The following is a 57671-nucleotide window of genomic DNA, read 5'->3' as shown; positions in this document are numbered from 1 at the left end:
AGTGGATTTCAGCATATGCAGCGCTTTATGCATCCCTTCAATATTTTGCTCATTGACGTAGTTCGAGTTGGTCCTTGGATACGAAATGACCTTATGCCGTTCATACAAAGCCTGCGCGATATCCAGCGTCTTCTTGGCCGAGAAGCCGAACTTGGCGTTCGCGTCCCGCTGCAGCAGCGTCAGGTCATACAGCTTAAATGGATATTCCTTCGTGTCCTTGACTTCGTATTTGGCGATTTTGCCTTCCTTCCCTTTGACCCTGGCAGCAATCGCCTCGGCCTTCTCCTTGGAGGTCAGCCGGTCTCCCTGCCACGTTCCCGTGTATTCCAGCGCTTCCTGGCGGAAATGAGCCTTTACCTCGTAGTACGTCAGCGACTCAAACGAATCGATTTCCTTCTGCCGGTCATAAATGAGCGCCAGCACGGGCGTCTGAACCCGGCCGACGGACAGCAGCGTGTTATGCTTCGTCGTAAACGCCCGGGTTGCGTTCATGCCGATGAGCCAGTCCGCCTCGCTGCGGGCCCTGGCGGCCTGCGTCAAATTTTCAAATTCCTCGGCGGTGCGCAGCTCTCTGAAGCCTTGGGCGATGCTCTCCGCGGTCAGGTCCGAAATCCACAGCCGCCGGACGGGCTGCTTCAGCTTCAGCTGCTGCTGAATCAGCGCAAAGATATACTGCCCCTCCCGCCCAGCGTCGCAAGCATTGACGACCCGGTCGCAGCGCTTCGCGAGCTCCCCGATCGTTTTCAGCTGATCCTTTGTTTTATAATGCGGAACGATTTTGAATTGATCAGGCATGATCGGCAGATCACGAAAGTTCCACTTCTTATACCGGTCATCATAGGCGTCCGGCTCCGCCAAACCGACGAGATGCCCGATGGCCCAAGTGATAATGTACTGCTCCCCCTCCAGATAGGAACGGGCATTCTTTGCCCGCGGTTCAATGACCGCGGCGATGTTGCGCCCCATATCCGGTTTTTCTGCTATGACTAGAGTTTTCAACAATCATTCGCTCCCCGCATGGAAAAAGGCCGAGAATAGCTGCTCCCGGCCGGTTTATTCATGGATAACTTCCACGTTCTGATAGAATTGACTCTAAATTATGATAGCATACGAGAGGCCTGATTTTCAATGTAATCCGGGGAGCCTGGGGCAGACATTGCATCGCTGCGAATTTGTCGTCTCCATTCATCGAATGGGTCACGATCAAAACGCCGCACTGTCTGACGATTTATCTTTTCGGTTTCGGTCACTTGCCTTTTTTGCGGTAAAGACGAAACGCGAGCGGCATAAACACGGCCATAATAACCCCCAAGCCGATCAGCGTCGTGGTCAGGGCAGCAGCGCCGGTCGTACCGTGCATCAGCTCCCGGGCGGATGCGGAGGCCAGGCTGACGGGATTATAGGCAACTACCGGACCAAGCCAATCCGGCATGGTGGACGTATCGGCAAATACGTTGCTCGTAAACATGAGCGGATACAGCACGAGATAGGACATAGTCGTCAGGGATTCGGTTTTTTGTACGATCAACCCGATGCAGGCAAAGATCCAGCTGAAACTGAAAGCATAGAGCATCACGAGCAGCATCGACAGCAGGACACCAGGCACGCCCGCTTCCGGGCGGAATCCCAGCAGCAGTCCGAGTCCTAACGTCGTCATGAGCCCTGCGGCAAAGGAAATGAGGTTGATGGCCATCGTACCGATGATCGCAGCGGGCTGCCAGAACGGCAGCGTTCGAAAACGGTTGAAGACGCCGCGTTCAATATCGGTTTTGAGATTAATGCCGATGTACACCGTCATGGTGGTGACGGTATAGACCATCATACCCGGCAGCAAGTACTGCAGGTAATTGCCCGTTGACCCGGAGATCGCGCCGCCGAGCAAATACGTGAAGATCAGCAGGAAAACCGCCGGAAAAATGATCGAGTCAATCGCTAAATAAGCAACGCTGCCTATCGTTTTCCGCCATGAGCGCCAAATGAAGGTCAATACCGCCTGCGGCGCACTCGGTTGCTGCGGGCGCTCCCTCAAGTTCAAGGCGGCGAGCAATCTGGACTGCGTATCGCTCATAGGGTCTCCTCCTTCAAGAGTTCGTCTTGGGCGCCCCTGCCGGTCAGTGTTAGAAAAACTTCGTCCAGACTGGGCTCTCCAAGCGAATATTGATGCGTAGATATGCCTGCCTCATACAGCTCCGTCAGGGCCAGAGCAGCCAGACGTGGATCGGAAACCTGCGCCGACAGTTCGGCTGGATTCGAATGAAGCCTGGCGTCTGTTCGAAGCACGCGCCGCAGGAGCTGCTCGGCTTCGCCGCGCTGCTGCGGGTTAGCCAGCCGAATCTGGATCGAGCCCGAACCGATGGAAGCCTTTAATTCGGACGGAGTCCCTTCAGCGATGACGGAGCCCCTGCCGATCACCGCCACACGGTCGGCAAGCTGGTCCGCTTCCTCCAGATACTGGGTCGTCAGCAGCACGGTAGTACCATGGTCCACCAGAGCGCGTACGATATCCCACACTTCGCTGCGGCTCCGGGGATCAAGACCGGTCGTCGGTTCATCCAAAAACAGAAGATCCGGGGCAACGAGCATCGCCGCGGCGATATCCAGCCTCCTCCGCATTCCCCCGGAATACTTTCCGGCCGCACGCCCGCCTGCATCCAGCAGACCAAACGCATCCAGCAGCTCTTCGGCCCGGGCTTTGGCCGCTTTGGCGGAATAACCCGCCAACCTCCCGAAGAGGACCAGATTATCCAGGCCGCTCATTTCCTCGTCCACAGCGGCGAATTGGCCGGTGAGCCCAATCCTTCGGCGTACAGCATCGGCTTCACGAACGACGTCGAGTCCAAAGACCCGGACCGAACCGGAATCCGGAGCAAGGAGCGTAGACAAAATGCCGATCAGCGTCGTTTTGCCGGCCCCGTTGGGGCCGAGTATGCCATATACGGTTCCTTGCCCAACCCTCAGGTCCAATCCTTTTAGAACTTCCTCCGTGCCGTAAGCTTTAGTTAGCCCGCGCACGTCAATGGCCCATTCCTCTTGATTCATGTCTTACCAGCCTCCTCATGGCTTGAATTTCTGCTTACACCCCAAATTTTATAACACTCATGCAAATGGGAAGGCTTGCAGAAATTTTTGCGGGACTGCACAATAACCCTGAACCGAAACTTTATCATGTCACTTTAAACTTTTTGTGCAGTGTTTGTCGGCATGTTATCCTTGGTGTATCATGAGAGTCCGACGCATAAGGGGGAATGGGAAGTTGCGTTATTATAAGCCGATCGAAATTGCCAGGGAATTGTATATCAGTACTAGTGCCCTGCGCCATTATGAATCTTGGGGGGTAGTCCCCGAGCCGGAGCGCTCGGGTAACGGCTACCGGCTTTATACCAAGGTCCACCTCGCTTATTTCCGCTGCTTACGAGCCATGTTCTCCGGATTCGGCGCGGGAATCACCTGCGACGTGCTCCGCCTGATTCAAAAACGTGACATGGATGGAGCCTTCTGGCTCGTCAATCAGGAGCAGGCTCGTCTGCAGCACGAAAAAACGGTTGCCGACCAGACCCTCGCTTTGCTGCAGGATCCCGAGCTTCCGCTTTTTTCGAACAAAAGATTAAAGAGCCGTATGACAATCGGCGAAGCGGCTGAGCTTACGGATGTGCAGCCCTCGGCGATCCGGCATTGGGAAAAGGAAGGGCTGATCCAGCCGGAACGGGATCCCGAAAACGGGTACAGGCTGTTTACACCCACGCATGTCCGGCAGATTTTGCTGATTCGTACATTAAGGAAGACGGTTTATGTGTTGGAAAACATGAAAGAAATTGTGCGGGGCGTTGAGCAGCACAGCGTTGAAAAAGCGAAGAAGGTGACGTTGGAGGCGTTATCGAGCATCCATGATCGGAACCGTCGCCAATTATTCGGGGTTCACTTGTTGATCGAGCTGTGTGTCGAAGAGGGGCTTATCGATCCGGAAGAATACATTAAAGGCTTCTGGTTTGATTATTACCAAAAAGCGAAAGCGGAAAAAGCACCCGGTGAAGCTCCCTAACCGGAAGCATCGCTTCGGATGCATCGTCCGCTTATATGTATCAGCAGCTCCTTTCCCGAAGACCCACTTGTCCTCGGCAGAGCTTCATGATTTTGGATAGGCAGAATGAACCTGACCTGCTTATCGTCTCAGCTCCAAATGCAGGAGCGGGAACGGCCGTCCGGAACCGTCCAGCTCGGAACGTCCTACCCGAACAAATCCGTACCGCTGATAAAACGCGCATGCCCCTTCGTTCTGTTCGTTGACGTCGACCCGCAGCCCGCTCCCCTTCAACTGCTCGGCATACCGGAGTAACCGGGTGCCGACGCCTTGTCCATGCCGATCGGGATCGACGAACAACATTTCCACCATGCTGCCGTCCAGACCGATGAAGCCTACCGGGATGCCGCTGTCGTCCTTTACTACCCACACTTCCACATGCTTCAACGCTTGTTCGTCAACGATCCGGCGGTAAAACGACATGTCTTCCTCCGTTAAAAAGGTATGCGTCTTACGAACCGCACGGTACCACAAATCTACCAGATGATCGTGATCCTTTTCCTGGTAAGCCATCAATTGTCCCATGCATGTAAACCTCCTTAAGTTGGGATTGGATCCGAATATAGCGAAAAAAGGCAACAGCCCCGACGCGGCGGAGCTGTTGCCAAGTATTCCCGAATGACGGCCCGGCAACTTTATACCAACACCGTCGATCCCATCAAATATTTGTCCACTTCACGGGCAGCCTCGCGGCCTTCGTTGATGGCCCATACGACCAAGCTTTGGCCGCGGCGCATGTCGCCGGCTGCGAAAACTTTGTCCACGTTCGTGTTGTATTTACCTTTCCGTGCTTTTACGTTCGAACGGCGGTCCGTTTCAATGCCGAGCTGCTCGGTAATCGTCTGCTCCGGTCCGTCGAAACCGATGGCGATCAGCGCCATTTGCGCTTTGAACACCCGTTCCGTTCCCGGAATCGGCTGATAGATTTTGCGGCCGGTTTCGTCCACCATCCGCTGAATTTGGACGGTATGCAGCTCTTGGAGGTTTCCTTCATCATCACCAACGAATTTGGTCGTCATGATGGAAAATTCGCGCGGATCGCTCCCGAAAACCGCCTTCGCCTCTTCCTGGGCGTAATCCAGTGTGTATACGTTCGGGAACTGCGGCCAAGGGTTGTTGATCGGATCGCGCTCCAGCGGTGCCTTTTCATGCGTGCCAAACTGCGTAATGCTTGCGCAGCCATGGCGCAGCGCCGTAGCGACGCAGTCCGAACCGGTGTCGCCGCCGCCGATAACGATGACGTCTTTGCCTTCTGCGGAAATATAGTTCCCGTCGGCAAGACCCGAGTCCAGGAAGCTCTTGATCGTACCGTTCAAGTACGTCATAGCATAATGAACCCCGTTCAGATCGCTGCCTTCAATGTTGAATTCGCGCGGCTTGGTGGCTCCTCCGCACAATACGACCGCATCGTATTCGTCAACGAGCTGCTGTGCAGAAATGTCCTTGCCGATTTCGGTATTCGTGATAAACTGGATGCCTTCCGCTGCGAGCAGGTCCACGCGGCGCTGAACGACGGATTTGTCGAGCTTCATCGACGGAATACCGTACATCAGCAGGCCACCGATACGGTCCGCACGCTCATATACCGTAACGCTGTGACCCGCTTTGTTCAGCTGTGCCGCCGCGGCCAGTCCTGCCGGGCCCGAGCCCACAACCGCCACGCGCTTGCCTGTGCGTTTCTCCGGTGGATTCGGCACAACCCATCCTTCTTCAAACCCTTTATCAATAATGGCCTCTTCGATCGTCTTGATCGTTACCGGCTGGCCGATCAGGCCGACGGTACAAGAGCCTTCGCACGGAGCAGGACAAATCCGGCCGGTGAACTCCGGAAAGTTATTCGTCTTATGCAGGCGCTCCAGCGCTTCTCTCCACAGGCCGCGGTAGATGAGGTTGTTCCATTCCGGAATCAGATTGTTGACCGGGCAGCCCGAAGTGCCTCCGGCCATATCGATTCCCGTATGACAGTAAGGTGTTCCGCAATCCATACAGCGTGCGCCTTGGGTGCGCAGTTCTTCTTCGGACATATGTTTATGGAATTCTTCCCAATCCTTAATCCGCTGTGCAGGATCGCGATCCGCCGGAAGCTGGCGGCTGTATTCCATAAAGCCTGTTGGTGTTGACATGACGCATTTTCCCCCATCCGTTCTTTTCTATCTTGTTGAATGTTACTTCCTATCTATCACATTAACGACACGTAGATAGATTGAACCCGAGTTTTGCATTTATCATCTCACGATCACGGCGCAGCTTCCGTGTTAGAGCATGATTCTCTTGAGTTCATTCTATATAGATATTTCAATTATAGTAGCATTTGAAACTTTGAATATTAAATGGATTATCCGCATAATTATTTGTACTATTTAACATTGAAGTCACATGTCATGATAACCTGAGCTTCGGCTACTTTTTGCGGGTATAGGTGCAGAAACGATAGGAATACGGGTTTTTCTCATCCGTAATCCCTTTGATTTCTTCTTGCAAAGTCCAGTCCCCGAAGTCTACTTCAGGGAAGTAAGTGTCGCCTTCAAACGTCTCGTCGATCCGGGTGACGATCAGGCAGTCCGCGACCGCAAGCAGTTTGTAGTAAATCTCTGCTCCCCCGATAACCATGATCTCTTCGTTCTTTCCGAGCTCAACCGCTTCTTCTATCGTATGAATGATCTGGGCTCCAGGTGCCTCGTAATCCTTATCGCGGGTCAGGACGACATTGTCGCGTCCGGGTAACGGCTTACCGCCAAAGGATTCCCATGTCTTGCGGCCCATGAGGACCGTTTTGCCCATCGTCTTCTCCTTGAAAAAAGCCATGTCCCGCGGAAGCCGCCAAGGAAGCTTGTTGTCCCGCCCTATTACTCCGTTTGAGCCCATGGCCCAGATAAACGTCATTGTCATGGTCAAAAAGCTCCCTTCAACATAAAATGGATGCCGGCTAGATGGCTACCGGCGCTTTAATGCCCGGATGATGCTGATAATTCACGAACTCGAAATCCTCGAACTTATAGTCGAAAATCGAATCAGGCTTCCGTTTGATCACGAGCTGAGGCAGCTCGAATGGCTCGCGCTCAAGCTGGGTTTTAACCTGTTCCAAATGGTTTGAATAAATATGCACATCTCCGCCGGACCAAATGAATTCCCCGACTTCAAGCCCGCACTGCTGGGCTACCATGTGAGTCAGCAGGGCGTAGCTGGCAATATTAAACGGCAGGCCGAGGAACGTGTCGACCGAACGCATCGTCAGCATGCAGGACAATTTGCCGCCGGCCACATAGAATTGGAATACGAAATGGCATGGAGGAAGCTTCATGTTCTCGATTTCCGCCACGTTCCATGCGCTGACGATATGCCTGCGGGAATCCGGATTATGCTTGATCGATTCGATCACATTCGCAATCTGGTCGATATGGGTGCCGTCCGGTGCCTCCCAGTTCCGCCACTGAGAGCCGTACACCGGTCCCAAATCCCCGTTCTCGTCAGCCCACTCGTCCCATATGGAAACGCCGTTTTCTTTCAGATACCGGATATTCGTATCGCCGCTCAAAAACCACAGCAGTTCATGGACGACCGATTTCAAATGGATGCGCTTCGTCGTCACGAGCGGGAAGCCCTTGGACAGATCGAACCGCAGCTGTCGTCCGAAGACGGAAATCGTACCGGTACCGGTCCGGTCTTCCTTAGGGGTGCCATGTTCCAGTATGTCCTGCAGCAGCTCCAAATAGTTTCGCACTTTGTATCCATCCTCTCGATGCCGTTGTCTATATATCTGTTGATTGTTTATATTCTAGTTTACCATGTGGGGGCATGGTTGATAAATACCTAAAAAAGTCCATCACCCATCATCCACAATCCGACCGCTCGCCGCTTCCCGGCAGCCTACGGCAAAAACGGTTCCCGGGGATTCCCCCCAAGAACCGTCCATTGACCGGAGCGTTTTACGGTTTTATTCTGCTCGCGCAGATCTTCGTATTTACAAACTCAGCTTTATCCTTTTACGGCTCCAATCGCCACGCTGCCGATGATCTGCTTGGAAAAGACCGCAAACACGATAATGATCGGCACGATAGAGATCGCCACACCCAGGTACAAGAGGCCGTAGTCCATCCCGTAGTAGCCCTGCACGAGCGCAACCAGGACCGGCAGCGGATATTTGCTCTGCGAGAAGAACAGAACGAGCGGACCGAGGAAGTTGTTCCAGGAGCCGATGAACGTAAAGATGCCGAGCGCGGATACCGCGGGTCCTAGTATGGGCAGGATGATCTGGTTGAACGTCCGGAACTCGCCCGCACCGTCGACCCGCGACGATTCGATGATTTCGTCGGGAATGCTTCCGTCGATAAACTGCTTGATGAAAAAGACGTTGAAGGCGTTCGCCGCCGCCGGCAGTATGATGGCCGCGTAGCTGTCAAGCAGCCCGAATGTACTGAACAGCCGGTATACCCCGATCAAGGCCAGCTGCCCGGGCACCATCATCGTGGCGAGCAGGGCGAAGAACAGCTGCTTGTTGCCCTTGAACCGGAATTTGGCAAAACCGTAGGCCGTCAGTGCCCCAATGTACAGGGACAGCACCGTTGTGGACCCCGCAATGAAAAAGCTGTTCATGAACCCCCGCCAAATGTTGATTTTTGCGGCCATATTGCTGTAGTTAGCCCACAGATCCTTCCCCGGCAGAAAGATGAACGACGAGGCGATGTCGGCATTGCTGTGGCTGGAGTAGATCAGCATGAGATAAAACGGGATGATGCAAATGATGGCAAACCCGATCAGAAAAATATACAACAGCACCATGCCGGCGGACAGGCGGCGCTTGGTCTTAGCGGCATACGGGACATCCCGCCGGATCGGTCTAATCGCTTCCATGTTATCGACTCCTTCCTCAAGCCTTCTTCCGGTTCGTCAGCACAAACGACAGGACGGAGAACAGGATAATAATGATGAAGAGGCAAAACGCGATGGCGGCACCGTAGCCAAAACGCGTGCTCTGAAACGCGACGTTGTACAGGTACATGATGCTGGTCATGGATGAGCGGTCCGGCGCTCCCGTGCCGTTGGTGAGGGTGAAGGGCTGATCGAAAATCTGCATCCCTCCGATAATCGAGGTGATGACCTGGAACAGAATGATGGGCTTCAGCATCGGAACCGTGATGTGCAGGAAAATGTGCTTTTTCGTGGCCCCGTCGATTTGGGCAGCCTCGGTCAGCGACGGATCGATCCCCTGCAATCCGGCCAAATAAATGATCATGGAGTAGCCGAAGTATTGAAAGAACAAAATCGATGACACGATCAGCCGCATGAACCAGGCGTTGTTCTTCCAGTTGATCGGATCGTGGATGATTCCGCTCTCGACGAGAAAATGATTCAGTCCGCCCGACTGCCAGTCGAAAATCAAGCTTACCAACAGTCCCAGCGAAGCGGCGGTGACGATATGCGGGAAGAAATAGACCGCGCGGAAGATGTTTCTTCCCTTGACGAACTTCTCGTTCAAAATAAAGGCGAGCACAAGCGAAACGGTCAGTTGGGGGATGACCGACACTCCCCATATAAACAGCGTATTGAGAAAGGTTTTGTAAAAAATCGGGTCGTGGAATACCGCAATATAATTGCCCAGCCCTACGAATTCCGGCGTCCGGATCCCGTCCCAGTTCGTAAAGCTGATATACAGTGAGTATAGGATCGGATACAATCCGAACAGCAGAAAGATAATGAAAAACGGAGCGATGAAAAAGTAACCGTAATGGTCCTTCCGTATCGATTTGGCAAACATGGACGCACCTCCTGGTATGGGTTGTTCCAACGTTGTCGCAGCCGGATGTTCAGCCGCTAGGCGTTAATCCACCTCCAGCTCGGGGTACCTGAGCTTTACGTCCCGTTTAATCCTTTTGATGGCCTCTTCCTTCGTATTCATTTTGTTGTTCAAGTACAGCTGCAGCACGTTTTTGTAAATGTCATTATTGATCACCGTATCAAAAGGCGTCCGCTGATAGCTGGGCACGTTTTTCGCTTCCTCGGAAAAGAACTCAAAGTGCTTCTGGTTCCCCAGGTAAGCGGAAGTCAGCGTCGGAGCCAGCTGGTCGTCCACGACCTGATTGCTCGTAAAGTAGTCCTGGTCATGGGCCAGCTCGGTCAAAAACTCGTGATCGAAATTGTAGAACTGGATAAACTTCCACGCCAGATCCTTGTTTTTGCTTTTGCTGTACATGGCGATATACGTTCCTCCGGAACTGAACGAGGCCGGCCCGTGCGCAAGCCCCCATTTTCCCGAAGTGTCCGGCGCATTCGCCTTAAATGTGTACTGCAGCGCCCAGCTCGCCCCCGGATAGAACATCACTTCGCCCTTTTGCATGGATGCGGCATACCCTGCGCTGCCGTCGTCAAATTCGGCCAGTACATGCCGCTGCCGAGCTTCCCTTACCATATCGAGTACTTTCAGGTAAGCGTCGTTGATGACAAGCTTATTGTCCTTAACCCACGGAATGCCTTCGTATGATACGGAAATGGCGTTCCAGTTCGCCAGGGCATGCACTTTGCCCCCGCTTTCTTTGGCGACCCTTTCGCCGATGTCGAAGATTTTGTCCCACGTGTCAATTTGCTCGCTGACTTCTTCCGGGTCATCCGTGCCCAAATATTGTTTGGCCAGATCCCTGCGGTAATAAATGCCTCCCGGCGTCGCTTGGTATCCCAGCGCCTTGACGTTCCCTTCGGAGTCCTTTTCGTTTGCTTGGACGAAGGGATACTGCTCGGGAATGAGCTGGTTCGCATCGTAGGGAGGCGCAGACAGGTTCTCCAGGTAGGGGACGTCGATCAGCTCACGGATATTCCCGTTTTCGAGCATGAACACGTCCGGTGCCTTGGAGGCCGTCTGCAGGGCTGATTTCAGTTTGGTGATGTAAAAGTTTCCGGGGATGTTGACGAAGTTCACCTTGACTCCGGGGTATTTCTTTTCAAACTTATCAATCGCGTAATTCGCCTCATCGGTAAAGCTCCATACGGTAATTTCCTGGCTTGCGCCCGCGCCTTTGCCCGAGACCTGACACCCGGCCAGCAGGATGGACAAGCCCAGCAGACTCAGCATAAAGGTATATCCCCAATGATTTCTTCTCATGAGCACCCGTCCTTCTCTTTTCGCTTGATGTTAGTCAATCCCAGGAAAAAAACAGTTCGTCTAGTCCCCCCTCATCCACGATTAAAAGGAAACGCTTACATCTGAGTTTGTTATCATTTTATGGGATTTTTGGCGGCCGGGCTTATCGGATATTGGCCTGGATTGTTCATTTATTGCGCAGTCCTACCGGTTTGCTTGCGAAATTCGGAAGGCGTGCAGCCGTTGTACTTTTTAAAAATCCGGTTAAATGAATTTAAATTGTTGAACCCGCTTTGCACGGCGATTTGCAGAATGGATTCCGCGCCGCCGAGCAGATCCCATTTGGCCTGGGAAATCCGATACTGGTTCAAGTAATCCATTACCGTCATTCCCCGTGCTTCCTTAAACAGCTTGCACAAATAAAATTTGTTAAAATTCGTATGCTCGGCAATATCATCCAGCTTCAGCGGCTGGTCGTAGTGCTGTTCCAAATACTCGCACACCTCCTCGATGAACGCGAATTTCTTGCTCTGGGAGCAGGCGCCGCCTGGGCAATCCTCCTCCGTTTGGCTCGGCCCCAGCCGGATCAGACGGACAATCAAGTCGTACAGCCTTGCTTTCATGGCCCATTTGTAACCGGGCTGTTTGCCCGCTTCTTCTTCTGCAATCGCTTTCATCATCAGCGCCAAATTTGCCTTCTGCACCAGATGCGCCGGAATGACGGTATTATGCGAAACTAGCGTCTTCAAGCTCTGCTCTTCCGGACCGCACTGGCTCGTTCCCGTTAAGAAATACATGCGAAATACGATAATCAGCAACCTGCCGGTGCCGGGCATAAAAGAATGGACTTCGCCCGGCTTGATCATCAAGATCTCCCCTTTCCTCAGCTCACATAGGTGATGGTTCAATTCAATGCGCGCACCGCTTTCGGCCACATATACGATTTCGACTTCTTCGTGCCAATGCGGAGCAAAAAGAAACGTTTCTTCTGTCTGAACTATACGAATCGGAAAATCTTCGTCCATCAGTCCTCTTTCCAGAAATGAGGTCATCGATCCCATGAAAACCCCCACCTTTCCTAGAATGAAACGTTCTACCCTTTTTCATTGTAGCAAAGTCCCCCGTTGCTCAGCATCTACGCTCCCCCTCCATCATTCAGGAAACATCACCTCTTTTCTCATTATCATATGGCTGAAATGCAAAATAGCATCTCTTAAGTGGGCTATTGCTGCAGTGTGGATCCATTGCGGGGAACCCTGAAATGATAAAAAATCCTTCATTAAATGCAAAAAGGAAAGAGCCGCATAAAGCAGCTCTTTCCCTAGGTACTACTAGTGTATGATGATAACTTAGCGGCGTGGTGCGATCACGTGAATCGGATTGCCCAGCGCAAGCTCGGCTGTTTCCATCACGATTTCGCCCAGCGTTGGATGCGCATGGATTGTCAAAGCGATATCTTCCAGGGTAGCACCCATTTCGATAGCCAAGCCCAGCTCAGCGATCAGGTTGGAAGCTTCCACCCCGGCGATGTGGCATCCCAGCACGAGCTGCGATTCCTCGTCAAAGATCAGCTTCACGAAGCCGTCCGCAGCGTTCAGGGACAAAGCGCGACCGTTGCCCGCAAACGGGAACTTCGCCGCTTTCGCTTTGTAACCTTTTTCCTTCGCTTCTTTCTCGGTGTAACCTACGCTTGCGCATTCAGGATCGACGAATGCCACGGCAGGAACGACTTTATAATCCACGACGGAAGGATGTCCAGCGATGGCTTCAGCCGCCACTTTACCTTCGTAAGAAGCTTTGTGTGCCAGTGCAGGGCCCTTAACAATGTCGCCGATCGCAAAGATATGCGGCTTGTTGGTACGTCCTTGGTGATCGACATTGATCAGACCGCGGTCATCCACGTCGATGCCGATCAGGTCAAGTCCGAGTTCTCCGTCGGTGTTCGGACGGCGTCCAACCGTAACGAGCAGATAATCGGCAGTGACTTCTTTCGTTTCGCCGTTAACGGAGTATTTCACCGTTACTTCGTTGTCGGTTTGAGTTGCGCTTTCCGCTTTGGCGTTTGTGATGATTTCCACGCCTGTTTTGGTCATGCTCTTCACGACGAGCTTCGTCATGTCCGGATCGAATCCGTTCAGGATGGATTCAAGTCCTTCAATGATCGTTACTTTCGTTCCGAATTTGGAGTACATTTGGCCGAGCTCGGCACCGATGTATCCGCCGCCGATAACAACCAGGCTCTTCGGAATTTCAGGCAGGCTCAGCGCTTCTGTCGAAGACAGGACGCGGCCGCCGAACGGGAACGCTTTGAGCTCGATCGGACGGGAACCCGTAGCGATGATGCAGTTTTTGAAACGGTAGCGAGGAGACTCATGCTCATTGAACACGCGCGCCTCGTTTTCGTTGATGAACATGCATTCGCCATTGAAAATTTCAACCTTGTTGCCTTTGAGCAGGCCCGCTACGCCGCCGGTCAGCTTTTTCACAACGCCGTTTTTGAATTCCTGGGTTTTGCCAAAGTCCACTTTTACGTTTTCAGCAGTTACGCCGAAAGATTCGCCATGAACGGCAGACTCATATTGATGAGCCGCCGCAATCAGGGCTTTGGAAGGGATACATCCGCGGTTCAAGCATACGCCGCCCACTTCGGATTTATCCACGATCAGAACCTTTTGTCCAAGCTGGGCAGCACGGATGGCTGCCACGTAACCGCCGGGACCAGCACCAATCACTAATGTATCGATATCGAGAGAAGCGTCACCTACTACCATATCTTACACCTCCATAACCAGCAGCTCAGGATTGCTGAGCAGTGATTTAATATAGTTCATAAAGTTTTGGGCTGTAGCACCGTCGATGATGCGGTGGTCAAAGCTTAGGGACAGAGCCATCACTGGAGCTGCTACGATTTCGCCGTTCTTCACGACAGGTTTTTCGGTAATGCGTCCGGTACCCAGGATCGCCACTTCAGGGAAGTTGATGATCGGAGTAAAGAACATGCCGCCGGCGGAACCGATATTGGTGATGGAGATCGTGCTGCCTTTCATTTCTGCCGGAGCCAGTTTGCCGTCACGGCCGCGTGCCGCGAGGTCGCGGATCGCGTCAGCGATCATCCAGATGCTCTTACGGTCGGCATCTTTGATGACCGGTACGATCAGACCGTTGTCCGTATCGGTTGCGATACCGATGTTGTAGTACTTTTTGTACACAATTTCGTTGTTTTCTTCGTCGATCGTTGCGTTCAAAGCAGGGAATTGACGGCTAGCCGCCACAAGCGCTTTGACGATGAACGGCAGATATGTGACCTTCGTGCCTTTCTTCTCGGCGATCGGCTTCATGCGGGTACGGAATGCCACCAGTTCGGTCACGTCCACTTCGTCCATGATCGTAACATGCGGAGCCGTGTAAGCCGATTTCACCATTGCGTTGGCGATCGCCTTACGGATGCCCTTGAACGGTACGCGCTCTTCTTCGGCACGCGCATCTGCAGCAGGTGCCGCTGCCGCTGCTGGAGCAGCCTTGTCTTCAGCCTTCGCCGCTGCAGGTGCCGCTGCTTGGCCTCCGCCGTTCTTGAATGCTTCGATGTCTTCTCTAGTGATTTTACCGTTGTTGCCTGATCCGTTCACTTGTGCGATGTCAACGCCTTGCTCACGCGCAAACTTGCGAACGCTTGGCGTAGCCAGAACTTCTTTGTTCGGAGCTGCAGGAGCCGGAGCTTGGTCTGCGCCGCCTTCTTTGGCATCGGCAGGGCTGCTTGCCGCAGGGGAAGAAGTCGTATCCGCGCTGCCTTTCGCTGCGTCTGCCTCTTGAGCGCCGTGATCGCCGGCAGGTGCTTCCTGCTCAGGCACTTCGCCTTCCGCATCGATAATGGCGACTACTTCGCCAACACGGCACACCTGTCCGTCCTTCGTGAACACTTCCTGCACTGTGCCGTTAACCGGACAAGGCACTTCTACGACTGCCTTGTCGTTTTGCACTTCCATAATGATGTCGTCGTCTGTTACTTTATCGCCGGGTTTGATGTGCATTTTGATGATTTCGCCTTCATGCAAACCCTCTCCCAGTTCGGGGAACCGATATTCAAATTTAGCCACCGTTACTACCTCCCTATTTAATGACTGCGATTCTTAGAATTCCATGACTTTGTTGACTGCAGCGATTACTCGAGCCGGTGTAGGAAGCCATGTATCTTCGATTTGGGCAAAAGGGTATACCGTGTCAGGTCCAGCTACGCGCAGTACCGGAGCTTCCAGGTGAAGAATCGCTTTTTCGTTGATTTGAGCAATGACCTCAGCCGCAACGCCGGAAGTTTTTTGAGCTTCCTGTACGACGATGGCACGGTTGGTTTTCTTGACCGATGCAACGATCGTGTCGATATCCAAAGGATTCAGCGTACGCAGGTCGATGATTTCGGCTTTGATGCCTTTCGTTTTCTCAAGCTCTTCCGCTGCTTTCGTTGCGGTGTGAACCATCATGCCGTATGCGATGATCGTCACGTCGGAACCTTCGCGAACCACGTTGGCTTTACCCAGCTCAACAGTGTAGTCCTCTTCAGGCACCTCGGCGCGGAAAGCATGGTACAGGTTCAAGTGCTCCATGAAGAACACCGGATCGTTGTCGCGGATCGCCGCGATCATCAGGCCTTTGGCGTCGTAAGGGTTCGACGGCACTACCACTTTAATACCCGGTGTTTGTACTGCCAAACCTTCCAGGGAATCGGTGTGAAGCTCAGCCGCTTTAACCCCGCCGCCAAACGGTGTACGGAATACGATCGGCGCGTTGTAGCGTCCGCCGGAACGGAAACGCATGCGGGCTGCCTGTACGAACATTTGGTCCAGAGCTTCAAAGATAAAGCCGACAAACTGGATTTCTGCTACCGGACGGAAACCTTGGATCCCGAGGCCTACAGCCAGACCGCCGATCGCGGATTCAGCCAGCGGCGTGTCAAAGACGCGTTCCTCTCCGAATTCTTTTTGCAGGCCTTCCGTCGCACGGAAAACGCCGCCGACATTACCTACGTCCTCACCAAACACAATCACGTTCGGGTCACGCTTGAGTTCCACGCGCAGCGCATCGCGGATTGCTTCCTTCATATTCATTTGTGCCATTGCTTCATTTCCTCCTTAAACATTCGTTAAACTACGCAATACGGATCAAACGATTTATTGGAAATCGGCCTTTTGTTCTTCCAAGTGTTTCGGTGTTTGTTCGAACATGCTGTCGATCAGGCCGGGAACGGTCATTTTTTGTGTTTGCTCCGCTTTTTTGATCTCTTCGTTCACTTTCGCTTTGGCTTCATCTTTCACGCGGGCCGTGTCTTCTTCCGACCACAGGCCTTTCTTCTCCAGGTACTTGCCGAGGCGCGTAATCGGATCCTTCGCGTTCCATTCGCCTTCTTCGTCCTTCGTGCGGTATTTGGTTGCATCGTCGGACAAGGAGTGCGGACGGTAACGGTAAGTTACGCCTTCGATCAGGGTTGCGCCTTCGCCGCTCCGTGCTAGCTCAGCAGCTTCTTGAACAGCACTAATAACGGCAAGCACGTCCATACCGTCGACTTTTACGCCGCGGATACCGGCTGCAACCGCTTTGTGCGCGATCGACAAGGATGCCGTTTGTTTTGCGAAAGGAGTCGTAATGGCGTAGCCGTTGTTTTGTACAAAGAAAATGACAGGAAGTTTGAAGCGTCCGGCATAGTTCAGGCCTTCGTAGAAGTCGCCCTCGGAAGAACCGCCGTCACCCGTGTACGTAATAACCACTTGCTTCTGCTTCTTGAGCTTGTAGCCCATCGCAATACCCATCGCGTGCAAAATTTGCGCGCCGATAATAATTTGAGGCATCAAAACGTTAACGCCCTCAGGGATGCGTCCGCCTTCTTGATGTCCGCGGGAATACAGGAACGCTTGGTAAAGCGGAAGTCCATGCCATACGATCTGCGGCATATCGCGGTAGCCAGGGCAGACAAAGTCATCTTTCTCCAGCGCGAATTCACTGCCGACCATCGTTGCTTCCTGACCGGAAACCGGGGCGTAGAAGCCGAGACGGCCCTGACGTCCAAGGTTAACAGCACGGTCATCCCAAGTACGTGTAAATACCATACGGTACATAATTTCTTTTAACTGATCATCAGTAAGTTTAGGCATCTTCGCTTCATTAACAATTTCACCGTCCGGAGAAAGCACGGAAAGCGCTTCGACTTCCTCGGTGTACACTTCATAAGGAACCTTGCTCATTCTCTTCACCTCAACAAAAAAATTTGAATATCAAGTTCCGCTGTTATAGAATTATTATACACCTGTTTTATTCGTTTCGTCAAAGCTATTGCGGATTAAATTTCAAAATATTTGCGCTTTGTATGTATAACAGGTTAGTTTATTTTGTATAACAGACAGAATCCTTTGACTGAAACAGGTACAAAATCGGCAAACATGGGTTATAGTAACTTATTGTTTTCCCGATTGCAAAAATTAACCGCACGAAAGGTGATCATGAATGACGGATTCAAAATACTTGAAACGAACCATTCACAAGGAACAACTGGAGAGCCGCTTTTTGAACGAAAGCCGTAACCTGCGCGTCTATCTGCCTCCCGGCTATCACGAGGTTGTCAGCTATCCGGTCGTCTACTGTCAGGATGGCGAAGAATTTTTTAATTTTGGCCGGATCGCGACCATCGCTAATCAGCTGATCCTGGACGATCTCGCCGAACCTTTCATCGTCGTGGGCGTCGAGGTCGACACCTCCGTGCGTACCGAAGAATATGCGCCATTCGGCAGCCGGTTCGAGGCATACACCCGGTGCTTTGCCGAAGAAATTATTCCCTTCATCGAACAAAAATATCCGGTACGCAAAGACGCTGAGCAGCGCGTGCTGGCCGGCGACTCACTGGGCGGATGCGTGTCGCTCCACTTGACCATGAACTATCCGGAGCTGTTCCACCGGATTATCAGCTTGTCCGGCGCTTACTATACAGACACCCAGGAAATCGTATCCGAGAGCGACGACTTGTCCTGGCTCGATGTCTATATGATCGTCGGCCTGCAGGAAACCCATTTCGAGAGCGATCTAGGTGTCTACAACTTCGTTGAAATCAACCGAAGCATGAAAGAACTGCTGCTGGACCGCGGTGCGACCGTTCAGTACGCCGAGAAAGACGGCAAGCATATTTGGGGCTTCTGGCAGAAAGAACTGCCGGATGCGCTGCTGTATTTTCTTCACGCCTGACCCCGCTTCCCCCCATTAAACAGCACAAAGGTGAACATGTTCCGGTATGAATGCTAATGCAGCAGCCACAGCTCAGCCGACGTTCACCTTTTTTAATACCCGCAAGTGGTTACGCTTTCAATTCCAGCCTGAAAAAAACGGCAGTCCGCCTGCCGTTCTCCTTACTGATCATTGCCTTGTTCGGGCGCGTCTTTTCCATTATAGCTTTTCTTGGCATATTTTGTCCAAAAGTACCTGGCAGCCCGCGTCCATCAATTCATAAACCTGCTCGAAATTCCCCGTATAATAAGGGTCCGGCACTTCGCGAAGCTCATGATCGGGCAGCAGGTCCATAAACTTCAGGGCAGCCGCCTGTTCCCCTCCCGGAAGCTTACGCAGGTTCTCCGCGTTGCTGTTATCCATGCAAACGATATAGTCGAAGGTTTCGAAATCGCTGCTGGCGACCTGTCTCGCCTTCATTCCTGTATAGCTGATCTTGTATAGATCCAGCATCCGCCGGGTTCCTTCATGCGGAATCTTGCCGATGTGCCAGTCACCCGTACCGGCGGAATCCACGCTGATCTTTCCTTCCAGGCCGGCCTCGCGCACCTTATGCCTCAAAATCGCCTCGGCCATCGGTGAGCGGCAAATGTTACCCAAACAAACAAATAAAACGCGAATCATGTAAGTCATGTCCTCCTAGCTTAGCTTTATGCTGATTCCTTGTGCCGCTTGTCGCGGATGGCGGGTTCAAGGGTGGTCGGCTGCAGCGAACGCCGCGGAAGCTTCCATTTATAGAAAACGGACAGCATCCGGAACACCACCACGGCCGTAAACAGAGCAATCACTTCCAGAGTCGTCTGGATCCAATGCAGTCCGATGGCCACCCCGGCCAGCATCGCCCATACGGCATAAATTTCATCGCGAAGCACAAGCGGCTTCCTTCCGGCAAGCAGGTCCCGGATAATTCCTCCCCCACTGCCCGTTAGCACAGCGGCAACAACCACCGCGCTGAGCGGATGATGCATATTGGTCGCATACAACGCGCCTTGGATGGCGAATGCGGACAATCCCACCGCATCCAGCAGCGCCTCGCCTCTTTTCCAGTGCCTGATCCAGTTTACGGGCAGCAGGAAAGCGACGATCACCGCGACGATCGCCAATTTGATCAGCAGTCCCTGACTCCAGAGCGTCGTCACCGGCACGCCGATCAACACATTGCGGATGACCCCGCCACCGAAGGCGGTAACCAGGCCGAGAACCGTAATTCCTAAAATGTCGTACTCTTCCTCCATGGCTACGAGCGCACCGGACATGGCGAAAGCGATGGTGCCGATCATGCTGAACAGTTCAAAAACGTGCATGTCCACTTTCTTTCTGACCTCTTCCTAACATATGCTGTCATCCATTGTAGCCGCTGCCGGCTGAATTGTGCAACCATCTATTCTGATTTATACTAGAATAACTTCCAAGCCTATTTGATTGAAAGCGAATCAAAGGGCTTGCCAAGAGCCGTCAATGCGACAATCGGAGGTAAATAAGATGGGACAGAAACGGGTATTGATCTTTTCCGGAGGCGATCTGCACAAGCAGTACTTAGAGGAAATCAGGCCTTCCGACTTTTTGATCGGTGCCGATCGGGGAGCTTTATTTTTAATAGAAAACAATTTTACGCCAGACTTGGCCGTCGGCGATTTTGACTCTATATCTCCAGCCGACTTGCAGAATGTCAAAAGCCGCAGCAAGCAGCTCATCGACTGCGACCCCATCGACAAGGATTTGACCGACACCGAGCTTGCTCTGGACCTGGCCATCAAAGAACAGCCGGATATCATCCTGCTGATGGGGGTTACAGGATCGAGGCTTGACCATACGCTAGCCAATATCCAGATGATGAACCGGGCGTTGCAGCACCACATCTCCTGCGCCCTGCTTGACCGGAACAACTATTTAACGCTCACTGGCTCTTCTATTGATGTACAGAACCGCGGGTTCAAGTATGTCTCCCTGCTGCCCATGACTCCTGAAGTGACCGGAATAACGTTAACGGGATTTCAATACCCCTTGGACAACGCAACGCTCAAAATGGGTGAATCCCTCGGTATCAGCAACCAATTAACCGGTTCCCAAGGCACGATTAGCGTGGAAGGCGGACTCCTGCTGGTCATCCAAAGTAACGATTAAGATAGCTGCAGCTTGCGTTTGACAACAAATTTGTAACCAAAATGAAATATTGCAAAAAACGATGAAAACCCTTGATACTTAAGGGTTTTTTTGTGTTCCTGCAGGACGGAAATATGTATTTCTTAATTTTTTGTAACTTTTAATCGTTTTTTAATAAATGCCCATTCTCCTTACAGCGACAACGTTTTGTTACACCTTATCCAGAATTTAGGGAGTTACAAAGCTGTTATACTCGGAGACGAGCTTGAAAGAAAACGAAATTTGGAGGTAATACAACATGAATAAACAACTGATCCAAAAAGTAGTAACCGTAGGGTTATGTGCATCTATAGGTTTTGGTGGAATGATCGCAACGAGCGCACAGGTAACGGAAGCCTCTGCCGCTAAAACTAATGTTGCAACGACTTCGACAACGACTGGACAAAAAGTCGTTAATTACGGTAAGCAATATATGGGTACTCCTTACAAGTTCGGTGCTTCGACAAGCACGACGAGAAATTTTGACTGCTCTTCCTTTATGAAACATATCTTTAAAAAGTACGGCGTAAACTTGCCGCGTACTTCAGTAGCGCAATCCAAAGTCGGAAAAGCCGTATCGAAAGCTAACCTGAAGCCCGGAGATCTCGTATTCTTCTCCAGCGGCAGCAGAGCCAACGGCCATAACGTAACGCATGTCGCAGTCTATGCCGGCAACGGTAAAATCCTGCACACGTACGGTTCTCCCGGCGTAACGATCTCCAATCTGAACTCCGGCAACTGGAAGAAAACTTACCTGAAAGCACGCCGCGTGCTGTAGGTTATTAAGACATTGATCTTGAAGGCTGCTAGTCCATTGGGACTATCGGCCTTCTTTTATTATATAACCCACTCCGCGTACAGTGTGAATCAGTTTTTGCTTAAATCCTCGGTCAACCTTTTTCCTCAAATGCCTGATATATACATCCACGACATTGGTCACCATATGAAAGTCGAATTCCCATACATACTTCAAAATATTCTCACGGCTGCACACCTCATTGGCATGCCTGGCTAGATACAGCAGCAGATCATATTCTTTCGCAGTTAGCTCAATGGCGACTCCACCGCGCGTTACCGTCCGGCTCTTGGGGTCAATGACCAGATCGGCAACCGTTACCGTCTGCCCGTCCTGCTCCTCGATCAGCCCGAAAAGAGACAGCAAATTGCGGATCCGAGCCAGCAGTTCATCGGTTTCCACAGGATTTTTCAACACATCGTTAGCACCTGCACGAAAAAGCTTGGCCGCAGGCAAGTCCAAATCGGAATGCATCAAAACCACGACCGGAAACCGCCGGCCCTTCTGCTCTCGCTGAACGGAACGAATGAGCCGGTTTAAAGGCATGGGGGGATCGGTCAAACCCACAAGCAGCAGGTCAACCGGGTAGCTGCGCGCGTACATGGCAGCTTCTTCTTCGTGCCCGGCGATATATATTTCGAACCGCTCTTCCAGCAGAGCGTCGACAACCTCACTTTCATTCGTCAGTCCCATAACCAGAATGCTTTCATGCATAGCAGCCCACCGACTTTTTTTCTTAGTTATGATAATATGCGACCCGGAACGCACGCTTTAGCGAGCGCACATGGTTGTTTCCCGTATAGGGTGACCGCAAAATAAAAAAACCATTCCGCGGGACGGAATGGTCATAGCTGAAAATGATGCCTTTTATCCAAAATACCGATGATACAGCGATCTGGCCTCGGGAATATCTTTGGTACCGTGTACCAGCACCCTCCCATCGGCAAAGATGACCATCCGCTTGGATTCCAATTGAAACGAGACGAGAAACGGATTGGCCTCTACGGTACCCTCCCCGAGCCTGGCCAGCCGGTCGGCTGTTTCCGGCAAATTCAGGGACCGCTTGCTTCCGGGACGAATCTGGACGGTGTCACGTCCGCAGAGCACGTCGGTTTTCTCGAGATTCGATGCCGACAGATAGGGGTAAATCCGCTGATGTCCACAGGTTGGACAATCGTCCATTTTCGCGTGGTCTACGCCGATCGTGATCCATTCATTGCGCCATAAGTCAAAAGACACCAATTTGTTCGAAAGCGCCTCGGGATGCCCGCTTAACAGCTTCATCGCTTCCGTAGTCTGGTGCGCCGTCACCATCTGCACGGCCTGTGGAATAATGCCGGCAGTATCACAGGTGTCCCCGCCGAGCGGAACCGTACCCAGCAAGCAGTTCAGGCAAGGCGTCTTGCCGGGAAGAATCGTGTAGGTAATTCCGTAGCTGCCGACGCAGCCCCCGTAAATCCAGGGAAGGCTGTACTTGTGGGCGAGATCATTGATGAGAAGACGGGTATCGAAATTGTCGGTGCCGTCCAAGATCAGATCCATTCCGCGGACCAGCTCTTCCAACTCATCGACGCGCACGTCCATGACATGACTGTCAATGACAATTTCCGAATTGATCGCCTGCAGACGCTGCTTGGCCGCTACCGCCTTCGGCAGCCGCTGCCGGGCGTCTTCCTCGGAGAACAGCTGCTGCCGCTGAAGATTGCTCCATTCCACATAGTCCCTGTCGGCGATCGTGAGATGACCCACTCCCGAACGGGCCAGCGTCTCGGCGATCGATGTGCCGAGCGCCCCTGCGCCAATAATGAGGACATGGCTGCTCGACAGCTTCTGCTGTCCCTCCCTGCCCAGAGGAGCAAACCGCTCCTGCCGGGAGTAACGGTCTCCTGTATGTTGCATCGCTCATCGTTCCTTTCATAAAAAGCCGCAATCCCGAAGGAAAGCGGCTGCGAAATGTAATGTTGTGGTAGTTCTACTTCGTGGCGAGAGTTCAAGATTTAAGCAGCGCGGTTAAGCACGCTGTGCGGACCACTCTTCCACGTTCCAAATTTTGGTCACCCAATCCTCATAAAAATCCGGTTCGTGGGAAACGAGCAGTACCGTACCTTTAAATTCCTGAAGGGCGCGCTTCAACTCGGCTTTTGCCACGACATCGAGGTGGTTCGTCGGCTCGTCAAACAAGATCCAGTTCGCTTCGCGCATCATCAGCTTGCACAGACGTACCTTCGCTTGCTCGCCGCCGCTGAGCATATTGAGCGGACGCGTAATGTGCTCGTTCTTCAGACCGCAGCGGGCCAGATGCGCACGCACTTCGTGCTGGTTCAAAGACGAGAACTCGTTCCATACGTCGTCGATCGGCGTCATGTTGCCAGGGCGAACCTCCTGCTCGAAGTAAGCTGGATATAGAAAATCACCAAGGTACGTTTTGCCGCTGATTGACGGTATTTTTCCCATGATGGTCTTCAGCAGCGTCGATTTGCCGACGCCGTTGCAGCCGACGATGGCGATCTTCTCCCCGCGTTCGATCGTCATGCTCATTTTGGGCAGTAGGGCATGGGTATAGCCGATTTCAAAATCGATCCCTTCAAACACCGTCTTTCCGCTCGCCCGCGCTTCTTTAAAATTAAACACCGGCTTGGCCGCTTCTTCCGGACGGTCGATCCGCTCAATGCGATCCAGCTGCTTCTCACGGCTTTTTGCGCGGCCAGAAGTCGAATAACGGGCCTTATTCCGCTGGATAAAGTCTTCCTGCTTCTTGATAAATTCCTGCTGCTTCTCATACGCATCGATATGCTGGTTTTTCGAAATATCCGCCATCTCCAAAAACTTCTCGTAGTTGGCCGAATACCGGGTCAGTTTGGCAAATTCCAGATGGTAAATGACGCTGACAACCTGATTCATGAACTCCGTATCGTGAGAGATCAGAATAAAGGCATGCGGGTAATCTTTCAGATACTGGGTCAGCCACTCGATGTGCTCCACGTCCAAATAGTTGGTAGGCTCGTCGAGCAGCAGAACGGTCGGTTTCTCCAGCAGCAGTTTGGCCAGCAGCACCTTGGTCCGCTGACCACCGCTGAGGGCGGCCACGTCCCGGTCGAGACCGATGGCATTCAGGCCAAGGCCGTTTGCCATCTCTTCCACTTTGACATCCAGCATGTAGAAATCACCGATATCCAGCTGCTCCTGAATATCGCCCATTTGCTCGAGCAGCAGCTCCAGCTCTTCGGGAGACGCATCGGCCATTTTATTGGTGATCTCCATCATTTCTTTCTCCAGCTCCAGCAGCGGAAGGAATGCATCTTTAAGCACGTCGCGGATCGTTTTGCCCGGCGTCAGCTTCGTATGCTGGTCCAAATAGCCATAGCGGACCTTCGGCGTCCATTCCACCTTGCCGCTGTCCTTCAGCAGCTGTCCTGTCAAAATATTCATCAAGGTCGACTTCCCGACCCCGTTTGCACCGACTAGACCAACGTGCTCGCCGGCCAATAGGCGGAAGGATACATTTTTAAACAACGTGCGGTCCCCAAAATTGTGGGAGACGTTTTCGACTGTCAATAAGCTCATAGCTGCTTTTTGCGCTCCTATCTATGATAAAAATTCAATTTTAAACTCACGTCAATGAAAGGACATTCAAGTCATCATTTTATCATAAGAAGGAGCTGGCCGTAAAACAGAAATCCATGATTCTTCTTCAACAAATCATTACCACCCGAAAGCCCGCGTGCACGGTTTCTCAAAGTATCCGTTTGCAGCCGCTTCTTTGGGGCTTGTGAAGGTCTCCAACACTTCCAAATCATCGGCGCAGTCGCCCCGGGAATAATAATGGATACCGGTTCGTGAGTCCACCCCTGCCCTTATTACAGCGGACTTGACCAATCTCCCACTGCCCAGGGCATAGTTGTTCAGCGCTTGGTCACCGACCGGAATGCCTTGGATAAACGCCATGATGCCGATATCGTCGATCGAGTTATTCCATTCTTCCCGTGAAATAAGCGGAAGCGTAAACACATACGATATGCCATTTCGGGCAGCAAATTCATTATGCCTATTTATGTTGTTTGCGAGGTCGTTTTCGATTGCCTGAACGATCGTCGTCCTTCTGACTTGCTCAAACCTTTCACCATCCTGCAGCAATGGAATGGACGAGGTTGGTCCAAGTTCCCTTTGCAGCCCTCTGGTCCATGTTCCCGAGGCGGCATCATAAGCCTCCATGACATTATCGAGCGTAAAATGGATCAGATTGCCTGCCTTATCGCTGTAGCTGTACGGCTTCTTAGGCTGCCATAGATGCTTGGCATATACCTCGCCGTCCACACCTAAATATTCCACCTCCGAATACACCCAGTATCCGTCGTAGTCGACCACCATAATAGCTGGAATGTATCCGTCCAGCGTCTGTTGAGCCGCCTCATCCCCTTCGATTCCCAAATTTGCGTACAGCGACCGATAAAATGCATCAAGTGCCAGCTCCTTATCCGCTTTGAAAAATTTCGCCGAACTGTACCCGGACTCAAAATCCTGCCGCTCATTGACGTTCAGCATGCTTCCCGCGTCCTGAACGGCTGTTCTCAAGGCAGTAACATACTTCAGCTCGGTATATTCAACATCCTGCTGGTCTTGAACATGGTACCCCACGATCAAAAAAACCGGAAAGAAAATGACGATAAATACAAGGCAATAATCAGTAATCTTCATTGAGTACCATGCCTCCATACGGAAAAGCGATCACCGCAGTTTCACCTGTCAAAGTCCCCGTAATAAAATCGAGCATTATCGTTCCCGGTGTCCGGTTCACATTTTTGACCGTTACTTTGAAAAAGTCTCCAACCGTAAGCTTATAGACCCTGGATTCGTCATCTTTGGGAAGAGAGGTTTCCGGAAATAAGCGATTCATTAAATCTGAAGTATAATAGCCTTCATAAACGATGCTGAAAGCGTTTTGAAACGTACCCGGATTGGCCGCGTCGGTATATTCCGGATGATATGTCTTGTGAAGATGCTCCATCTGAACGTCGAATTCGTTGCCCGTCGCCTGCATTTCTTCAAGAAATTGCTGGTACATCACCGGAGTGATGTATCCTTTGTTCCTAACCGCATCCACGAACTGCGTCACTGCATGATAGACTACGATGCGTGATAGGTCGTCCTGCCGCTGCGAAGCTTCTGCAGCCGGGTAAATAAACATGACGATCACCGCGAGCAGCACGGCCGCAAACTTTGAAATCGCGTTACTCATGGCTGCTTTTTCTCCTCACTTCCCGCCTTCGCGAAGTTGATCCCGATCAAGTCGCCCGAACCGCTCCATTCATAATCCAAGGAATACACCGCGCCGGTATCGATTGCGGAAAAATCAACCCCCTCACCCCATGGGTCACCGGCAACATTTGTCCCGTCCACCGAAATCCGGACACCCGGATCGTTATTCCCTATGATACTGAACACGACCTGTGAACCGCTGACCCAATCGTCATGCGACGCCTCTAGAGCCGGCTGTACGCTTTTCGGCTGTCCCTGCGCGACGCGTCCTGCTTCGTCCACGGCGCGGTTTATTTCTCCGGTCAGGCCGAGAGCGAAGATGCAGGCGCTGATGAACAACATGAACGCCGTACTGATGGAAATCATGTTTTCTGATTGCTCATTCATGATTTAAATTACTCCTTCTCCCGCCGAGCTTACTGTTCAAAAACAAGTCCCCTTACCACATTGGAGCTGTCCTTCACGATACTTGCCTTAAACTTTCCGCTCGGATTGACATACTCATTGCTGGACTCGTTGGCGGTTTCCGTCAAGTTTCCTATGCGCTGCTGCGTATTGACCACCGATCCGTAATTGTCGTTCGCAATATCGGTGCTAATGTTGAGCTGGTTGCCATACCACTGGCCCTGCCTGTTTTTGCCCGTTTTCACCAAAATGCCGAACTGATCCTTATCCTTGAACTTTCGCAGAGCATTCGTTACCTGGGATCCGCTGATACTTGTACCGTCATATACCGTGAACGAAGCCTGGGACAGCTCGGTCTGGATGTCCGAGAAGTTGTTTTGCGCGGTTTTTGTGGCTTCCTGTGCCGAAATAAACAGAATGACGACAATTGTAATAAGGGCGATCGTCAGAAAAATGCCCGCAGCTACTTTTAATGCACTGGATGCGTTGTTCATACGTTTACATCTCCTTATATTTTTTGTATTTGTTCGTAATAGGTGTTCATTTGCATGAAGCTCATGGCGATCAGCGGGATGACCAAATAGATAAAGATCATAGAGTACATGGGCGCAAAGCCGATCAGCTTGCCAAGACCCGCTTTCGTATCAATGATCCGCTCATATTCCTGTTTTCGCTGCTCAAAATAAAAGGACATCTCGCCTTCCAAATCGTCGAAAGCTTGGTCGATCGGTATTTTCTCTACGGAAAGCAGCAGCTTGTCCACGATTCTTTGAAATTCGGTGAATCGCACCTCCTCCTTCAGTTCCTGAAGAGCCATTTCCGCCCCGTGGTCGTAATGGGTAAGGCATTTTTGAATCGGAATTTTGAATATGACGGCAAACCGGTCCATCCACTCCAATATTTCCTCCACCGAGATCCGGTCCATCTCCCGCAGCATCGAAATGACGGTTTGGAATTGAAAGACCTCATGACGCATGTCCATATAGCGGAGCTTTCGTTGAAACAAAAGCAGCCAGAAAGGCCCATGGTATCCAAGCACGCCACAGAAGAAGCACAACATCAGCTCCCACCATTTAAAATACTCATTGTGATAAGCATGAAGCTTGCTCAAAATCCGGGTGGCCGACTCCACGAGCTGGTCTTTTCCGAGACCTTTAATATCGGTTTGCTGTAACGCTGTGGCGATCTCGCCATATGTCGCTTCCGGCGACATGTTTACCCTTTTCATGACCTCCCGGTCACTGCTGCTGAGGCGTTTACCTTCCTGCTGCTGGACCTCGGTCGTCTGCCCGAAAAAGCTGTCCTGAGCCACCGGGTCATACATGATGTGATTTCTGGACGTCTGATGAAGGTACAAAGTCATCGTCAACGTAATCACAAACGCAATCAGGCTGTAGACGACCCGCCGGATGTAAAACCACTCATAGGTGAGCTCGGTACCGGTCTCCTTCATCAACCGGATCACTTTGGAATAAACAGCGCTTCCCGGATGAGGAGCGGTCCATGCGGCCAGCAGCCGGAATACCGGAATGCGTGATATCACTTTCTCCCAAGGACGGCTGTTTCTACCCGCCCGATATGTAGTTTCATCATTTTGTTGAAGCTTTTGCAGCAAAATAAACGACAGGATGATCACGATATAAATGATCATTTTGGCCGCATACCCGAGCTTGCTCATATAAAACTCATCCATCGCCGGAAAGCTGCTTCGGGCCCACCGCTCGATCGGCTTGGTAAAAAACAGGGGAACGAGCGCGATCACGTTTAATCCTTTTAATAGATGGTCAAGCTTGCTTCGCCGCAAAATTTCCAGATGGATCTCCTTCGTCAACCCGCTAAGCCCCTGCAAATAGATGGAGCCCTGCTCCTTTACCTTGTCGCCAAACTCCATGATCATATAAGAAATGCCCGCAAACGCTTTTAAAAAACGGTTGGGTGCAGCTTCATAATACTTTTCCAGTTCCTCAGAAGGGTTTTTGCTGATCAGCGCTTCGGCAATTTTCCGGGTATGAAGGCCAGCCTCATCATCTGCCGATTCGGCCGCCTCCTGTAGCGCTTCATCCACCATCCCGTGCTGGTGATACCGATGGCGGATATTCGAAAACAAATCAAGCATTTGGATGAGCAGCCGCTTCTCCAGCCTGTTGACCACCATATCGATCAATAGGCTGTTGATCACTACTGCTGTGAGCAGAACCAGCAGCAGGAAGCTCCAGCTGGGGTTCAGCAGAAACAGCACTGCAACTGAGACGCCCAGCGTCCCAAGTATAGAAAGCGTAACCTTCATGACCTCATGGCGGAGATGAAATTCCTCATACGCATGAACGCCGCTCATCCGTTTCCTGACTCTTCGGATATAAGCCGAGAGGAGCGGAACGGAACATCCTACGACATAGCCGGTTTGAAGAAATTGCTGCCACCGTTTGCGCAGCATAAATTCATCCTTCGGAAGCAAAGGATCGCGAAGCAGTCCCTGCCGATTCCGCTGCTCCCTTCCATTCAGCCACATCATAACTGCATAGATTACCGCAAATAATGCCAGTGAGATGATCAGAATAAGGACCAGCAGCCGTCTAACTCCCATATGCAATCCCCCAATGCGTCTGAGCAAACTCCCTGAACATACGTGCATCTTCCGCACTCATCTGCTCGCTCATTTCCCTGAAGTTCCTCTCCGAAATATGCTCCGCGGCCACATATTCTCCGTCACGATATTCGATGATATTCCGGGAGGAAAAAGAGCTGTGGTCATGAACGCGGCGATAATATTCGGCCTGGAGTTCCATGAACTGTCCAAGCATCTGCTTGACACTCCCTTTGACGCCACCTCCTTCTATCTCCAGCGGCTTTTCTTCTCTGGGAACGCATTCGGTAATCCGTTCGATATACCGGTTGCCGGCAGCATCCCGCTTCAAATGAATATCGAAGTTGATGACTTGAACCACCTGCTGTTCAGCAATAGCCTCATGGTGAAATACGCCGCTCTTCAGCAGGGAATTCCGCAGGGAGAAGATCAGATCGCGGAACGTTTTGGCATGATGGGTAAAAACGGTAAACAAGCTGGCGACTTGGGACATTTGGATCATCCAGGAGGATACCCCGTCGCTGGCCACCTCCCCCAATATATTGACCGTGCCGTCCGTTTTTTTCTGGAGGTCCAATCCTTCCTGCCCGGTAATGCGCTCCGTCTCCCGGAAGGATAAGATGTTCCTTCGGCTGTAGATTTTCCGGAGGTGGAGCTCAAATGCCATTTCCTGTACCCGCAGCGTATAAGTCGGATAGATATGCTCGATCATCGCCATTAGCAGCGTCGTCTTACCCGAGCCCTGGGCTCCGGTGATGGCCGTGATTCGGCTCCCTTTCATGAGATACCTCAGCATTTGGATCGGAAGCCGGGCATTGTCTCCGGCGATCAGCTGATCCAGCGTCGCGCTCCGGATGTCAAACTTGCGGACGAAAAAAGCCCAAGACTCCGAAAACGGAGGTCTGACCACAACGACGCGCGACCCGTCTTTCATTTCGTTGACTTTGTAGCCGTTTGCTTCCGACAGCTGGCCGGGGTGATTGTATTTATAAATGTTCTGGCAGACACGCTTCAGCTCAAGCTCCGTCCCGAAGGAAAGGCAGCCCATATGAATCGATTTGCCCCTGTAAAATATCCAAATGCTTTCGGTCATTTGCGCCTTCTTCGCCGGCTCATCCGATGCTTGCAGCATGCGAAGCTGGTCCAGTCCGTAGGATGCGGCGAATGCCTCGTCGGCCAAAATGCCGCTCACTCCGCCGCTGACGCCGTCAATCCGCTGATCTCTGAGCTCGTCGATGACCGAAAACCCTTTAAACTGCTGGTAAATACGCTGAACGACAATTTCCAGCTTCTCCTGAAAAGTGAGACTCCTGGATTCGTTTGCATAGATTTGTTCCACATCGACGGCGGTCACGGCGTAAACGGGCTCATCTCCATACCCGGGAAGCACGCGAAGGTCGGCTAAGCCATGCAGCTCGAGCATCATCGACAGCGCATCCTGACCGTACTGCAGCTTGTATAAATAAAAAATGATTTCGAATTTATCCTGTACGTTCAAAAACCGTGGATCAGCAAACGGGATCGCCTGATCGATGTTGCCCTCCGTGACACCGAAACTTTTGACCAGCAAATCGGCCATAAACTGCTTCACGTACTGTTTTTCATGAACGTCGCCGGATATGCAGTTTTTGAGCGCCTTGCGCAGCTCGCTGCGCTTGTTTAGCCTGCGCTTGTATTCTTCTTCATGCAGGCCTAGGTCGGTTAGCTGACTATGGGTCAGCTCATGTAGGGTCTGTTTGACGAAGGACATCATCGCATCGATCGTAAACTCAACGCCGGCTGTCCCGGACGCAGGAGGCCTTTTGCGCAGGTCAAGCCATCTCAAATAAATAAAAAGGACTGCAAATAAAAGAATGATTGCCATGAACAAAATATTGATCAACGGTCCCGAAAACATTCAAGCTCCCCTTCCCACCATCTTGAGCGCGGGTATTTCGAGCGTGTTCATCAGATCTTTGGCCAGCTGCCGTACGCTGCCGTAGAATTGTGCCGAGGGATGCCGCTCGTTTAGGCTGCGGCTGCGCTGCATATAGTTCATCACGCCATGCATGTTCCACGCATCCATAAAATCCGTATTGTAAGGCACGCCGTGAAGAATGCCTTTATACCCGAATCTGCGTTTGATGTTGTGAAGCGTGCAGTGGGATTCTTTGTCGTAGCGCCCAAAGGTAAGAATGACGGGCTTGTCCTTTAGTTGGTCGGGACAATGCCTCCCGCTGAAAAAGTGCTCCAGGCTCTCAATGCTCTGCGTCAGGCTGACGACGATCAAATCCGCCTCCTCGAGCATCATCCCATCCGCCGGATCTTCAGCCGATCCCATCCCGCACCCCGCATCCAGTAGCACCAGATCATAGCACTGTTTAGCTAAAGTAATGATGGAATGCACCGATTGCGATCGGTAACCCGGAAGCGTTCCTCCCCGCCGGTCATTTCCCTGGACCAAATCGAGGCGCTCAGGCAGTACAGGGATTGTGTAATCACGGAAATTGTCCCTGTTTAAACGGCGGTTAACCGCCAGCCTTTCCAGCGCGTCCATGCCGTGATCGTGAAACGACACGAGGGAATGGTCGAGCACCAGTTTGCTGCTCCGGAACGCTCCTTCCACACGCTCCCCCGCCGTGCCTCCGTGTCCGAGAAGGACGCGCAGGCGATATTCCAAACCGAGACAAGCCGCAGCCGCAGCTGCATGCGCCGAGCTTCCGCTTCCTCCCTCTAACGGGCTCCAAAATGCTACTGTACTCATGCTTTTCTCCTTTCCGCGCTCCGTAATGCGCGATGGATTGTTTTCGGTTCCATGTCTGTCAGAAGTCTCATCAATAGACATAAATTTTTTTTGTATATTCGGCTTAAGGGTCTGATCCGCACCTTCCGGGAATGCTCGTTGTGAAGCTTCAAGGCATAATCCGTCTCGACCCACGGGATGACGACAGGCGCTTCCCTCCATAGAACAGGGAGGTTGCCGAAATATCCTTCCGCATACCCCTCGTCAAAAAATGGTTCCACAGCCCGGACATACGCTATATAGAACTCATGAGTCTGGCCTGCCAGGTGCCCGTTAAGCAGCTCTTCCAACCAATCTCTCCCCCGCTCCAGCGTCCAAATCTCATAATCGCTGACCCATACCAATGCAGCGGCACTTTCCCAGGTATCAGGGGAACAAAAGTCTGCCTGCTCCATATCAAACACCACCACGTCGTAATGCTCCATCGATGTCCCGGCTGACGCTAAATGTTCCTGCAGTCCGATTTCATCCGCAACACCCGAAGCGACGTCAAAGCCGGAAAATTCCGTCACTGACAGCGGTCTGTCCAACTGTCCGATATAAAGCGGATATTTGCGTTTCTCAGTGGCGTCCACCAGCAGCACCTTTTGTCCTGCCGCAACAAGCAGCTTGCAAACGTAAATCAGAAGTTCGCTCTTGTCGCAAATCCCGGCAAAGATCCACGTTTTCACATCATCACCCCTGGTCTGTCGATATCGTTAAAGTACACACATTAGCGGTTTTGCAAAAAAACTGCTGATGCCTTCTAAGGCCTATGGTTGTCCATTCGAATCACCATCCTCTTTCATCGCTTGTTCCAGCAGCTTATTCTGCTGCGGTTGGTCCAACGTAAATGTGCTCTCTGGCTCCGTAGCAGCGGTTGAACCGTTCGACGGAGACGTGCTTGAGGAGGAACTTGATGACTGTCCATACCCTGAGGAATATTCCGACGACGAAAACGAGCTGTTCCCTGGAATCTGCGCGCCCGCCCGGGCAAGGTCGCTCTCCAGCACTGAACGGACTGCCTCGGTCAGCGTCTGTTCCGCTTTGTTTACGATGTTAGGGTCGCTGGCAATCAACTTCATGACGGCTTTATTCACCGGATAGGTTGGGACCGCCCTGTTCTGCATTTCCGGTTCTACGTAAGTGAGCGCATATAGTGCGGCATCATGCAAATAGGCATCCACCATGGCGCTCGACAAAGACAAAATCTCCTGCTCGTTCATCTTCAGCCACATGGTTGGCGAAGCGAGTTTATCAATCTTTTTCTTGGATAACACGATATAGTCCTGACCGGACGGAAACTGGATCCGTACGTCTACGGTATCCCCTTGTTTGAGATTCGAGGGCAGCGAGACCGCCTTCATCTCACGGTTTCTTAAATCCGGTGCCGTCGGCTGGCCTTCATACAGCATCGCTTCGGTTAGAGGCGTGCCTTTGCCCAGCTCGATCTTGGCAGTTCTTCCGGCAGCTCCTTCCTTGTCTGCGATCAGGTTGACAGGGGCCGCTTCAGACGGAATTTTGATCTGAATCAAATCGCCCTGTTTGATCGTCACTCCGGGAGCCACATCGTGGGTGAGGGCCCACCCGGAAGTCATCGACTTCTGCGACTGGAGCTGCGCCTGTTCCAAATCGGCGATTTGCCGCTGGTAGTGGCGTTCTATCGCTCCCTCCCGTTCGTTCTGCTCCACCACATTCCAGACCGTATAGCCTGCAAACAGCAGCCCCATCACTGAAGCGCCTGCCAGACCTGCATAAATCAAGTGTTTCGTTCGCTGCCTTAACTTTGACATACTCCCCGATAACTCCCTCCTCTATGACCACCGCTCAGCTTAAGCCGAACCTGAACCTTCGTCTGCGCTCCGCTCCCGGCAGCAGCCCTTGGAAAATCCGGACAAATGCCCGATCCATCTCATCGCATTGGTCAAAAGGGTCCACCTGAAGCGGGATGGAAAATACCTGGGACGTGCCCAGCGTGCGCCGCAGCCGATGCACTGCATCCTGCGGTGCGAGCGGAAGAAAATACAACCACTTGTGCTGAGGGTGGGCGGACAACTGCTGGATCAGCCCAACTAAATCCTGATGCTTCCACTCCGCTCCCGAACCGACAATAATGGGAATATCCGCACGCAGAAACTCCTCCAACCGGTCGTTGCCAAGGTAAGCTCCCAAATCCATCACCACAAAGTTATAGCTTCCGCCAAGCAGCGAGATCACGTCCGCCCTGGCGGTTTGCCGCCAGTAGTCCACGCCCTGCACCTCAAATTTGCGCTCACCAGGTTGGACGTTTTCCGACCTGCCGGCCGCGATTCTCTGAATCCTGCCGAACGCCGGAGATTGCAGGTTCATCTCGACAAGGGCCACTTTGCCGTAACTTCGGGCTAAATAATGCGCAACGGCAATCGCCGTATGGGTCGTTCCAGTTCCGCTGCCCGCCCCCATGACCGCAATCGCCAGCGTTCCCGGAAAACCCGCCTTCCTGATCCTCTTCAGTTCCAGCGGTCCCGAATCCAGCATACTGATGGAACCCAGCACCGAGCGGACTTCCTTGGCGGATTGATACCGGTCCTTGGGTTCAATGCTCAGCAGGCGCCTTATAATAGGGACCATTCCTTTCGGAAGATCTGGTCGAATTAGTTCCTGAACCCCTTCCTTCCATTCGCTGGCTTTACCGCCGGTGGACAAATACAGAATCAAGGCGCCCAAGCCGTACAAATCCGACCTCGCATCACTTTGCCCCAATCCATACTGCTCCGGTGCCGCGAAGCCGACCGTACCGAGCTTAACGGTGTCCTGATATTGATCCTGCTTGTAATTTCGGGCAATCCCGAAATCGATCAACCGGACTTCCAGCTGGTCGGTAAGCATGATGTTGGATGGTTTCAGGTCTCGAAAAATGACGGCGGGTTCATGCTCATGCAGATATTCCAGCACTTCCAGCAGCTGATTCGCGATTCGCAGAATGGAACTGGCCGTGGGACGGTAATTGCTCTCCTTAAAGTGTTCCTCCAGCGTGATGCCCTGAATGAAATCCATCACCAAATAAGCGAATCCCTCTTCATCCGATATAAAAAAATCGACGATTCGCGGGAGACGGGGATGGCTCAATGAGATGAGGAGCTCAGCCTCGTCCTGCAAGCCCTGGAGCAGTTCGGGCCGCGAAGCCGTTTCCTTGACGGCCCACTGCTTGCCGGGCAGCTTAAGGTCTGCTGCCAGGTATACCCGGCTCATACCACCTTCACCGATGCTGCCGATTACTTCATACCTCCCTCCAATCCTTTGTCCGGGGCGCAGCCTGGAAGAATGACTCATCGTATACACTCCCTTTCTGAACGACAAAAAAGGAAAGCACCTTCGGATGACGACGTGGCCTGAGCCACTGTCGTACTCCGGGATGCTTTCCCTATATTATCGTTTGGTTAATTTTGGTATTAGTATAGAACAAATTGTCGGATTGCGCAAGAAATATTTGCCAATTCCTTTACTTTCGCCAGTCCAGGCAGATCATCAAAGCAAGACTTTTACAAGATTAATATTTAATCATATAAAGCGTGATCTCGTCCCGGTTGTGAAACAGCTGCTTGGCCCTCTGAACCTGCATTTCCGCCTGCTCAAACGAGGAGATGACATCATCTATCAAAGCCATCGGTTTCTTATGCATCAGTTTTACCGTTACAACCGCTGTTCCCCCCATGGCCAGACTCGGCAGCAGTTCCTTCACCAGCTTCACCATCTGTTTCGGACTCCAGCTCATATCGCACACAAGAAGATCGAATTCCTCATCCTTGAATTGTACCTCAGAAGCATTTTTCCGGAGAATCCGCAGTGCGGGATGCCCCTGCAGCGACTCATGCATGACCGCCGGGTCCACGGCCGTAACCTGAAGCCCACGGTCAAGCAAAAAGGATGTCCAGCCGCCGGGCGCTGCGCCGATATCAAGCGCCTTATGAAAAGCGGTGAAATCGATGCCGAAGCTGTGTTCGGCTTCAAGCAGCTTGAATTTAGCCCTGGAGATCTGCCCTTCCTCACGCTGGAAGCGAATTGCTCCGCCGCTCCAGTCCGACAAGTTGTCGGTTGGTCGAGACACCCCGGCATACAGCATGCTTCCGGCGGCGAAAATGGAAATGATCCACTCCGGATCCTGAACGACAAAATCCGTCCCGAGATCGCCCAGCATCTCGGCCAGCACTTCGCGCAGTTTGCCTGCGCTATCCTGCCACAAGCTGTCGTCGGCTTTCCGAACCTGCAGCGACACGGCTGCGCCATGAAGTTCCTTCCGGTTCCGCAGGAAAGCGCTCGTCTCCCGGATCGCCCGTTCCATATCTTCGGCATTTTGCTCCAGCTGCACAGGCTGAATATGACGCAGGAAGATCGGCGGGCTGCTGACAATCATATCAACCGCTCGTCCGGCTTCTTCGTTCAGCGTGAGCAGGAACACTTCTCCCGACACGAGCACACGGCTTTTCAGGCTGCCGAATTTACGGCGCAGCTCTTCCTGGGCATAAGGAGCAAAGCCATGGTTAGCGGTGCATATAAATCTTGAAACGGAATCTTCCGATTCCTCGCTGTTTTCATTATTCATTAAGTTATGATCAGTCAAAATGGGTTACCCTCCAGAAATCACTTTAATCCATGGACGACCTTCATTCCATTCCAGTTTGGCAGGAATGTCGTAGGTCCGTTTGATCATTTCATTGGTCAGCACCTCATGCTTTGGCCCGGAACCGGCGATTTTGCCGTCACGGATCAGCGCCACATGCGTAAATAAAGGCACGATTTCCTCAACGTGATGGGTTACGTATACCACGGTCATATTCCGCTGGCGAAGCCGGTCAACCTCGGCCAGCATCTTTTCCCGCTCATATAAGTCCAGGCCCGCACACGGCTCGTCCATGATCAGCAGCTTGGGGGCTGCCATCAAGCAGCGTGCGAGCAGCACCTTTTTCCGTTCGCCTTGGGAGAGCGTGCCGAAAGGGTGCCCCACATGTCCGCCCAAATGCATATCCTCCAGCAGACTGAGCGCCTTCTCTTTCACATCAGCCGGAATCTCTTGGTAGAAACGCAAAAAAGCGTACGCTCCCGTCGCCACCACTTCCCATACCGGGTCGCTGAGTGACAGCCTCTCCATCAGAGAAGGGCTGATATAGCCGATGTCTTTGCGCACTTCCCGGACGTCGCACTCACCGTACACATTGCCCAGTACTTCAATTGTTCCCGAGCTTGGAAAAAGATAACCCGTCATCATTTCCAGCATCGTCGTTTTACCCGAGCCGTTTCTTCCGAGAATCACCCAATGCTCCCCGGGCTTAATCTCGAGTGATATGTCGTCAAGAATGAGGTCATCCTCTCTTCTCAGCGTCACGTCCTTCATCGAAATCATGACATCACTCCCCTTATTTCCTGCAGCAGGTCTTCCACGGAGCCCATGCTGTACCGGATGGACGGCTTGACGCTGCGGTTCGCGTCTGTGACGAGCAGCGCCGGCACACTGCGGATCTGATACTGCTGAACGACCTGTGGCAGCATGTTCACATCCGCATCAGCCACGATGCCTTCAGGCAGCAGGTGCTCCGCTACTTCCAGCATGCGTCTGGCCGCTTTACAGGTGCCGCAGAAAGGAGTATACAAAAAGACCGCCAGCGGTTTGCCTTTGGTCCAAAGCTCCTTCAGCAGCTCCTGCTCGTTCAGATGCCTCATGGTGCATCCCCTCTCGCAATCTGCTCAAGCACATCCGGAGGCATCGGGCCGTTATGGAGCACGACATGCTCCGGCTTATGATGATAGAGCAGCTCATACATCTCCTTTTTGCCCCACATACTAGACGTATGCAAATAAATTTCCTGCGGGAATAAGGCACCCGTAATCATATGCTTGACCACGTCCTTGCCCGTCAGCTCACCGGGTCCCAAGTCAAAATCAAGCGATAATATGCCGACCTCGCACTCCTTCAGCATCATAAGGCATTCCTCCGCGCTCTGCGCGAGGGTAAATCCTTGCGGACAGCGGCGATAATCATCCAAAAACAGATGGATCACACTCGGTCCCTCCTTCCCTAAAAAAACAAACCGACGGCTAAACGATGGGCCAGCCTTTTACCTTGGCGATATCACCGCGATGCGTGCCGTCTTCGCCCGTTTCCGTCTCTAGAACGAGCGCCTTGCCACGGAATTCCGGATAAGACAGCAGCGCCTGAAAAGCTTCTTCGCCAATGTGCCCCTGACCGATTCGCTCGTGGCGGTCCTTCCCCGAACCAAGCGGATACTTGGAATCGTTCAGGTGAACAGCTGTCAGATCGCTCCAGTAACCCAGGTCTCTGCCCCGTTCTACGAGTGCGTCGGTAGCGTGCGGATCCCACACACCGGATGCAAAAGCATGGCAAGTATCCAAGCAAAAGCCGATTTTCTCCGGATAATCGCTCAGCCGCCTGACGTATACCAGCTCATCAAGCGTGATGCCCATCGAGCCCGGGGTGCCGGCCTGGTTTTCCAGCAAAATCTTGGCGCTGCCCTGCCAGCCTGACAGTGTCTCGTTTAAACATTGTATTATATTTTTGTAGCCTTGTAATGCATCGTTTCCCTTGAAATGACCGAAGTGGACTACGATGCCGACCGTACCGCACGCCTCGGCGATGATCAGATCGTTCTGCAGCGACTTAACGGTCAGCTCGTACAGGTCCCGGCCCCGGCTATCTCCGATCGCGATGTTGATTGGATACGGCGTATGGGCAATGCTTGGGATGCCGTACTCCCGGCAAAAGTTACGGCAGTCCGCCGCCGCCGCGGCATCCAGCGTTTTAATCGACAGACTGCGGGGATTTTTCGGAAAGTATTGAAATGATCTGGCCCCGATCTCCCATGCCCGCCGGGCAGCTCTCCCATAACCGCCTCGGGTACTGACATGGCAGCCGATGAGCAGATGATTACTGCTCATGCTGGCAGGACGGACAATAAAAGGCCTTCCGTCCATTTAATTCGGCTTTGTGGATGACACCGCCGCAGCGGTAGCATGCTTCCCCTTCGCGGTCATAAACTTTGCACTGGTCGTCGTATCCGCCTGTTAGCTGGTCACCTACCATAAACGGAGTATCCATGTAACCGCCGTTTTCGAGAGCATCCCGCAGCACTTTTTGCATCGCTTCATACAGTATCGCAACCGACGCTTCCGTCAAGTCCTGAACCTTCGCCGAAGGCAGCAGACCGGCTTCATACGCGATTTCGTCCGCATAGCAGTTCCCGATGCCGGCAATGACATGCTGGTTGACCAGCAGCGATTTTAACGATCCGCGCCGCCCTTGCAAAATTCCCGCAAACTTCTCCGGGTTCATCCGGCGGTCCAGCGGTTCCGGTCCGAGAGGAGCGAGAAGCTCCTCGACTTCTTTCGCCGAGTGTAGATGGAGATGGCCAAGACGCAGGCCGATAAAATACAGCGTCCGCTCTCCGAACGAAATCTCAATCTGAGTAGAACGTTTCGGGCGATCCTCTTCGGTTCCGTAGTACATTAAGCCGCCCAGCATCAGATGCAGCAGCAGCCTGCGGCCGTTGTTCAGGTGAAAAATGAGATGCTTTCCGCGCCGCTCCACAAAAATCGTTCTCGTTCCAAGCAGCTCCGACTTGAAACTTTCGACCGGAACATTAATGGATTTCTCGCGGTTCACCACCACATCTGTAATCGGAGCATTGATAATTAGTTCTGACAGCAATCTTCGGTAATTTTCCATTTCCGGCAATTCCGGCATCTTGTTCATCTATCCTTTCAAAATCCATTGCGGATGTTCGTGAGAATGTGAAAAAAAGTCCTTCAAGTGGTCAGGGACACAGCAGTTGAGTCAACTCGGCCAGGTCTCGGCAAATGATGTCCGGAGTGATGCCGGCCGCATCGATGTGCGCCTGCATGTTGCTCTCCGTCGTCAGTCCGGTCAGAACCAGAATCGTCTGACAACCAGCGGCAGCTCCAGCCGCTATGTCTGTGCGCATATTATCTCCGATCACGGTTGCTTCCGTCGGCGACAGCCGCAGCCGATCGGTGGCATATTTCATCAAGTGGCTCGAAGGCTTCCCGATGACAATCGGTTTGACGCCGGAAGCCGCTTCAATCGCTGCTCCAAGCGAGCCGGCTCCGGGAACAAGCCCATGATCGGAAGGGAGCAGGAGGTCGGGATTGGTCAGCACATAGCGGGCACCTTCGCTGATCCAGCGAACGGCCTGGGCGAGTGTATCATATGTAAAGGAACGGTCAATGCCTTGAACGACAAATTCAGGCGCTTCCTCGACAAGCTTAAGCCCTTCCTCAAGCAAAGCTTGCCGAAGTCCGTCTTCCCCTAGCATAGCCACTCTGGCCCCTGGAAATTCTTCTGCGATATACCGTGCTGCGGCCAGCGACGAGGTGCAAACCTCTTCTTTTTCGGCGGGAACACCCATCTCGTTCAAATGGGTCGCTACCATGTCCGGCGTTTTCGAAGAATTGTTCGTCACGAACAAATAAGGGATTTGTCGCGACTTCAGCGTCCGAATTAGAATGTCCGCTCCGGGTATCATATGTTTCCCGTGATATAACGTTCCGTCCAGGTCAATCAGCAGACCGCGGGTAGTTCTCAGTGTGTTCAATGGACATAACCTCGTTTCATCTAGTAAAACCCTATAGCTACGAAAAGCCTGACGCCGGCCAAAACGACCGATTGGCAGGCTTCCTGTAACCCAGCTTGTTCCATTGTAAAAGAAAACGGAGGAATGTGGCAACCGGAAGAACGACGCTAAGGACGCTTATCTCCATTTTTTCGCCAAGCGCACCCCCGAAACCTACCACAGGAAGTCCAATTGTGCAAAGTTGTGTCATTTCCTGCGCTTTCCCGGAAAATAATCATTTTCCCGGGCAATGCTGCTTCCCCTTACTCATATCTTTAAAAGAAAAAAGGCCCGCCCAGAGCCTTTTTTTCCTCGTGCCGATTATCTTCACTATTCTTCATGGCGGGTAACCGGAAACAGCACCAATTCTTCGGCCAGCAGCGTTTTCGGAAAAACGGATCTCGCTTCCGCCAAAAGCGGCTGCAGATGCTCGATATCCTTATAACGGGAGCTGAAGTGCGTTAAAATCAGTTCTTTCGCCCCCGCGTCGCGGGCAGCTTCTGCGGCCTGAAGGGCCGTGCTGTGATGATAGTTGTGCGCGGTCTCATGAAGCTCGTGAAGAAACGTGGCTTCATGAACGAGGAGGTCGGCATGTTCCGCCAGCGGCAGAACGTTGGCACATGGGCGGGTATCGCCCAAGATCGTAACTACGCGCCCCTTCTTTGGCGCACCGAGCACATCGGCTGGAGTCAGCACCCGGCCATCTTCCAGGTCGATGCTCTCCCCCCGCTTCAAACGGCCGTAGATCGGACCTGGCTTCAGCCCATATGCAGCCATTCTTTTCAAGTCCAAACTGCCGGGTTTGTCTTTTTCAATGATCCGGTACCCGTAGCTGTCAATGCGGTGCTCCAGCAGGAGGGATTCCACCCGGACCTCCCCGTCTTCAAAAATGACTCCCCCCGTATGCTCAATTACGTCCAGCTCAAACTCGATTCTGGATTGGCTGAGCTCAAGCGACGTATCTATGTACTGTTTGATCCCCGGCGGTCCGTACAGCTGCAGCGGTGTCGTGCCGCCCTGATTGGATCTGCTGGACAGCAGCCCGGGAAGACCGAATATATGATCACCATGCAAGTGGGTCATAAAGATTTTCTCCAGCTTGCTCAGCTTTAATGAAGACCGCAGGATTTGGTGCTGCGTGCCTTCACCGCAATCGAACATCCAGAAGCTTCTCCGCTCCTCGTACATCCGAAGCGCCATCGATGTCACGTTCCGCTGCAGGGAAGGAACCCCCGCATTGGTACCCAAAAACTCCAGTTCCATAACGCCATACCTTCTTTCCAAGAATGCGCCAGCAAAAAACCCCCGAACAATCGGAGGGTTTTGCTGACATTTGCTTCGATTCGGCCGTGAACCGAACGTTATATTATTTTACTTTATCGACATTAAAATACCGTGCTTCCGGATGGGCAAACACCATCGCCGACACCGAAGCCTCAGGCTCCATCATAAAGCCTTCGGTCAGTTGTACGCCGATATCCTCCGGCTCCATCAGCTTGAAGAGCGGTTCCTGATCCTCCAGATCCGGGCATGCCGGGTATCCAAAGGAAACGCGAATGCCTTGGTACCGCGCACCGTGGCGCTGCTTCATCGTCATATCTGAAGGGTCCGGGAAGCCCCAGGTATCCCGCATCATATGATGGACGCGCTCGGCCAGCGCCTCGGCGGTCTCAAGAGCTACGGATTGCAGGACGTGGGACTTCAGATAATCCCCTTTATCCTTCCACTCCGAAGAAAGCTTCGAAATGCCTTGTCCGGCCGTAACGACCAGGAAGCCGACGTAGTCCATCTTGCCGCTGTCGACCGATTTCAGGAAATCGGCGAGGCAGAGGAACGGAGCCACGTTCTGGCGCGGGAACGTAAACGTATGCAGCACCTTGGCATGATCCTCCGGATCGTAGATGACAATGTCGTTGCCCCTCGATTGCGCAGGGAAGAAGCGGTACATTGCATGTGCTTGGATGATCCCGTCCCGGGTCGCCTGTTCCAGCACGTCGTCGACCGTCGCTTTCAAATCCAGAGCTTTTTCGTCACCGTTCGCCAGCAGCTGTTCTACCTGTCCGCGCAATCCCAAATGATGGCCTAGCAGCATCTGCATGTTCATGTACGGGATGATATGGCTGATCGGATAGTTGCGGATAATGTGCCGCTCCAAATCCGGCGGGGTAAAGACCGGGACATCTGTCGACACGTTGGACTTGGCCGCACGGGTCAGTTCCGGCAGTTCAGCCGGCTTTTCCGTTTCCGCCAAAAGCGCCTCGAGCTCCGCTTCCATTTCGGCCTCCATTAGGCGCCGCTGCTCCGGATTCATCAGCTTGTTCGCCAGGTCAAGCCCGTCCATGGCATCCTTCGCGTACACGACCATTCCTTCATACTCCGGCCGGATTCGCGTTTTGGTAAATCTGCGGGTCAATGCCGCTCCGCCGACCATGATCGGCACCTTCACGCCGGCATTTTTCAAGTCTTGCGCGGTCACGACCATTTGCTGCGCGGATTTCACCAGCAGCCCGGATAGTCCGATCAAATCGGCTTGTTCCTTCCGGTAAGCCTCGATGATCGTCTCCGGTGGTACTTTTATACCCAAATTGACGATTTGGTAACCATTGTTCGAGAGGATGATCTCGACCAAGTTTTTACCGATGTCATGCACGTCGCCTTTGACGGTGGCCAGGAGCATCTTTCCTTTGACGGACGTTTCGTTTTTTTCCATAAAAGGCTCCAGATAGGACACGGACGCTTTCATGACCTCGGCGCTCTGCAGCACCTCCGCTACGATCAGCTCGTTATTGTTGAACAGTCGTCCGACCTCGGACATGCCGTCCATGAGCGGCCCATTGATAATCTCCAGGGCGCTGTATTTCTGCAGCGCAGCGTCCAAGTCGGGAATAAGCCCTTCTTTGGTTCCTTCAACGATATAGGTAGCCAGCCGCTCTTCCAGCGACAGATTCGATATTTTTTCCTTCTTCTCGACCTTCTTGTTCCGGAACGCAGCTACAAATGAGGCCAGCGTCTCGTCGTTCGTATTGTAGATCAGGTCTTCAGCCAGCTTCCGTTCCGCTTCGGAAATCGAAGCATAGCGCTCCAGCTTCTCGGTGTTTACGATGGCATAGTCCAAGCCGGCTTTCGTACACTCGTACAGGAATACGGAGTTCAGCACTTCACGGCCCGCTTCCGGCAAGCCGAACGAGACGTTGCTGATGCCGAGGATGGTATGGCATTCCGGCATCGCTTCCTTGATCAACCGGATCCCTTCAATCGTTTCCTTGGCGGAGCCGATATACTGCTCATCCCCGGTACCTACCGGGAACACGAGCGTGTCGAAAATCAGATCCTCGGCGGGAATGCCGTATTTACGAACGAGCAGATCGTACGATCGCTTGGCCACATTCAGCTTGTCGCCCCGGTCAATGGCCTGTCCGCTCTCATCGATGGTGCCAACCACGACGGCAGCCCCGTATTTATGGATGAGCGGCGTCACATTTTCGAATTTTTCTTCACCATCTTCAAGGTTAATGGAGTTAATAATCGCCTTACCCTGCGAATATTTCAGCGCCAGATCGATGACCTTCGGGTCGGTCGTGTCGATCATGAGCGGCACTTTAACCTTTTTCACGACAAGCTCCAGGAACAGCTTGACATCCTCCGCTTCATCCCGGTCCGGATCCTGAACGCACACGTCGATGACATGCGCTCCGTTCTTGACCTGGGCGCGGGCGATCTCCGAAGCTTCCTCGTACTTTCCTTCCACGATCAGACGCTTGAATTTGCGTGATCCGAGCACGTTGGTCCGCTCACCCACCATATAAGGCCGGTTGTCGGACTCAATGTATATGGGATCGATCCCGGACAGCGCCGGCGGGTGACTCCCGTCCATTTGACGCGGCTGGTAGCCCTTCATAACCTCGTTCAGTGCCCGGATATGATCCGGGGTCGTGCCGCAGCAGCCTCCGGCAATATTAAGCCAGCCCTGCTCCGCAAAGGCTTCCATTTTCCGGGCCAGCGACTCCGGAGACTCATGGTAATGCCCGTTTTCATCAGGAAGTCCGGCATTCGGATAGCAGCTGACCGCCGTTTTGGCCATGGCGGCGAGCGAACGGATGTGGTCTCGCATGAATTCCGGACCTGTCGCACAGTTGAGACCGACCGAAATCGGGTTCAAATGCTCCAGCGAAATGTAGAACGCTTCAATGTTCTGCCCGGCCAGTGTCGTCCCCATCGGCTCGATCGTACCGGAAATCATGATCGGCAGCGTAATACCGGTGCTTGCAAAGGCATTCCGGATTCCGATGCTGCCAGCTTTCACATTCAGCGTATCCTGGCTCGTTTCAAGCAACAGGGCGTCGACCTTGCCCTCAATCAGGGCAACCGCCTGCTCCTCATAGCTGTTCACGAGCTCTTCAAAAGTTACCCCGCCGGTGACCGACAGGGTCTTCGTCGTCGGACCGATCGCGCCGATCACGTATCTCGGCTTGTCCGGCGTGCTGAACTTATCCGCCGCTCTGCGAGCAATTTCCGCAGCAAGAAGATTAATCTCCCGCGCCTTCTCAGGAATGTCGTATTCGGACAGCACGACCGAGGTTGCGCCGAACGTATTCGTTTCTATGAGATCCGCCCCGGCTTCCAGATACTTCTCGTGAATCTGTTCAATCACATCGGGACGCGTAATGACCAGCATTTCATTACAGCCTTCCAGCTCTTCCCCACCAAAATCCTGAGGGCCAAGGTCGACCTGCTGGATCATGGTACCCATGGCACCGTCCAATATCAATATTCGTTCTTTCAATAATTCCTTCAAGTCAGGTCTATTCACTGTGTGTCCCCCCTGCCAAACGTTAAATCTTAGTTTATCAGAATAGCCCTTATTAGAAAAGTGCAAGAAATGCCTTGAGGCAGGGTTTTGCTCCTGATTTTCGTTTAATATATAATCGACAAGAAAAGTATGGTTCGCTATAATATGAATTAATCCAAGTGGAAAAGAGGGTTTAGAGATGGCTGAAATCGTGATTCGCAATACGAACGAACGGATTACCGGCGACGATAATGTTCGTGAGTTCCTCAACAATCAGAACGTTCTTTATGAAAAATGGGATGCTTCCAAGCTGCCTCTGGAGCTTCAAACCAATTTTCAACTGAACGATGAGCAGAAGAAGCAGATTCTGGACACCTACGATGAGGAAATCCGTGATCTGGCTGCCCGCCGCGGCTACAAGATCTGGGATGTCATCACCCTGTCCGACACAACGCCGAACCTGGAAGAGTTGCTGAATAAGTTCGAAGAGGTTCATACCCACACCGAGGACGAAATCCGCGCGATCGTCGGCGGCAAAGGCATCTTCGTGATCAAGGGCGCAGGCGACATCGGCTACTTTAACGTCGAGCTTGAAGCAGGCGACGTCATCTCCGTTCCGGAAAATACAAACCACTTCTTTACACTGATGGACAACCGCAAAATCATCGCCGTACGCCTCTTTATCGAGGAAAACGGTTGGGTCGCTCATCCGGTGCAGGACCCAAGCTTCCAGGCCTAATCCTAAGGCATAGCGATATACGCAGCAACCCCCGCCTTCGCACGGAAGAACGGGGGTTGCTTGTCGTTATAGCCATTTGTCGTCCAATTTGATAACGTCCACTGCCAAACGAAAAATGATGCTGATTATTCCGTCACGGTCAGCTTTTTCGTCGGCATCGTATGCTGCGGGCCTACCGTAACATGCGAGGTAATGCTGTAGGTGCCCGCCTGTTCGAAGGTTTTATCGAGAGTATACTTCCCGCCTCCGGCATTCTGCGCGGCCACCTTTTCGTGGCTGCCGCTGTCGCCTTCCTTCGAGATTTCGATCATGACCTCGTCAGCCTTCTCGACCGGTTTATCCTTTTGCGTTACGTTTACCTCTATGGTAACTTGATCTCCTGCCTTGGCTTGCTCCGGCATCCAGCTCAGATCCACCTGCACGGGATCCATCATGCTCTCGCTCATGTCCATGCCCGCATGACCGCCGCCGCTGCCGCAGCCCGCTATACTCCATACCGCCAGCAGCAGTAAGGCAATAAAACCGTATTTTCTCAAGCGAAGTCACTCCCTATATATCTATCTATGTATGCTGTTTGTCCATATTCTTCATCATTATACATAATTATTGCGCCGCCCAAACATGTCGTCTGTTAACAAAATGGGACAAATTCACTGGAGGACGGTCTCGTTAGGAGAAATGATCCTTCACACGCGCAAATCATAATGAAAGCCCGCCGAATGAGGGGGTACCCCACATGGCAGGCTAACGAATAAGACCGACTTAAGACTGACTTAAGGCCGTTCGGCAATGATGCGATGCAGCTCGGACAGATGCTTGATTTCGTAATCAGGCTCGATGGACGGATCCTTAGCCTTCCCGGTGCGGTTGATCCATACCGTGGTCAGTCCAGCGCTGTTTCCGCCCTTGATGTCGGTTGTCTGCTTGTCCCCGACCATGAGGGTCTGTTCCGGGGTCAATCCAAGCAAAGATAGCGCATGTTCGAAGATGGTCGGATCCGGTTTGCCTTTGCCGAATGTGCCTGAAATGACGATCTCGTCAAAATATGGGGCAAGATCAGGAACGCCAGCGATCTTCTCCTGCTGAAGCGCAGGGCAGCCGTTCGTCAGAAGAAGCAGCTTCTTGCTCCCTTTCAATTCGTCCAGCACCTGGAAAGTTTCCTCATATACATGGGGGCGGGAACGACGCTCAGCGGCAAACTGCTCTGCTAATTCTCCGGCCAGCTGTTCATCGTCGACTCCAAGCTTAAGCAGCCCGCGCTGCCACGATTCCTTGCGGTAGCCCGGAGCGAGCTCCTCAAGTCTGCGAAACTCAGGTTGTTCGCCTGCACTGAAGTTGGCCCAAAGCCCTTCAAACGGGTTGATCCCAATCATTTGGGTAAATGCGAATGTGTCATAGGATTGATACAGATCCCTTGCTTCTCTGCGAACCGCTTCTTCCAGCAGCTTGGCATCAATGCCCTTGGCCTTGGCGGCCGTCTCGCATACCGCTTCAAAGGATTCCACCACACTTCGCTCATCCCACAGCAGCGTATCGTCCAAATCGAAAAAAACAGCTTGTACCGGCATCCTCTTCCATCCTCTCCATCAGCTATCTCTTATATTTATTTATTTTTCCAAGGGGATATTGTGGGTCAGTGCAAAACGCTCAAGACGTTCCCCCATGGCTTCGGTGTCGTAACGGTTAATCAGGCGCGTAAACACCCAATTGCCGCCTTTGCCCTTCGGCTCAATCACAACAGAGCCTTTGGCCAGCTTGATCTTGGCGATATTGTCGGCGGCCAGGCGCCGATCCCGGTTGAACTTGATCGTCGATACGGCGTTCTTCTCCACACGAAGGAAAGGTCTGCGCAGAAAGATCATCAATCCGAGGAACACGTACATGGCCATAATGATCCAGGTCATGCTGCCAGCCGTTCCCTCCTGTCCGATCATCCCGAGCAGAAAGTAAACCGCGGCAAGAGCGACCATCGTAATGGGAAGCACGTAGTTTCTTCCTTTATAAATGTCAGCCGGAGCACCACCCGAACTATAGATGGAAGGTTTCCCTTGTTTCTTTCTCTGCTTGTTTAGCTGTGTTGAGTTTTTTCTTACCTGTCTTTCCCATGAACGGGCCATTCGTGAACCTCCTCAAAATGCTTTCAACTACATAGATTGAACTAAAGTATTGCTTTGAACTTCCTGTTATAACGGCCCAATATGCCTATAACATTTATTTCTTTAGTTCATTCTATATACATAGAACGAAATCAAGGAAACCTGATGCGCTTACACGAAAAGCGATCCGTGATCAAAAGATAGCGATTCAAAACCTTGAGTTCAATCTATAAAATGATCGAATGTATGAATCTAACGCAGCCACCGGTATTATTTCTTCTCGTCTTCCACAAATTCGATCGAGTCCAACTGCTGTCTGAAATTTCTGCGGACATTCTGAAGGTACCTCTCACGAAGCTTGGCCCGTTCTGCAGTTTCCTCTTCAGTTAAGCCGGATTGCTTCTCCTTGCGCGCAAGCTCGTTGATTCTTTCCACAACGCTGTCGATATCCATAAACTACTCCTCCATTATTCAATTCATACCTAACTTTGCCATGATAAAAAGAGCTTGTCAAGGTTCACACCTTTCCAAGCTCTTGATCATTTATTTCCTATTAATATTGAGGAAGTGTCAGCACTTCTCCGGCTTCAATCTCACTGCTGGATAAATCGTTATACTTCTTCACCGCCATAATATACGCGCGGATATCCATGTCTTCCGGCTTATGGGCGGAAGCGATTCCCCACAACGTATCACCCTGCTGAACAATAACATTCTTCTCCAACCGAACATCATCCGAAGTACCCGCAAATACACGAACGACTCCTGTGCATCCGACCAAAACAATGAGGGCCGCCAGCACCAGTTTGATCAAGGCAGGACCGGACACGATGGCCTGGACTTTCTTCAACCATGGAGAGGCTATGGATTCATTCACGGATTGGTTAACAGATGGGTTATTATAAATACTTTGATATGTAGTGTGTTTCAGCATAAATATTACGCCTCCAAACGTTTGTTCTTGTTTTATGAGAACAATATAACACGAACACTTGTTTTGTTCAACACTTTTTTCGAACAATTGTTCCTATGTTTTTGTAGGCGGATTTTCTCCTTAAAGAAGCCTCAAAAGTCCCGGCACATCAAAGCAAGTTCGTTTAGAACTTATGTTTGTACGAACGGCAGTTCTATGTTATAATTTTACCAAACGTTACTAAATGGGGTTGATGGGGAATGTCAAAGATATCTAGCCGGCAGCAAGCGATATTGGAATTTATCAGAAATGAAGTCCGCGCCAAGGGTTACCCTCCGTCCGTCAGAGAGATCGGCGAGGCGGTAGGGCTGGCATCCAGCTCGACCGTACACGGCCATTTGGACCGACTGGAGAAGAAAGGCTTGATCCGCAGAGACCCTACGAAGCCTCGTGCCATTGAACTATTGGGACAAGAAGAATCAGAGAGCAGCAACTTGTTCACGCATACGATCGCCAGAGTTCCCGTGGTAGGCAAAGTCACTGCAGGGGTGCCGATCACAGCGACGGAGAACATCGAGGATTACTTCCCTCTGCCGCAGCACTATGTCGGGGATGAGAAAGTGTTTATGCTCTCCGTCGTTGGGGACAGTATGATCGAGGCGGGCATCCATAACGGTGACTACGTCATCGTAAGACAGCAGCAGACAGCCGATAACGGGGACATCGTCGTTGCCATGACGGACGAGGATGAAGCGACCGTCAAGACGTTTTATAAGGAGAAGGACCATATCCGGCTTCAACCGGAGAACCCGTCTTACGAACCTTTGCGTCTGAACCATGTCAGTATTCTGGGTAAAGTCGTCGGGCTGTTCCGCGATATTCACTAAGCTGATGATGCTGGACAAGCAGGAATAGAGCCCTTGTCTTCCTTACTAGGAAGCTCAAGGGCTCTTTTTAAGAGATAAGAAGACGTGGTCTGTCTTCTTTGAAGGTACGTCGATAGACGTTTTTCTTATGTCTATTTTCGGCGCTAGGATCAGCAGGGTCTATTTCAGGTGGGGCACACCTCGCGGGTATCCTGGGTTTGCTCCAGCCGGTACTCCGTCGGGGTTTTCCCCATTTTTTTGCGGAACACTTGGGTAAAATGCTTTACGTCTACGTATCCGACTTTCTCCGAGATGTCAGCCAGCTTCAAATGCGTTTGCAGCAGCAGCCTGCTGGCTTGTTCGATCCGCAGATTGGTAACGTATTCCTTGAAGCCGTTTCCCGTCTTCTGCTTAAACAGCTGGCTGAAGTAGACCGGATTCAGAAATACAACCGAAGCCACCTTCTCCAGGGATAGATCCGTATGATAATGTGCTTTGATGTACTGAACAGCGACCTCGATCGCGCGATTTCCGCCCGGATTATTGTATTCGTACTCCAGAGACGCCGATTCCTGACGCATCCGCCGCACTTCCTCCGGCACCCGGTGAATGTCCGTAATAAGCCCCGTTGACTGAATCTGGAAAGGCACCTTCACACAGCGTTTTAAGTTTGCGCGCAGTTCGTCCGTAAGGCGTTTCATTCCTCCCTCTTCCTCCAACGTGATTAGGCCGATCAGGCTCGTTTCATCCATGCTCGTCACAAATCCGCGGCCGTGCCCTTCAATCAGCTCACCTAGCACATTTTCGATAATAAAATGTTCCAGATGAACCGGTGCGTCGCTCTCCATCTTGACCATCACCAGTTGAAAAGACGGATAGCTTTCGATGATGGAAGCCACATCGAGGCGCCCTGTATCTAGTCCGCTCGCCCAGCGCTGAAATACAGCTTCACGCAAATACTTCAGGTTGGCCTTCAGCAGATCCGCCTCGCGCACGATCTCATTCTCCCGCTCCATTTCTTCGGCCAGCCCCGATATCATGGAGAGCAGCAGCTCTTTCCCGATCGGCTTGAGCATATAGTCCTTAGCCCCGAGCTTAACGGCTTCTTGGGCGTAGGTGAACTCGGAGTAGGCCGAAATAATGACCCATTTGATATGGGGATAGCTGCTTTGGCATAATTGCATCAGTTCAAGGCCCGACATACCCGGCATGAGGATATCGGTCAGCACCAGGTCAATCCGGTGCCTGCGCAGCTGCTGGACCGCTTCCTCCGGATTTGCCGCCAGGTGAACATAATGCTGCGGATAGGCCCGGTGGATGGTGCGCTTAATCCCATCACGGATCACATGCTCATCGTCCACGACTAAAATGTTCATCTTTCATTCCTCCTTGGTGCCGGATCGGTAACCGAATGGTTACCGTCGTTCCTTCCCCTTCCTGACTGTCCAAATAAATGCCGTACGGACTGCCGAACATCATCCGGATCCGCTCATGCACGTTGCTCAAACCAATGCCTCGACGAAGTGTCGGGCCGCCATCGTCCCCTTTCGGCGACGTGCGATTCCCGCCTTCCAGCAAGCTTCTGACCTGCACCAACCTGTCTTCGTTCATTCCCGTCCCGTTATCTTGGACGATGATATGCAGATCGTCCATTACCTGCTCCGCCGTAACCAGCAGCACGCCCTGCCGATCCAGCGGCTCCAGCCCGTATTTTACAGCGTTTTCAATAATCGGCTGAATCGTCATTTTCGGCAGCGTGACATCCATCCACTGTGCCTCTACATCGATCTTCGGCACTAGCCTGTCCTCCAGCCGGTTTCCGATGATGGTCAAATAATGCCGGATCTGCTCCAATTCCTGACGCAGTGTCGTCCGCGAAGCTTCTTCCCAGTTGCTGCTGTATCGGAACATCTGCGACAGCGACAGGATAACCCGGCTGAGGCGCTCATTCCCTTTTTCATCCAGCATCCAGTAAATCATGTCCAGCGTGTTGTACAGAAAATGCGGATTCACCTGTGATTGCAGCGCCTGCAGCTGCGCGTTTTTCTCGCTGACGGTCGTGACCTTGATCGTCTCGATCAGCTCATCCATCCGGTGCACCATCCGGTTGAAGGAAGACACCAGGCTGTTAATTTCGTCAAACGAATCGACATTGACCGAACCGCTGAAATTGCCCATCTCCACTTTTTTCATTTCACGGATCAGCAGCTTCAGCGGGGAAGCAATGTTGCGCGACACGAGCGTGGCCAGAACCGTTGAGACGATAATGAGCACGATCAGTACGATGACGAGGTATTGGGTCGTCTGGTTCACTTCCGCTTGAATGTCGTGCTTCGGGGTGAATCCGTATATGGTCCAGCCCGCCATGGGCGTATTGGCAGCGACCACCAGTTGGCTCGAACTATCGTCTACCAGAATGCCATCCTCGGTCCCCGGCTTCGGAATACGGGCAAAGTCCGGCGCCTCCATGCCTTTTTTACCTGTCGAAGCGATAATGTTGTTGTTCTGGTCGATCAAATACACGCGGCTGCCCGGGCTGATCGTCACATTGGACAGCGCATCCATGATGGCCGAAGGATTCGCTTCAATGACCATAATGCCAAGCTGCTTATGCGTGTTCAGATCATACAGCTTCCGGCCGAACACGAAGACTTTTTCCTTCTGCTGCATCGTGTTGATCGGCGATCCCGGCATGATCCCGAGCCAGACCATGTTGCCCGACGAGGCGTTCAGCTCGTTGTACCAGGATGTCTGGGCGTAATTGTTGTCGATGACCCCGGCAAACTGGCGCTCATAACTGTACACTTTGCCGCTGTCGGTCAAAATATGGATGCCTGTAATTTCGTTCCTTGAATAATACGCCGCCCCGATAATATTGGTAATCGTTCGTTCGTTTTCGATGGCGACGGTCTCTTTCACATGGGTCTCCTGCAGCAGCCGGGTCAGCTCGTAGTTGCTGTTGAGCGACTTGGAGAGGCTATTGTAACCTTGAAGCAGCGAGTTGAACAGCCCTGCGGTCTGCGAGATGTTCTTCTCGGCGATGTCATTGACCTTCGTATGAATAATCGAAATCGTCCGGAAATAATACACGGCGCTGATCAATATCAATATGCCGGTCATGCAGCATAGAAACAGCAAGAAAAGACGGCTGTGAATCGAACGAAAATGTCGCCCCACAGATACATTCCCCTTTCGTATCCGGTCATCCATTTGTCATTCTATCACAGAACCCGTCTCTGCCCTACTAACCTTTTACTGCTCCTGCTACCATGCCTTGGGTGATCTTGTCCGCCAGCAGGAAGTAAATGATGATGACCGGAAGCGCGCCCAGCACGAGAAATGCGCCGATGGCCCCATAGTTGACCGAGTATTGGCTGACGAAGCTGTTGACGCCGAACGGCAGTGTTTTCAACTTCTCAGATGAGATGAATGTCGCGGCCAGAATATATTCGTTCCAGATGTTGATAAACGTCAGGATACATACCGTCATCACCGGCGGTACCGAAATCGGCAGGATGATGCTTGAGAAAATGCGTCCGATCCCGGCCCCGTCCACCACCGCGGATTCTTCGATTTCATGCGGAATGGTTTTCATGAAGCCGCTTAAGATAAAGATGGCGATCGGCATGGAAAATGCCACATACGGCAGAATGATCGACAGATGCGTATTCAGGATATGCATGTTTTTGAAAATGATCATGAGCGGCAGCAGCGTTGCCTGCATCGGAATCATCATTCCGATCAGGAATACGATCATTACTGCCCCGCCAAAGCGCCACCGGAAACGGCTGATCGCATAGGCGCACAAGGAGCTGAGAATAATGACCGTAACCATCGTCACGGAAGTGACTAGAATGCTGTTCAGTAGATAGCGGAAATAGTTGCCCTCCAGCGCAGCGCTGTAATTGCTCCACTGCGGCGAATGCGGCAGGGCGAAGAAACTGCTCGACAAAATTTCTTCATTGGACTTCAAAGAATACAGGAGCAGCCACAACAGCGGATACACCTGGGTTACAAACAGAATGCCCAGCACCAGAAACACGATAGTCTTCGTAACGGAAAACCGTTTGCGTCCGGATGCGGCCACCTGCTTGTTCAAAGCGACGGCTGTGCTTGTGTTCATTAGCGATTTTCCTCCTTTACGAGTATCGTTTCTCCAGTTTGTTGAAAATGAAGTTGATGCAGAACGTAGCGGCCAGACAGAGTACCACCAGGAATGCAGCGATCGAGCTGCCGTAACCGTATTTCATGGACGTAAACGACATATTGTACATGTGCGTGGAAATGACGTCCGTGGCATGCGCCGGTCCGCCGCCCGTCATGACCATAATCATGTCGAAGGACTGCAGCGACCCGATGAAGGCCAGCACGATGGAAATTTTGAAAATCGGGACAACCAGCGGAAACGTAATGTGCCAATCCGCTTTAAAACCTTCGGCACCATCGATTCGGGCCGCTTCGTACACATCGTCAGGGACATTCGAAATGCCCGTAAATTGAATCAGGGTATGGTAACCCAAGTACTGCCACAGGGCGACGAAATATAGCGAGTACATGGCGATCGAAGGGTCGGTCAGCCAGGCTCTTCCCCAGGAATGCAGTCCGACCGCATCCAGGATTTGATTCAGCATACCGCCCATCGAAGCCGGGTTGTAGATCGTTTTCCACAGCTGGCCGACGACGACGACAGACAGGATGACCGGTAAAAAGTAGCTGGAAACCAAAAAATTCGGCTTCCGCACGTAACGCTTCAGCAGTATGGCTACGAACAGCGCGATCGGAATCTCGGCCATGGAAAAAACCGCAAACATCAGCGTTCTCCGAACCGATGGCCAAAAAACCGAGTCGTGGAACAGCAGCTTTTTAAAATTGGCCAGACCCACGAACGTCGATTCACCGATCCCGTTCCAATCCAGCATTCCGCTGTACAGGGACACGAGAATGGGAACAAACACAATACCGATATAGATGATTAAGCAAGGAAGCACAAACGCGGCAATCGTCCAGCGGGAGACCTTCAGCACGTTCACGACTTACCTCTCCTCCTTCTCCTTCTTGGCTGCAATATTCCTCATGGGAATTGAAGGGAACGGCATCGAAATGCGTTCCCTTCATTGTCAAATACCTGTTTCTCTCTATGAGCATTGCTATATCGTTAATTATTGATTGTTATCTTCAAAGCCGGCTTGATGCTCTTTAGCCACGTCTGCAGAATTCTTCTTCTGGGCGAACAGGTTTTGAATGCTGGAGAGGTGAACCTGAGCCGTGCCCGGATTCATCGTGTTGTCAAACGCCAGGTCCCCGCCCTTGACTTCCTTGAACATGTTCAGCACGTCCATCGCCATTTCGGAATATCCTGCAGCCTTGAAGTCGCCATCCACTTTCTGGCCGATCCCGACCGCGCCTTTGGCATCAAAGGCTTCTTTCGGGAAGTTCAGCATGAAGTAGTTGAGGAACTCCTTCGTTTCCGCCAAATGCTTGCTGTCTGCCGAAATGGCGAACGCGCTGCCCGGTGCCAGCATGAACTCGTCCGGATTGCCTTTACCGCCGATCGTCGGGAATTTGAAGACGCCGACCTTACCGTTTACGGAAGACGATTCTATGCCGCCGGTTGCCCAAGTTCCCATGTAGTACATCGCTGCTTTGCCGGTTTTGAACAGGTTTTCGCCGGCATTGTAATCAAAGGATGTCGCGCCTTCCTGGAAGGCTCCGGCTTGTACGAGGTTTTGGAACGCGTCGACCGCCTCTACGAAGGCCGGATCTTCAAACGTCTTTTTCTTGTCGAGGACGTCTTTCAGGAATCCAGGGCCGTTGTTCGTGCGGAGCAGCATGTTCATGAACAGGAACGAACCGGTCCAGGTGTCTTTCTCGCCGATCGCCATCGGCTGAATGCCTTTGGATTTCAGTGTCTTGATGACGTCGATCATTTCCTCAAACGTGCTTGGAACCTTCACGCCGCCTTGTTCGAACAGCTCTTTATTGTAGTACACCACGCCGATGTTGTTGCCGTCCGGTACCGCATAGGTGCTGCCGTCAAAGCTGTACCAGTCGAGAAGCCCGTCCTGGAACGTGTCCTTCAGACCGTTCTCGGCCAGCATGTCATCGAGCGGAGCCAGCAGCTTGGCATCGACAAACGGCTGCATTTGTGCCGCCGGGTTCACGACCGTAATGTCCGGGATTTCCTTGGAGGCTGCCTGCGTTTTCAGCTTCAGCTTCTGCTGGTCGGTGTTGAGCGAATCCAGTTCGATTTTGACATTCGGATGATCCTTCTCGTACTGATCCACGATCTTGTTCATGATCTTGTTCTTCGGATCCGTCGGGTCCGGATAGATGTTTTGGAAAGTAATCGTGATGTTCTTGTCCTTCGATGTGTCGGATGCACTGCTGCCGGATCCGGCCGCGCCGGATGCGCTGCTGCCCGAATCTCCCTTGTTACCGCTTCCACAAGCCGTAAGACTAAGCGCCAAGGTGCCTGTAAGCACGATGCTTAATAATTTCGACATCTTTGCCATCTTGTTATCCCCTTTTTATTTGGTATGGGTTCATTATGCCGTGAATGGACTTCAAAAGGGAGGTGAGAAATTCAGGAAGTAGGTTTGATTTCTATAGGTCCCATAAAATCATCATCTTAGGCAATGAAAATTTTAAAACCCGGCCGCGCTGAACAATCAACAACAAAAAAGGGACCCTGTAAGGGTCCCCTGAGAATCCTTTCATCCCAATGTTTAGCGTTTGCAGCCTCAATCCATCCAATCTGCGTAGGTATCAGCGTGCTGCTGCAGCTCATGCATAAACATTCCGGCATGGTATCCGTCGCAGACGGCATGATGCACCTGCAGCGATACCGGGAGCAGAACGCGCTGATGTTCCTTAAAGAACTTGCCTCCCGTTATGATCGGCAGCAGGTAGCTTCCGCCGTGATCCAAATTCAGATTAAAGCCGGTAAAGCTGACCCACGGAATCATGGAGACGGAGAAGGTATGAGACGGCATATTTATTTTCGTAAACAGTCCCATGCTTTGTCGATAACGAAGCTGATCCTCCCGGTAATGCTCCAGAAAGCGCTCATAGCTGCTGTAGTAATCGGTCCAGATTGCGGAAAAGGTGTTGTTTTCCGGGTGAAAAATCGTGTAGCTCGGACTCATCTGCTCCCAATAACCAACCTGCTCCTCCCGGATATCCATCCGAAACTCCACATGCGCATTTACGACTCTGGACAGCATGTACAAAAAGGCGGGGTACAACTTCATCTCCCTCTTCTTCAGCTCGTTCAGCAGCAAGGTAATATCGATG

At 52.2% G+C, this 57671-nt stretch carries 56 protein-coding genes (2 of these 56 cut by a window edge); 6 read left to right on the top strand and 50 right to left on the bottom strand.

Features of this window, described 5'->3' with window-relative positions:
• The 3 genes from CJP46_RS15575 to CJP46_RS15565 all read right to left on the bottom strand — a co-directional run.
• On the bottom strand, positions 1 to 999 hold the 5' portion of the coding sequence (locus CJP46_RS15575; RefSeq protein ID WP_094596513.1) for a type IA DNA topoisomerase. Its footprint begins 1251 nt before the window's first position; only the first 999 of its 2250 coding nucleotides appear in the window; the start codon lies at positions 997 to 999; its stop codon lies beyond the left edge, outside the window.
• 247 nt (positions 1000 to 1246) lie between these two features.
• Positions 1247 to 2068, bottom strand: a complete 822-nt coding sequence (locus tag CJP46_RS15570; RefSeq protein WP_094596512.1) for an ABC transporter permease — start codon at positions 2066 to 2068, stop codon at positions 1247 to 1249.
• Entirely contained in the window at positions 2065 to 3039 is a 975-nt protein-coding gene (locus tag CJP46_RS15565) for an ATP-binding cassette domain-containing protein (RefSeq protein WP_094596511.1), read from the bottom strand. The genes CJP46_RS15570 and CJP46_RS15565 overlap by 4 nt, the downstream gene beginning before the upstream one ends.
• Before the next feature lie 214 nt (positions 3040 to 3253).
• Here CJP46_RS15565 and CJP46_RS15560 point away from each other — a divergent pair, with 214 nt between their 5' ends.
• Positions 3254 to 4039: a TioE family transcriptional regulator gene (locus CJP46_RS15560; RefSeq protein ID WP_094596510.1), complete on the top strand. Its 786-nt coding sequence runs from the start codon at positions 3254 to 3256 to the stop codon at positions 4037 to 4039.
• Between the two features lie 120 nt (positions 4040 to 4159).
• On the opposite strand, the gene CJP46_RS15555 is transcribed toward CJP46_RS15560, so the two are convergent.
• The 12 genes from CJP46_RS15555 to pdhA form a co-directional block, all read right to left on the bottom strand.
• Positions 4160 to 4603 carry a GNAT family N-acetyltransferase gene (locus tag CJP46_RS15555; protein ID WP_094596509.1) on the bottom strand — a complete coding sequence of 148 codons (444 nt, stop codon included), beginning with the start codon at positions 4601 to 4603 and terminating at the stop codon, positions 4160 to 4162.
• A gap of 110 nt (positions 4604 to 4713) precedes the next feature.
• Positions 4714 to 6201, bottom strand: coding sequence for a glutamate synthase subunit beta (locus CJP46_RS15550; RefSeq protein ID WP_094596508.1), 1488 nt, complete (start codon positions 6199 to 6201; stop codon positions 4714 to 4716).
• Positions 6202 to 6478: 277 nt separating this feature from the next.
• Complete coding sequence (locus CJP46_RS15545; protein ID WP_094596507.1) at positions 6479 to 6967, bottom strand: dihydrofolate reductase; 489 nt, start codon at positions 6965 to 6967, stop codon at positions 6479 to 6481.
• Positions 6968 to 7004: 37 nt separating this feature from the next.
• Positions 7005 to 7799, bottom strand: coding sequence for a thymidylate synthase (thyA, locus tag CJP46_RS15540; RefSeq protein ID WP_094596506.1), 795 nt, complete (start codon positions 7797 to 7799; stop codon positions 7005 to 7007).
• A 254-nt stretch (positions 7800 to 8053) separates the two neighbouring features.
• Entirely contained in the window at positions 8054 to 8929 is an 876-nt protein-coding gene (locus tag CJP46_RS15535) for a carbohydrate ABC transporter permease (protein ID WP_094596505.1), read from the bottom strand.
• A gap of 16 nt (positions 8930 to 8945) precedes the next feature.
• Positions 8946 to 9833, bottom strand: a complete 888-nt coding sequence (locus CJP46_RS15530) for a carbohydrate ABC transporter permease (protein ID WP_094596504.1) — start codon at positions 9831 to 9833, stop codon at positions 8946 to 8948.
• 63 nt (positions 9834 to 9896) lie between these two features.
• A complete protein-coding gene (locus CJP46_RS15525; RefSeq protein WP_256992353.1) occupies positions 9897 to 11171 on the bottom strand; it encodes an ABC transporter substrate-binding protein in 1275 nt (424 codons plus the stop codon).
• 170 nt (positions 11172 to 11341) lie between these two features.
• Positions 11342 to 12211, bottom strand: coding sequence for an AraC family transcriptional regulator (locus CJP46_RS15520; RefSeq protein ID WP_094596503.1), 870 nt, complete (start codon positions 12209 to 12211; stop codon positions 11342 to 11344).
• Between the two features lie 288 nt (positions 12212 to 12499).
• Positions 12500 to 13921, bottom strand: coding sequence for a dihydrolipoyl dehydrogenase (gene lpdA / locus CJP46_RS15515; RefSeq protein ID WP_094596502.1), 1422 nt, complete (start codon positions 13919 to 13921; stop codon positions 12500 to 12502).
• Positions 13922 to 13924: 3 nt separating this feature from the next.
• Positions 13925 to 15244, bottom strand: coding sequence for a dihydrolipoamide acetyltransferase family protein (locus CJP46_RS15510; protein WP_094596501.1), 1320 nt, complete (start codon positions 15242 to 15244; stop codon positions 13925 to 13927).
• A 33-nt stretch (positions 15245 to 15277) separates the two neighbouring features.
• Complete coding sequence (locus CJP46_RS15505; protein WP_094596500.1) at positions 15278 to 16258, bottom strand: alpha-ketoacid dehydrogenase subunit beta; 981 nt, start codon at positions 16256 to 16258, stop codon at positions 15278 to 15280.
• 54 nt (positions 16259 to 16312) lie between these two features.
• Positions 16313 to 17380, bottom strand: a complete 1068-nt coding sequence (gene pdhA / locus CJP46_RS15500; RefSeq protein WP_094596499.1) for a pyruvate dehydrogenase (acetyl-transferring) E1 component subunit alpha — start codon at positions 17378 to 17380, stop codon at positions 16313 to 16315.
• Positions 17381 to 17639: 259 nt separating this feature from the next.
• Here pdhA and CJP46_RS15495 point away from each other — a divergent pair, with 259 nt between their 5' ends.
• Complete coding sequence (locus CJP46_RS15495; RefSeq protein WP_094596498.1) at positions 17640 to 18371, top strand: alpha/beta hydrolase; 732 nt, start codon at positions 17640 to 17642, stop codon at positions 18369 to 18371.
• A 198-nt stretch (positions 18372 to 18569) separates the two neighbouring features.
• Here CJP46_RS15495 and CJP46_RS15490 read toward each other — a convergent pair whose 3' ends face one another.
• On the bottom strand, positions 18570 to 19034 hold the full coding sequence (locus tag CJP46_RS15490; RefSeq protein ID WP_094596497.1) for a low molecular weight protein-tyrosine-phosphatase: 465 nt from the start codon (positions 19032 to 19034) through the stop codon (positions 18570 to 18572).
• Between the two features lie 26 nt (positions 19035 to 19060).
• The gene (locus CJP46_RS15485; RefSeq protein WP_094596890.1) at positions 19061 to 19714 is read right to left on the bottom strand and encodes a trimeric intracellular cation channel family protein; all 654 of its coding nucleotides are present in this window, start codon (positions 19712 to 19714) and stop codon (positions 19061 to 19063) included.
• A gap of 178 nt (positions 19715 to 19892) precedes the next feature.
• Between CJP46_RS15485 and CJP46_RS15480 the strand changes: the two genes are divergently transcribed.
• Together CJP46_RS15480 and CJP46_RS15475 are read left to right on the top strand one after the other, a co-directional pair.
• On the top strand, positions 19893 to 20534 hold the full coding sequence (locus CJP46_RS15480; protein WP_094596496.1) for a thiamine diphosphokinase: 642 nt from the start codon (positions 19893 to 19895) through the stop codon (positions 20532 to 20534).
• A gap of 277 nt (positions 20535 to 20811) precedes the next feature.
• Entirely contained in the window at positions 20812 to 21330 is a 519-nt protein-coding gene (locus tag CJP46_RS15475; RefSeq protein WP_094596495.1) for a C40 family peptidase, read from the top strand.
• 42 nt (positions 21331 to 21372) lie between these two features.
• Here the strand turns inward: CJP46_RS15475 and CJP46_RS15470 are convergent, their stop codons facing one another.
• The 22 genes from CJP46_RS15470 to metH form a co-directional block, all read right to left on the bottom strand.
• Positions 21373 to 22062 carry a response regulator transcription factor gene (locus CJP46_RS15470; RefSeq protein WP_094596494.1) on the bottom strand — a complete coding sequence of 230 codons (690 nt, stop codon included), beginning with the start codon at positions 22060 to 22062 and terminating at the stop codon, positions 21373 to 21375.
• Between the two features lie 153 nt (positions 22063 to 22215).
• Positions 22216 to 23247: a thiazole biosynthesis adenylyltransferase ThiF gene (locus tag CJP46_RS15465; protein ID WP_094596493.1), complete on the bottom strand. Its 1032-nt coding sequence runs from the start codon at positions 23245 to 23247 to the stop codon at positions 22216 to 22218.
• Positions 23248 to 23358: 111 nt separating this feature from the next.
• Positions 23359 to 24912, bottom strand: a complete 1554-nt coding sequence (locus tag CJP46_RS15460; RefSeq protein ID WP_094596492.1) for an ABC-F family ATP-binding cassette domain-containing protein — start codon at positions 24910 to 24912, stop codon at positions 23359 to 23361.
• 138 nt (positions 24913 to 25050) lie between these two features.
• On the bottom strand, positions 25051 to 26043 hold the full coding sequence (locus tag CJP46_RS15455; RefSeq protein WP_094596491.1) for a hypothetical protein: 993 nt from the start codon (positions 26041 to 26043) through the stop codon (positions 25051 to 25053).
• The gene (locus CJP46_RS15450) at positions 26030 to 26584 is read right to left on the bottom strand and encodes a hypothetical protein (protein WP_094596490.1); all 555 of its coding nucleotides are present in this window, start codon (positions 26582 to 26584) and stop codon (positions 26030 to 26032) included. The genes CJP46_RS15455 and CJP46_RS15450 overlap by 14 nt, the downstream gene beginning before the upstream one ends.
• On the bottom strand, positions 26581 to 26991 hold the full coding sequence (locus CJP46_RS15445; protein WP_094596489.1) for a hypothetical protein: 411 nt from the start codon (positions 26989 to 26991) through the stop codon (positions 26581 to 26583). Before CJP46_RS15445 ends, CJP46_RS15450 begins: the two co-directional genes overlap by 4 nt.
• Positions 26992 to 27020: 29 nt before the next feature.
• The gene (locus CJP46_RS15440; RefSeq protein ID WP_094596488.1) at positions 27021 to 27503 is read right to left on the bottom strand and encodes an ABC transporter permease; all 483 of its coding nucleotides are present in this window, start codon (positions 27501 to 27503) and stop codon (positions 27021 to 27023) included.
• Between the two features lie 14 nt (positions 27504 to 27517).
• Positions 27518 to 29593: a hypothetical protein gene (locus CJP46_RS15435; protein WP_094596487.1), complete on the bottom strand. Its 2076-nt coding sequence runs from the start codon at positions 29591 to 29593 to the stop codon at positions 27518 to 27520.
• The gene (locus CJP46_RS15430; protein WP_094596486.1) at positions 29583 to 31490 is read right to left on the bottom strand and encodes an ATPase, T2SS/T4P/T4SS family; all 1908 of its coding nucleotides are present in this window, start codon (positions 31488 to 31490) and stop codon (positions 29583 to 29585) included. Before CJP46_RS15430 ends, CJP46_RS15435 begins: the two co-directional genes overlap by 11 nt.
• Complete coding sequence (locus CJP46_RS15425; protein WP_094596485.1) at positions 31491 to 32336, bottom strand: hypothetical protein; 846 nt, start codon at positions 32334 to 32336, stop codon at positions 31491 to 31493.
• Positions 32333 to 33046, bottom strand: coding sequence for a hypothetical protein (locus tag CJP46_RS15420; protein WP_094596484.1), 714 nt, complete (start codon positions 33044 to 33046; stop codon positions 32333 to 32335). The genes CJP46_RS15425 and CJP46_RS15420 overlap by 4 nt, the downstream gene beginning before the upstream one ends.
• An 81-nt stretch (positions 33047 to 33127) precedes the next feature.
• On the bottom strand, positions 33128 to 34147 hold the full coding sequence (locus CJP46_RS15415; protein ID WP_094596483.1) for an SAF domain-containing protein: 1020 nt from the start codon (positions 34145 to 34147) through the stop codon (positions 33128 to 33130).
• A gap of 34 nt (positions 34148 to 34181) precedes the next feature.
• Positions 34182 to 35666 (bottom strand): serine/threonine-protein kinase, encoded by a 1485-nt coding sequence (locus tag CJP46_RS15410; protein ID WP_094596482.1) that lies wholly within the window; start codon positions 35664 to 35666, stop codon positions 34182 to 34184.
• A gap of 217 nt (positions 35667 to 35883) precedes the next feature.
• Complete coding sequence (locus CJP46_RS15405; protein ID WP_094596481.1) at positions 35884 to 36936, bottom strand: 23S rRNA (cytidine(2498)-2'-O)-methyltransferase RlmM; 1053 nt, start codon at positions 36934 to 36936, stop codon at positions 35884 to 35886.
• A 24-nt stretch (positions 36937 to 36960) separates the two neighbouring features.
• Entirely contained in the window at positions 36961 to 37734 is a 774-nt protein-coding gene (locus CJP46_RS15400) for an ABC transporter ATP-binding protein (protein ID WP_094596480.1), read from the bottom strand.
• Positions 37731 to 38051 (bottom strand): thioredoxin family protein, encoded by a 321-nt coding sequence (locus CJP46_RS15395; protein WP_094596479.1) that lies wholly within the window; start codon positions 38049 to 38051, stop codon positions 37731 to 37733. Before CJP46_RS15395 ends, CJP46_RS15400 begins: the two co-directional genes overlap by 4 nt.
• Positions 38048 to 38389: a cyclic-phosphate processing receiver domain-containing protein gene (locus CJP46_RS15390; protein ID WP_094596478.1), complete on the bottom strand. Its 342-nt coding sequence runs from the start codon at positions 38387 to 38389 to the stop codon at positions 38048 to 38050. Before CJP46_RS15390 ends, CJP46_RS15395 begins: the two co-directional genes overlap by 4 nt.
• 37 nt (positions 38390 to 38426) lie before the next feature.
• Positions 38427 to 39284 carry a deoxyribonuclease IV gene (locus CJP46_RS15385; protein WP_094596477.1) on the bottom strand — a complete coding sequence of 286 codons (858 nt, stop codon included), beginning with the start codon at positions 39282 to 39284 and terminating at the stop codon, positions 38427 to 38429.
• Entirely contained in the window at positions 39274 to 40089 is an 816-nt protein-coding gene (gene mutM / locus CJP46_RS15380; RefSeq protein WP_094596476.1) for a DNA-formamidopyrimidine glycosylase, read from the bottom strand. Before mutM ends, CJP46_RS15385 begins: the two co-directional genes overlap by 11 nt.
• Positions 40090 to 40159: 70 nt before the next feature.
• A complete protein-coding gene (locus CJP46_RS15375; protein ID WP_373557997.1) occupies positions 40160 to 40957 on the bottom strand; it encodes a TIGR01457 family HAD-type hydrolase in 798 nt (265 codons plus the stop codon).
• A gap of 348 nt (positions 40958 to 41305) precedes the next feature.
• Positions 41306 to 42238 (bottom strand): ribonuclease Z, encoded by a 933-nt coding sequence (gene rnz, locus CJP46_RS15370; protein ID WP_094596475.1) that lies wholly within the window; start codon positions 42236 to 42238, stop codon positions 41306 to 41308.
• Positions 42239 to 42341: 103 nt separating this feature from the next.
• Positions 42342 to 45725 (bottom strand): methionine synthase, encoded by a 3384-nt coding sequence (gene metH / locus CJP46_RS15365; RefSeq protein WP_373558008.1) that lies wholly within the window; start codon positions 45723 to 45725, stop codon positions 42342 to 42344.
• A 238-nt stretch (positions 45726 to 45963) separates the two neighbouring features.
• Here metH and CJP46_RS15360 point away from each other — a divergent pair, with 238 nt between their 5' ends.
• The gene (locus CJP46_RS15360) at positions 45964 to 46503 is read left to right on the top strand and encodes a 1,2-dihydroxy-3-keto-5-methylthiopentene dioxygenase (protein ID WP_094596473.1); all 540 of its coding nucleotides are present in this window, start codon (positions 45964 to 45966) and stop codon (positions 46501 to 46503) included.
• A 125-nt stretch (positions 46504 to 46628) separates the two neighbouring features.
• Here CJP46_RS15360 and CJP46_RS15355 read toward each other — a convergent pair whose 3' ends face one another.
• The 5 genes from CJP46_RS15355 to CJP46_RS15335 all read right to left on the bottom strand — a co-directional run bounded on the left by CJP46_RS15355 (position 46629) and on the right by CJP46_RS15335 (position 49533).
• A complete protein-coding gene (locus tag CJP46_RS15355) occupies positions 46629 to 47039 on the bottom strand; it encodes a FixH family protein (RefSeq protein WP_094596472.1) in 411 nt (136 codons plus the stop codon).
• Positions 47040 to 47276: 237 nt separating this feature from the next.
• Complete coding sequence (locus tag CJP46_RS15350) at positions 47277 to 48071, bottom strand: HAD family hydrolase (protein ID WP_094596471.1); 795 nt, start codon at positions 48069 to 48071, stop codon at positions 47277 to 47279.
• 39 nt (positions 48072 to 48110) lie between these two features.
• Positions 48111 to 48620 (bottom strand): hypothetical protein, encoded by a 510-nt coding sequence (locus CJP46_RS15345; protein ID WP_094596470.1) that lies wholly within the window; start codon positions 48618 to 48620, stop codon positions 48111 to 48113.
• Between the two features lie 249 nt (positions 48621 to 48869).
• Positions 48870 to 49052, bottom strand: a complete 183-nt coding sequence (locus CJP46_RS15340; RefSeq protein ID WP_094596469.1) for a DUF896 domain-containing protein — start codon at positions 49050 to 49052, stop codon at positions 48870 to 48872.
• A gap of 100 nt (positions 49053 to 49152) precedes the next feature.
• Positions 49153 to 49533 carry a LysM peptidoglycan-binding domain-containing protein gene (locus CJP46_RS15335; protein ID WP_094596468.1) on the bottom strand — a complete coding sequence of 127 codons (381 nt, stop codon included), beginning with the start codon at positions 49531 to 49533 and terminating at the stop codon, positions 49153 to 49155.
• 239 nt (positions 49534 to 49772) lie between these two features.
• Here CJP46_RS15335 and lexA point away from each other — a divergent pair, with 239 nt between their 5' ends.
• Positions 49773 to 50399 carry a transcriptional repressor LexA gene (lexA, locus tag CJP46_RS15330; protein ID WP_094596467.1) on the top strand — a complete coding sequence of 209 codons (627 nt, stop codon included), beginning with the start codon at positions 49773 to 49775 and terminating at the stop codon, positions 50397 to 50399.
• Positions 50400 to 50563: 164 nt separating this feature from the next.
• Here lexA and CJP46_RS15325 read toward each other — a convergent pair whose 3' ends face one another.
• From CJP46_RS15325 to catA, 6 genes are all read right to left on the bottom strand, one after another.
• Positions 50564 to 51754, bottom strand: a complete 1191-nt coding sequence (locus CJP46_RS15325) for a response regulator (RefSeq protein ID WP_094596466.1) — start codon at positions 51752 to 51754, stop codon at positions 50564 to 50566.
• Positions 51729 to 53555 carry a sensor histidine kinase gene (locus CJP46_RS15320; protein ID WP_094596465.1) on the bottom strand — a complete coding sequence of 609 codons (1827 nt, stop codon included), beginning with the start codon at positions 53553 to 53555 and terminating at the stop codon, positions 51729 to 51731. The genes CJP46_RS15325 and CJP46_RS15320 overlap by 26 nt, the downstream gene beginning before the upstream one ends.
• 67 nt (positions 53556 to 53622) lie before the next feature.
• On the bottom strand, positions 53623 to 54501 hold the full coding sequence (locus CJP46_RS15315; protein ID WP_094596464.1) for a carbohydrate ABC transporter permease: 879 nt from the start codon (positions 54499 to 54501) through the stop codon (positions 53623 to 53625).
• Positions 54502 to 54517: 16 nt separating this feature from the next.
• Positions 54518 to 55408 carry a carbohydrate ABC transporter permease gene (locus CJP46_RS15310; protein WP_094596463.1) on the bottom strand — a complete coding sequence of 297 codons (891 nt, stop codon included), beginning with the start codon at positions 55406 to 55408 and terminating at the stop codon, positions 54518 to 54520.
• A 129-nt stretch (positions 55409 to 55537) separates the two neighbouring features.
• Positions 55538 to 56890: an extracellular solute-binding protein gene (locus CJP46_RS15305; protein WP_094596462.1), complete on the bottom strand. Its 1353-nt coding sequence runs from the start codon at positions 56888 to 56890 to the stop codon at positions 55538 to 55540.
• Between the two features lie 228 nt (positions 56891 to 57118).
• A protein-coding gene (gene catA, locus CJP46_RS15300) for a type A chloramphenicol O-acetyltransferase (RefSeq protein WP_094596461.1) crosses the window boundary here: on the bottom strand, positions 57119 to 57671 show its 3' portion. The gene runs 98 nt beyond the window's last position; only the last 553 of its 651 coding nucleotides appear in the window; its start codon lies beyond the right edge, outside the window; its stop codon occupies positions 57119 to 57121.

Origin of the sequence: Paenibacillus sp. XY044 (genome assembly GCF_002257645.1) — a bacterium.
GTDB lineage: Bacteria > Bacillota > Bacilli > Paenibacillales > Paenibacillaceae > Paenibacillus_AQ.
This window is presented reverse-complemented; position numbering and strand designations above follow the sequence as displayed.

What these genes read in the sequence shown, in the direction of transcription:
- CJP46_RS15490 (WP_094596497.1), bottom strand. Translation starts at nt 19,034, where the DNA reads ATGATTCGCGTTTTATTTGTTTGTTTGGGTAACATTTGCCGCTCACCG.
- metH (WP_373558008.1), bottom strand. Translation starts at nt 45,725, where the DNA reads ATGGGTACCATGATCCAGCAGGTCGACCTTGGCCCTCAGGATTTTGGT.
- CJP46_RS15480 (WP_094596496.1), top strand. Translation starts at nt 19,893, where the DNA reads ATGGGACAGAAACGGGTATTGATCTTTTCCGGAGGCGATCTGCACAAG.
- CJP46_RS15345 (WP_094596470.1), bottom strand. Translation starts at nt 48,620, where the DNA reads ATGGCCCGTTCATGGGAAAGACAGGTAAGAAAAAACTCAACACAGCTA.
- CJP46_RS15340 (WP_094596469.1), bottom strand. Translation starts at nt 49,052, where the DNA reads ATGGATATCGACAGCGTTGTGGAAAGAATCAACGAGCTTGCGCGCAAG.
- CJP46_RS15315 (WP_094596464.1), bottom strand. Translation starts at nt 54,501, where the DNA reads ATGAACACAAGCACAGCCGTCGCTTTGAACAAGCAGGTGGCCGCATCC.
- CJP46_RS15535 (WP_094596505.1), bottom strand. Translation starts at nt 8,929, where the DNA reads ATGGAAGCGATTAGACCGATCCGGCGGGATGTCCCGTATGCCGCTAAG.
- CJP46_RS15350 (WP_094596471.1), bottom strand. Translation starts at nt 48,071, where the DNA reads ATGCCGGTACAAGCTGTTTTTTTCGATTTGGACGATACGCTGCTGTGG.
- CJP46_RS15450 (WP_094596490.1), bottom strand. Translation starts at nt 26,584, where the DNA reads ATGAGTAACGCGATTTCAAAGTTTGCGGCCGTGCTGCTCGCGGTGATC.
- CJP46_RS15425 (WP_094596485.1), bottom strand. Translation starts at nt 32,336, where the DNA reads ATGAGTACAGTAGCATTTTGGAGCCCGTTAGAGGGAGGAAGCGGAAGC.
- mutM (WP_094596476.1), bottom strand. Translation starts at nt 40,089, where the DNA reads ATGCCGGAATTGCCGGAAATGGAAAATTACCGAAGATTGCTGTCAGAA.
- CJP46_RS15445 (WP_094596489.1), bottom strand. Translation starts at nt 26,991, where the DNA reads ATGAATGAGCAATCAGAAAACATGATTTCCATCAGTACGGCGTTCATG.
- CJP46_RS15530 (WP_094596504.1), bottom strand. Translation starts at nt 9,833, where the DNA reads ATGTTTGCCAAATCGATACGGAAGGACCATTACGGTTACTTTTTCATC.
- CJP46_RS15520 (WP_094596503.1), bottom strand. Translation starts at nt 12,211, where the DNA reads ATGGGATCGATGACCTCATTTCTGGAAAGAGGACTGATGGACGAAGAT.
- CJP46_RS15470 (WP_094596494.1), bottom strand. Translation starts at nt 22,062, where the DNA reads ATGCATGAAAGCATTCTGGTTATGGGACTGACGAATGAAAGTGAGGTT.
- CJP46_RS15505 (WP_094596500.1), bottom strand. Translation starts at nt 16,258, where the DNA reads ATGGCACAAATGAATATGAAGGAAGCAATCCGCGATGCGCTGCGCGTG.
- pdhA (WP_094596499.1), bottom strand. Translation starts at nt 17,380, where the DNA reads ATGAGCAAGGTTCCTTATGAAGTGTACACCGAGGAAGTCGAAGCGCTT.
- CJP46_RS15410 (WP_094596482.1), bottom strand. Translation starts at nt 35,666, where the DNA reads ATGAGTCATTCTTCCAGGCTGCGCCCCGGACAAAGGATTGGAGGGAGG.
- CJP46_RS15550 (WP_094596508.1), bottom strand. Translation starts at nt 6,201, where the DNA reads ATGTCAACACCAACAGGCTTTATGGAATACAGCCGCCAGCTTCCGGCG.
- rnz (WP_094596475.1), bottom strand. Translation starts at nt 42,238, where the DNA reads ATGGAACTGGAGTTTTTGGGTACCAATGCGGGGGTTCCTTCCCTGCAG.
- CJP46_RS15305 (WP_094596462.1), bottom strand. Translation starts at nt 56,890, where the DNA reads ATGGCAAAGATGTCGAAATTATTAAGCATCGTGCTTACAGGCACCTTG.
- CJP46_RS15525 (WP_256992353.1), bottom strand. Translation starts at nt 11,171, where the DNA reads ATGAGAAGAAATCATTGGGGATATACCTTTATGCTGAGTCTGCTGGGC.
- CJP46_RS15440 (WP_094596488.1), bottom strand. Translation starts at nt 27,503, where the DNA reads ATGAACAACGCATCCAGTGCATTAAAAGTAGCTGCGGGCATTTTTCTG.
- CJP46_RS15485 (WP_094596890.1), bottom strand. Translation starts at nt 19,714, where the DNA reads ATGCACGTTTTTGAACTGTTCAGCATGATCGGCACCATCGCTTTCGCC.
- CJP46_RS15335 (WP_094596468.1), bottom strand. Translation starts at nt 49,533, where the DNA reads ATGCTGAAACACACTACATATCAAAGTATTTATAATAACCCATCTGTT.
- CJP46_RS15460 (WP_094596492.1), bottom strand. Translation starts at nt 24,912, where the DNA reads ATGAGCTTATTGACAGTCGAAAACGTCTCCCACAATTTTGGGGACCGC.
- CJP46_RS15555 (WP_094596509.1), bottom strand. Translation starts at nt 4,603, where the DNA reads ATGGGACAATTGATGGCTTACCAGGAAAAGGATCACGATCATCTGGTA.
- CJP46_RS15415 (WP_094596483.1), bottom strand. Translation starts at nt 34,147, where the DNA reads ATGTCAAAGTTAAGGCAGCGAACGAAACACTTGATTTATGCAGGTCTG.
- CJP46_RS15395 (WP_094596479.1), bottom strand. Translation starts at nt 38,051, where the DNA reads ATGAGGCATCTGAACGAGCAGGAGCTGCTGAAGGAGCTTTGGACCAAA.
- CJP46_RS15570 (WP_094596512.1), bottom strand. Translation starts at nt 2,068, where the DNA reads ATGAGCGATACGCAGTCCAGATTGCTCGCCGCCTTGAACTTGAGGGAG.
- CJP46_RS15360 (WP_094596473.1), top strand. Translation starts at nt 45,964, where the DNA reads ATGGCTGAAATCGTGATTCGCAATACGAACGAACGGATTACCGGCGAC.
- CJP46_RS15455 (WP_094596491.1), bottom strand. Translation starts at nt 26,043, where the DNA reads ATGAAGATTACTGATTATTGCCTTGTATTTATCGTCATTTTCTTTCCG.
- CJP46_RS15475 (WP_094596495.1), top strand. Translation starts at nt 20,812, where the DNA reads ATGAATAAACAACTGATCCAAAAAGTAGTAACCGTAGGGTTATGTGCA.
- CJP46_RS15545 (WP_094596507.1), bottom strand. Translation starts at nt 6,967, where the DNA reads ATGACAATGACGTTTATCTGGGCCATGGGCTCAAACGGAGTAATAGGG.
- lexA (WP_094596467.1), top strand. Translation starts at nt 49,773, where the DNA reads ATGTCAAAGATATCTAGCCGGCAGCAAGCGATATTGGAATTTATCAGA.
- CJP46_RS15385 (WP_094596477.1), bottom strand. Translation starts at nt 39,284, where the DNA reads ATGAGCAGTAATCATCTGCTCATCGGCTGCCATGTCAGTACCCGAGGC.
- CJP46_RS15430 (WP_094596486.1), bottom strand. Translation starts at nt 31,490, where the DNA reads ATGTTTTCGGGACCGTTGATCAATATTTTGTTCATGGCAATCATTCTT.
- CJP46_RS15400 (WP_094596480.1), bottom strand. Translation starts at nt 37,734, where the DNA reads ATGATTTCGATGAAGGACGTGACGCTGAGAAGAGAGGATGACCTCATT.
- CJP46_RS15325 (WP_094596466.1), bottom strand. Translation starts at nt 51,754, where the DNA reads ATGAACATTTTAGTCGTGGACGATGAGCATGTGATCCGTGATGGGATT.
- lpdA (WP_094596502.1), bottom strand. Translation starts at nt 13,921, where the DNA reads ATGGTAGTAGGTGACGCTTCTCTCGATATCGATACATTAGTGATTGGT.
- CJP46_RS15495 (WP_094596498.1), top strand. Translation starts at nt 17,640, where the DNA reads ATGACGGATTCAAAATACTTGAAACGAACCATTCACAAGGAACAACTG.
- CJP46_RS15405 (WP_094596481.1), bottom strand. Translation starts at nt 36,936, where the DNA reads ATGAATAATGAAAACAGCGAGGAATCGGAAGATTCCGTTTCAAGATTT.
- CJP46_RS15565 (WP_094596511.1), bottom strand. Translation starts at nt 3,039, where the DNA reads ATGAATCAAGAGGAATGGGCCATTGACGTGCGCGGGCTAACTAAAGCT.
- CJP46_RS15435 (WP_094596487.1), bottom strand. Translation starts at nt 29,593, where the DNA reads ATGGGAGTTAGACGGCTGCTGGTCCTTATTCTGATCATCTCACTGGCA.
- CJP46_RS15465 (WP_094596493.1), bottom strand. Translation starts at nt 23,247, where the DNA reads ATGCAACATACAGGAGACCGTTACTCCCGGCAGGAGCGGTTTGCTCCT.